The sequence below is a fragment of the Sphingomonas sp. A2-49 genome (assembly GCF_025548555.1).
Classification (GTDB): Bacteria; Pseudomonadota; Alphaproteobacteria; order Sphingomonadales; family Sphingomonadaceae; genus Sphingomonas.
Genome location: NZ_JAJLPA010000028.1, coordinates 1 through 47977, shown reverse-complemented (window position 1 = coordinate 47977; position 47977 = coordinate 1). Strand labels below are relative to the sequence as shown.

The 47977-nt window shown below is 69.6% G+C and carries 44 protein-coding genes and 1 tRNA gene; 18 read left to right on the top strand and 27 right to left on the bottom strand.

Annotated features, from left to right (window positions below):
- Positions 1-27: 27 nt before the first annotated feature.
- The 5 genes from queA to LPN01_RS16915 all read right to left on the bottom strand — a co-directional run bounded on the left by queA (position 28) and on the right by LPN01_RS16915 (position 3569).
- Positions 28-1053 carry a tRNA preQ1(34) S-adenosylmethionine ribosyltransferase-isomerase QueA gene (queA, locus tag LPN01_RS16935; protein WP_262829598.1) on the bottom strand — a complete coding sequence of 342 codons (1026 nt, stop codon included), beginning with the start codon at positions 1051-1053 and terminating at the stop codon, positions 28-30.
- A 24-nt stretch (positions 1054-1077) separates the two neighbouring features.
- A complete protein-coding gene (locus LPN01_RS16930; protein ID WP_262829597.1) occupies positions 1078-1803 on the bottom strand; it encodes a peptidylprolyl isomerase in 726 nt (241 codons plus the stop codon).
- A 110-nt stretch (positions 1804-1913) separates the two neighbouring features.
- Positions 1914-2420 (bottom strand): pantetheine-phosphate adenylyltransferase, encoded by a 507-nt coding sequence (coaD, locus tag LPN01_RS16925; protein ID WP_262829596.1) that lies wholly within the window; start codon positions 2418-2420, stop codon positions 1914-1916.
- A gap of 14 nt (positions 2421-2434) precedes the next feature.
- Complete coding sequence (locus LPN01_RS16920) at positions 2435-3301, bottom strand: polyprenyl synthetase family protein (RefSeq protein ID WP_262829600.1); 867 nt, start codon at positions 3299-3301, stop codon at positions 2435-2437.
- 28 nt (positions 3302-3329) lie between these two features.
- On the bottom strand, positions 3330-3569 hold the full coding sequence (locus LPN01_RS16915; RefSeq protein WP_262829595.1) for an exodeoxyribonuclease VII small subunit: 240 nt from the start codon (positions 3567-3569) through the stop codon (positions 3330-3332).
- 95 nt (positions 3570-3664) lie between these two features.
- On the opposite strand from LPN01_RS16915, the gene LPN01_RS16910 reads away from it, so the two are divergent.
- Positions 3665-5023 carry an NAD-dependent succinate-semialdehyde dehydrogenase gene (locus LPN01_RS16910; protein ID WP_262829594.1) on the top strand — a complete coding sequence of 453 codons (1359 nt, stop codon included), beginning with the start codon at positions 3665-3667 and terminating at the stop codon, positions 5021-5023.
- 7 nt (positions 5024-5030) lie between these two features.
- Here LPN01_RS16910 and LPN01_RS16905 read toward each other — a convergent pair whose 3' ends face one another.
- The 5 genes from LPN01_RS16905 to LPN01_RS16885 form a co-directional block, all read right to left on the bottom strand.
- Positions 5031-5225: a hypothetical protein gene (locus LPN01_RS16905; protein ID WP_262829593.1), complete on the bottom strand. Its 195-nt coding sequence runs from the start codon at positions 5223-5225 to the stop codon at positions 5031-5033.
- Positions 5226-5290: 65 nt separating this feature from the next.
- Positions 5291-6973, bottom strand: coding sequence for a sensor domain-containing diguanylate cyclase (locus LPN01_RS16900; RefSeq protein ID WP_262829592.1), 1683 nt, complete (start codon positions 6971-6973; stop codon positions 5291-5293).
- 69 nt (positions 6974-7042) lie between these two features.
- Positions 7043-7480, bottom strand: coding sequence for a hypothetical protein (locus LPN01_RS16895; protein WP_262829591.1), 438 nt, complete (start codon positions 7478-7480; stop codon positions 7043-7045).
- A gap of 61 nt (positions 7481-7541) precedes the next feature.
- A complete protein-coding gene (gene clpA / locus LPN01_RS16890; protein ID WP_262829590.1) occupies positions 7542-9857 on the bottom strand; it encodes an ATP-dependent Clp protease ATP-binding subunit ClpA in 2316 nt (771 codons plus the stop codon).
- Positions 9858-10003: 146 nt separating this feature from the next.
- A complete protein-coding gene (locus LPN01_RS16885) occupies positions 10004-10198 on the bottom strand; it encodes a DUF1192 domain-containing protein (RefSeq protein WP_262829589.1) in 195 nt (64 codons plus the stop codon).
- 73 nt (positions 10199-10271) lie between these two features.
- Between LPN01_RS16885 and LPN01_RS16880 the strand changes: the two genes are divergently transcribed.
- Positions 10272-11270 carry an NAD(P)H-quinone oxidoreductase gene (locus LPN01_RS16880; protein WP_262829588.1) on the top strand — a complete coding sequence of 333 codons (999 nt, stop codon included), beginning with the start codon at positions 10272-10274 and terminating at the stop codon, positions 11268-11270.
- 70 nt (positions 11271-11340) lie between these two features.
- Here LPN01_RS16880 and LPN01_RS16875 read toward each other — a convergent pair whose 3' ends face one another.
- The gene (locus tag LPN01_RS16875; protein ID WP_262829587.1) at positions 11341-11601 is read right to left on the bottom strand and encodes a hypothetical protein; all 261 of its coding nucleotides are present in this window, start codon (positions 11599-11601) and stop codon (positions 11341-11343) included.
- 217 nt (positions 11602-11818) lie between these two features.
- Here LPN01_RS16875 and LPN01_RS16870 point away from each other — a divergent pair, with 217 nt between their 5' ends.
- The 3 genes from LPN01_RS16870 to LPN01_RS16860 all read left to right on the top strand — a co-directional run bounded on the left by LPN01_RS16870 (position 11819) and on the right by LPN01_RS16860 (position 14066).
- A complete protein-coding gene (locus LPN01_RS16870) occupies positions 11819-12499 on the top strand; it encodes a DUF1013 domain-containing protein (protein WP_262829586.1) in 681 nt (226 codons plus the stop codon).
- Between the two features lie 84 nt (positions 12500-12583).
- Positions 12584-13438 (top strand): dienelactone hydrolase family protein, encoded by an 855-nt coding sequence (locus tag LPN01_RS16865; protein ID WP_262829585.1) that lies wholly within the window; start codon positions 12584-12586, stop codon positions 13436-13438.
- A gap of 13 nt (positions 13439-13451) precedes the next feature.
- Entirely contained in the window at positions 13452-14066 is a 615-nt protein-coding gene (locus tag LPN01_RS16860; protein WP_262829584.1) for a glutathione S-transferase family protein, read from the top strand.
- 31 nt (positions 14067-14097) lie between these two features.
- On the opposite strand, the gene LPN01_RS16855 is transcribed toward LPN01_RS16860, so the two are convergent.
- From LPN01_RS16855 to LPN01_RS16845, 3 genes are all read right to left on the bottom strand, one after another.
- Positions 14098-14307 (bottom strand): DUF1289 domain-containing protein, encoded by a 210-nt coding sequence (locus tag LPN01_RS16855; protein WP_262829583.1) that lies wholly within the window; start codon positions 14305-14307, stop codon positions 14098-14100.
- Positions 14304-15794 (bottom strand): DEAD/DEAH box helicase, encoded by a 1491-nt coding sequence (locus LPN01_RS16850; RefSeq protein WP_262829582.1) that lies wholly within the window; start codon positions 15792-15794, stop codon positions 14304-14306. Before LPN01_RS16850 ends, LPN01_RS16855 begins: the two co-directional genes overlap by 4 nt.
- Positions 15795-15898: 104 nt before the next feature.
- Complete coding sequence (locus LPN01_RS16845) at positions 15899-16357, bottom strand: hypothetical protein (protein ID WP_262829581.1); 459 nt, start codon at positions 16355-16357, stop codon at positions 15899-15901.
- A gap of 65 nt (positions 16358-16422) precedes the next feature.
- On the opposite strand from LPN01_RS16845, the gene LPN01_RS16840 reads away from it, so the two are divergent.
- From LPN01_RS16840 to LPN01_RS16830, 3 genes are all read left to right on the top strand, one after another.
- Positions 16423-17856: an FAD-binding oxidoreductase gene (locus LPN01_RS16840; protein ID WP_262829580.1), complete on the top strand. Its 1434-nt coding sequence runs from the start codon at positions 16423-16425 to the stop codon at positions 17854-17856.
- Positions 17857-17942: 86 nt separating this feature from the next.
- Positions 17943-18710 carry a SapC family protein gene (locus LPN01_RS16835; protein ID WP_262829579.1) on the top strand — a complete coding sequence of 256 codons (768 nt, stop codon included), beginning with the start codon at positions 17943-17945 and terminating at the stop codon, positions 18708-18710.
- 113 nt (positions 18711-18823) lie between these two features.
- Entirely contained in the window at positions 18824-19399 is a 576-nt protein-coding gene (locus LPN01_RS16830; protein WP_262829578.1) for a cytochrome b, read from the top strand.
- Between the two features lie 252 nt (positions 19400-19651).
- Here the strand turns inward: LPN01_RS16830 and LPN01_RS16825 are convergent, their stop codons facing one another.
- Complete coding sequence (locus tag LPN01_RS16825) at positions 19652-20512, bottom strand: N-formylglutamate amidohydrolase (RefSeq protein ID WP_262829577.1); 861 nt, start codon at positions 20510-20512, stop codon at positions 19652-19654.
- A gap of 98 nt (positions 20513-20610) precedes the next feature.
- Between LPN01_RS16825 and cpdR the strand changes: the two genes are divergently transcribed.
- From cpdR to LPN01_RS16810, 3 genes are all read left to right on the top strand, one after another.
- Positions 20611-20988 (top strand): cell cycle two-component system response regulator CpdR, encoded by a 378-nt coding sequence (gene cpdR, locus LPN01_RS16820; protein WP_262829576.1) that lies wholly within the window; start codon positions 20611-20613, stop codon positions 20986-20988.
- A gap of 45 nt (positions 20989-21033) precedes the next feature.
- A tRNA-Val gene (locus LPN01_RS16815) sits at positions 21034-21108 on the top strand.
- A gap of 329 nt (positions 21109-21437) precedes the next feature.
- Complete coding sequence (locus LPN01_RS16810) at positions 21438-22727, top strand: S1 family peptidase (protein ID WP_262829575.1); 1290 nt, start codon at positions 21438-21440, stop codon at positions 22725-22727.
- Positions 22728-22801: 74 nt separating this feature from the next.
- Here the strand turns inward: LPN01_RS16810 and LPN01_RS16805 are convergent, their stop codons facing one another.
- The 7 genes from LPN01_RS16805 to LPN01_RS16775 all read right to left on the bottom strand — a co-directional run bounded on the left by LPN01_RS16805 (position 22802) and on the right by LPN01_RS16775 (position 32316).
- A complete protein-coding gene (locus LPN01_RS16805; RefSeq protein WP_410482847.1) occupies positions 22802-23722 on the bottom strand; it encodes an alpha/beta hydrolase in 921 nt (306 codons plus the stop codon).
- A gap of 21 nt (positions 23723-23743) precedes the next feature.
- On the bottom strand, positions 23744-24736 hold the full coding sequence (locus LPN01_RS16800) for a glycoside hydrolase family 43 protein (RefSeq protein WP_262829573.1): 993 nt from the start codon (positions 24734-24736) through the stop codon (positions 23744-23746).
- 86 nt (positions 24737-24822) lie between these two features.
- Positions 24823-26301 (bottom strand): tryptophan halogenase family protein, encoded by a 1479-nt coding sequence (locus LPN01_RS16795; RefSeq protein WP_262829572.1) that lies wholly within the window; start codon positions 26299-26301, stop codon positions 24823-24825.
- A complete protein-coding gene (locus LPN01_RS16790; protein WP_262829571.1) occupies positions 26298-27341 on the bottom strand; it encodes a cupin-like domain-containing protein in 1044 nt (347 codons plus the stop codon). Before LPN01_RS16790 ends, LPN01_RS16795 begins: the two co-directional genes overlap by 4 nt.
- Positions 27338-28060, bottom strand: a complete 723-nt coding sequence (locus LPN01_RS16785; protein ID WP_262829570.1) for a SapC family protein — start codon at positions 28058-28060, stop codon at positions 27338-27340. Before LPN01_RS16785 ends, LPN01_RS16790 begins: the two co-directional genes overlap by 4 nt.
- 145 nt (positions 28061-28205) lie before the next feature.
- Complete coding sequence (locus tag LPN01_RS16780; protein WP_262829569.1) at positions 28206-31421, bottom strand: TonB-dependent receptor; 3216 nt, start codon at positions 31419-31421, stop codon at positions 28206-28208.
- Positions 31422-31611: 190 nt separating this feature from the next.
- Positions 31612-32316 carry a DUF6445 family protein gene (locus LPN01_RS16775; RefSeq protein ID WP_262829568.1) on the bottom strand — a complete coding sequence of 235 codons (705 nt, stop codon included), beginning with the start codon at positions 32314-32316 and terminating at the stop codon, positions 31612-31614.
- 152 nt (positions 32317-32468) lie between these two features.
- Between LPN01_RS16775 and LPN01_RS16770 the strand changes: the two genes are divergently transcribed.
- The gene (locus tag LPN01_RS16770; RefSeq protein WP_262829567.1) at positions 32469-33377 is read left to right on the top strand and encodes an alpha/beta hydrolase; all 909 of its coding nucleotides are present in this window, start codon (positions 32469-32471) and stop codon (positions 33375-33377) included.
- Between the two features lie 26 nt (positions 33378-33403).
- Here the strand turns inward: LPN01_RS16770 and LPN01_RS16765 are convergent, their stop codons facing one another.
- Positions 33404-34822: a GH1 family beta-glucosidase gene (locus LPN01_RS16765; RefSeq protein WP_262829566.1), complete on the bottom strand. Its 1419-nt coding sequence runs from the start codon at positions 34820-34822 to the stop codon at positions 33404-33406.
- A 142-nt stretch (positions 34823-34964) separates the two neighbouring features.
- Here LPN01_RS16765 and LPN01_RS16760 point away from each other — a divergent pair, with 142 nt between their 5' ends.
- Complete coding sequence (locus LPN01_RS16760) at positions 34965-36011, top strand: LacI family DNA-binding transcriptional regulator (RefSeq protein WP_262829565.1); 1047 nt, start codon at positions 34965-34967, stop codon at positions 36009-36011.
- A gap of 96 nt (positions 36012-36107) precedes the next feature.
- On the opposite strand, the gene LPN01_RS16755 is transcribed toward LPN01_RS16760, so the two are convergent.
- Both LPN01_RS16755 and LPN01_RS16750 read right to left on the bottom strand, forming a co-directional pair.
- Complete coding sequence (locus tag LPN01_RS16755; RefSeq protein ID WP_316748790.1) at positions 36108-36449, bottom strand: SWIB/MDM2 domain-containing protein; 342 nt, start codon at positions 36447-36449, stop codon at positions 36108-36110.
- A gap of 121 nt (positions 36450-36570) precedes the next feature.
- Complete coding sequence (locus tag LPN01_RS16750) at positions 36571-37155, bottom strand: TetR/AcrR family transcriptional regulator (protein ID WP_262829564.1); 585 nt, start codon at positions 37153-37155, stop codon at positions 36571-36573.
- Between the two features lie 94 nt (positions 37156-37249).
- On the opposite strand from LPN01_RS16750, the gene LPN01_RS16745 reads away from it, so the two are divergent.
- From LPN01_RS16745 to LPN01_RS16735, 3 genes are read left to right on the top strand one after another with little or no spacing between them, the layout of a single operon-like run.
- Entirely contained in the window at positions 37250-37738 is a 489-nt protein-coding gene (locus LPN01_RS16745; RefSeq protein ID WP_262829563.1) for a (2Fe-2S)-binding protein, read from the top strand.
- Positions 37735-38793: an FAD binding domain-containing protein gene (locus LPN01_RS16740; RefSeq protein ID WP_262829562.1), complete on the top strand. Its 1059-nt coding sequence runs from the start codon at positions 37735-37737 to the stop codon at positions 38791-38793. The genes LPN01_RS16745 and LPN01_RS16740 overlap by 4 nt, the downstream gene beginning before the upstream one ends.
- Positions 38786-41035: a xanthine dehydrogenase family protein molybdopterin-binding subunit gene (locus LPN01_RS16735; RefSeq protein WP_262829561.1), complete on the top strand. Its 2250-nt coding sequence runs from the start codon at positions 38786-38788 to the stop codon at positions 41033-41035. Before LPN01_RS16740 ends, LPN01_RS16735 begins: the two co-directional genes overlap by 8 nt.
- A 524-nt stretch (positions 41036-41559) precedes the next feature.
- Here the strand turns inward: LPN01_RS16735 and LPN01_RS16730 are convergent.
- Entirely contained in the window at positions 41560-42972 is a 1413-nt protein-coding gene (locus LPN01_RS16730) for an oligogalacturonate lyase family protein (RefSeq protein WP_262829560.1), read from the bottom strand.
- Positions 42973-43153: 181 nt separating this feature from the next.
- Between LPN01_RS16730 and LPN01_RS16725 the strand changes: the two genes are divergently transcribed.
- Together LPN01_RS16725 and LPN01_RS16720 are read left to right on the top strand one after the other, a co-directional pair.
- Complete coding sequence (locus tag LPN01_RS16725) at positions 43154-46033, top strand: TonB-dependent receptor (protein ID WP_262829559.1); 2880 nt, start codon at positions 43154-43156, stop codon at positions 46031-46033.
- A complete protein-coding gene (locus LPN01_RS16720) occupies positions 46033-47265 on the top strand; it encodes an oligogalacturonate lyase family protein (protein ID WP_262829558.1) in 1233 nt (410 codons plus the stop codon). Before LPN01_RS16725 ends, LPN01_RS16720 begins: the two co-directional genes overlap by 1 nt.
- 3 nt (positions 47266-47268) lie before the next feature.
- On the opposite strand, the gene LPN01_RS16715 is transcribed toward LPN01_RS16720, so the two are convergent.
- Positions 47269-47910, bottom strand: a complete 642-nt coding sequence (locus tag LPN01_RS16715; RefSeq protein ID WP_262829557.1) for a nicotinamidase — start codon at positions 47908-47910, stop codon at positions 47269-47271.
- Between the last annotated feature and the right edge of the window lie 67 nt (positions 47911-47977).

The following is a 47977-nucleotide window of genomic DNA, read 5'->3' as shown; positions in this document are numbered from 1 at the left end:
GTCGCCTTGCCGCCGCCCGTGGGATCCCTACGGCAGCAGCAGCGACGCGTCCCCGTAGGAATAGAAGCGATAGCCGGACGCGATCGCATGCGCATAGGCCGCCTGCATCCGCTCCCGCCCCATCAGCGCCGATACCAGCATGAACAGCGTCGATCTGGGCAGGTGGAAGTTGGTCAGCAGCCCGTCGATCCCGGCGAACGTATAGCCCGGCGTGATGAAGATCGCGGTGTCGCCGGCGAAGGAGCGGATGACGCGGTCGCTGCCGGTGGCGCTTTCGATCAGGCGGAGCGAGGTGGTGCCGACCGCGATCACCCGGCCGCCGCCGGCCCGCACCGCGTTGAGGCGGTCGGCGGTGGCGGCGTCGATGCGGCCCCATTCGGCGTGCATGCGATGATCGACCGTATCGTCCGCCTTCACCGGCAGGAAGGTGCCCGCACCGACGTGCAGCGTCAGCGTCTCGTGCGTCACCCCGGCCGCGTCCAGCGCGGCGATCAGCGCCGGCGTGAAGTGCAGCGCCGCGGTCGGCGCCGCGACCGCGCCGGGTTCGGCGGCGAACATCGTCTGGTAATCGTCGGCATCCTGCGCATCGGTGGCGCGTCTGGCGGCGATATAGGGCGGCAACGGCATGCGCCCGGCGCGTTCGAGCAGCAGTTCGACCGGTTCGTCGCCGGCGAAGTCGAGCGCCAGGCTGCCGTCCTCCTGACGCGCGGAGGCGGTGGCACTTACCCCCTGGCCGAAATCGATCGTATCGCCCTCGCGCACGCGCCGCGCATTGCGGAGGAAGGCGCGCCAGCGTCGCGGTCCCTCGCGCTTGTGCAGCGTCGCGCCGATGCTGGCATCGCCCCGGTGACCCTCCAGCCGCGCCGGGATGACGCGCGTGTCGTTGAAGACGAGGCAATCGCCGGCGCGCAGCTGGCCGGGCAGGTCGCGCACGATCCGGTCGCGCGTCTCTGCCCCGTCAAGGACGAGCAGCCGTGCGGCATCGCGCGGCACCGCCGGGCGCAGCGCGATCCGCTCCGGCGGCAGCTCGAAGTCGAAAAGGTCGACCTTCACCGTCCGGTCCTCAATGCCCGATCGTCACTGCCCGGCGCGCGGCGCCCCGGCGGCGGGCTTGCCCGCGCGCTTCGGTGCGGCGGTGCCGGCCGGGCGCGGCGTGCCGCTGCCGGGCAGCGTGACCGGCGCGCCGAGCGTCACCGGTGCCGGCGCGGCGGCGGGCGTGTAGGGCGGCGGGCCGTCGGCGGCGATATAGGCGCGAAGGATCTTGGTGGGATCCGTCGGCGGCTCGCCCCGCTCGATCGCATCGACATATTGCATGCCGTCGATGACGCGCCCGAACACGGTATATTTCTTGTCGAGCGCCAGGCGCGGCTGGAAGACGATGAAGAACTGGCTGTTCGCGCTGTTCTCCGCATCCGCGCGCGCCGCGGAGACGGCGCCCCGGACGTGCGGCAGGTAGTTGAACTCGGCATCGACGTTGGGCAGCGTCGATCCTCCGGTGCCGTCGCCCTTCGGGTCGCCGCCCTGCGCCATGAACCCGTCGATGACCCGATGGAAGGCGAGGCCGTTGTAGAATCCCTGACGGGTCAGCGTCTTCACCCGCTCGACCATCTTGGGCGCGACGTCGGGGCGCAGCCAGATCGTCACCCGCCCGCCGTCGGACAGGTCGAGCAGCCACAGGTTCGCCTTGTCGGTGACGAGCGGCGGGGTGGCGCGCCCGGCGACCTGCTCGGGCAGCGTCTGCGCGAGCACGGGCATGGCTATCAGGCAGAGGATGAATGCGAACAGACGGGCGAACGGACGCATGGAATTCCCAATTCTCGTGATTCCGGGCGGCTTAGAGCAAATCGCGACTTGCACCAAACTGAACATGGCGTCGCCGCCGCACGCCGTGCGACGGGCGTCCGCGGCGACGGTCAGCTGCCCTTGCGGCCCATAACCTCGACGCGCGCGACCACCTCTGTGCAGACGGCGGGGGTGACGAACTTGCCGATCGGGCCGCCGAACAGCGCGATTTCCTTGACCAGCCGGCTGGCGATCGGCTGCAACGCCACGTCGGCCATAAGGAACACCGTCTCGACGCGCGGATTGATCTGCTGGTTCATCCCCGCCATCTGATATTCATATTCGAAATCGGCGACGGCCCGCAGGCCGCGGATGATGACCCGCGCGCCTTCGCGCTCGGCGAAGTCCATCAGCAGCGAATCGAAGTCGACGACGTCGATCGCCCCCGCCAGTCCCTCCACCTCGCGGCGGACGATCGCCATCCGCTCGTCGAGCGTGAACATCGGCGATTTCGACGGATTGGTGGTCACGCCGATCACCAGCCGGTCGACCAGCTTCGCGCCGCGGCGGATGATGTCCATGTGACCCAGCGTGATCGGGTCGAAGGTGCCGGGATAGACGCCGATCCGTTCGCTCATGACGCCTGTTTCCTTCAGCGGTCGCGTTCGACGACGTAGCGCGCGACGTCGCGCAGCACGTCGGCCTCGGTGCCGTAGCCGTGCAGGTGCTGCACCGCCTGGTCGACGAGCATGCGGCACTGGTCGCGCGCGCGATCGATACCGAGCAGCGACAGGAACGTCTCCTTGCCCGCGCCGACGTCCTTGCGCAGCTTCTTGCCGGCAATCGCCTCGTCGCCCTCCGCATCGAGCAGATCGTCGGCGATCTGGAAGGCGAGGCCGAGATCGTGGGCATAGCCGCGCAGCGACCGCCGCCCCTCCGGCGCCACGCGGCCGAGGATCGCCCCCATTTCGACCGAGACGCCGATCAGCGCGCCGGTCTTCATCTGTTGCAGGCGGGTGACGGTGGCGAGGTCGAACGTCATGCGTTCGGCGACCAGGTCCATCATCTGTCCGCCCGCCATGCCCGACGGGCCGGAGGCGCGGGCCAGTTCCATCACCAGCTCGGCGCGGACGAAGGGATCGGGATGCGTCGCGGGATCGGCGAGGATCTCGAACGCCAGCGCGTGCAGGCAATCGCCGGCGAGGATCGCGGTCGCCTCGTCGAACGCCTTGTGGACGGTCGGCTTGCCGCGGCGCAGGTCGTCGTCGTCCATCGCCGGCAGGTCGTCGTGGATCAGCGAATAGACGTGGATCGCCTCGACCGCGGTCGCGACGTCGCCCGAACAGTCGCGCGACACGCCGAACAGGTCGGCGGTGGCACAGAGCAACAGCGGCCGCAGCCGCTTGCCCCCGCCGATCGCGGCATGGCGCATCGCGCGGTACAGATCGGCGCGCGGATCGTCGGGAACGGCGAGCAGCCGGTCGAACCGCGCGTCGATGTCCGTCGACACCGTCGTCATGGCGTCGCCCAGCGTCGCGTGCACCGGCTCAGCCCGCGGCAAAGGGGGTGGTGCCGGCGGCCTTGCCATCGGCGTCGAGCCGGATCGCTTCGATCCGCGCCTGCGCGGCGTCGAGCCGTTCGGCGCAGCGCTGGCGCAGGCGATCGCCGCGTTCGTAGAGCTGGATCGATTCGTCCAGCGTCGCCGCGCCGCTTTCCAGCCGGCCGACGATGCGTTCCAGGTCCTTGAGGGCGTCTTCGAACGACAGGGTCTCGATCGGCGTATCCATGCGCGATCCTATGCGACAGGGGCGGGGCGGGCGCAAGGATCGGCGGGTGCGGCGTCGCCGGGGACACCCGACGCATGGCGTGCGTTCAGCCATCCATGTTCACCAGCATCGATCCCGCGACCGGCACCGTCGGCGCCAGCATCCCCGAACTCACCGCCGCGGAGGTGGAGGACAGGCTCGCCCGCGCCACGAGCGCCTATGCCGCGTGGCGGGTCACCTCGCTCGACGCGCGGACCGCGTTGCTCGAACGCATCGCCGAACAGTTCGACGCGCATGCGGAGGAGCTGGCCGCGACGGCCACGCGCGAGATGGGCAAGACGCTGGCCTCCGCCCGGGCCGAGGTGGCGAAATGCGCCGCGGCCTTCCGCCAATACGCGCAGAACGGTGCGGCGATGCTGGCGCCGACGCGATTCGACACGCCGTCCGGCCCGGCGACCGCGCACTGGATGCCGCTGGGACCGGTGCTGGCGGTCATGCCGTGGAACTTCCCGTTCTGGCAGGTGGTGCGCTTCGCCGCGCCGACGATCCTCGCCGGCAACGTCGGGCTATTGAAGCACGCCTCGCTGACGCAGGGGTGCGGGACGGCGATCGAGCGGATGATCGTCGCGGCGGGCGCGCCGGCGGGCCTGTTCCAGAACCTCGCGATCCGGTCCGACCGGATCGATGCGCTGATCGCGGATCCGCGGATCGTCGCGGTGACGCTGACGGGCAGCGAGGGCGCGGGGATCGCGGTGGCCGAGGCCGCGGGTCGCCAACTCAAGAAGGTGGTGCTGGAACTCCGCGGATCGGACCCGTTCGTCGTCATGCCCTCCGCCGACCTCGACGAGGCGGTGCGGCAGGCGGTGACCGCGCGCATCCAGAACAGCGGGCAGTCGTGCATCTGCGCCAAGCGGATGATCGTCCATGCCGACATCTACGACGCATTCCTCGATCGGTTCTGCACGGCGATGCGCGCGGTGAAGGCCGGCGACCCGACCGACCCCGCGACCGACATGGGACCGCTGTCCAGCGAGGAGCAGCGGTGCACGACGCTGGCGCAGATCGACGCGATCCGGGCGGCGGGCGGCAGGCTGTTGTTCGGTGGCGAGGCGCTGCCGGGGAGGGGCGCGTTCATGTCGGCGGGCGTGCTGGTCGATGTGCCGATCGACCATCCCGCGGCGCGCGAAGAGCTGTTCGGGCCGGTCGCGATGGTGTTCCGGGCGGCCGACATCGACGCGGCGATCGCGCTCGCCAACGACGTGCCGTTCGGACTGGGATCGTCGGTGTGGACCAACGCGCCCGACGAGCGCGTGCGGTTCGAACGGGATATCGAGGCGGGGATGATCGCGGTGAACGCGATGCTTGCGTCGACGCCGGAGGCGCCGTTCGGCGGGATCAAGCGGTCCGGTCACGGGCGCGAACTCGGCCCCTATGGTCTCCACGAATTCATGAACCTGAAGACCGTGCTCGGCTGACGGTCGATCAGGTGCGGCGTGCGGTCCAGGTGTAGAGGATCGAGACGCCGACGAGGCCGAGATCGATCGCCGCCTGCACCCGATGCGGGCGGGGATCGCCGATATCGTGCGTGAGCAGGCGGATGTCGGGCGAGGGATGCCGCGCCGCGACGATGCCGAGGGCAGCGAGCGCCGCGATGGCGAGTTTGCGACGGTCCGTCATGCGCTTCCTCCCGAAGCGGCTCTTGTAGCAGATGCGCCTCGCCGCTGCCAGTCCCGGTACGGCGGTCAGGCGGCGTGGGCGAGGTCGGCGGCGTTGCGCACCCGGTCTCGTCCCGCCGCCTTGGCCGCGAACAGCGCGCGGTCGGCGCAGCGATACAGCGCCTTCCAGTCGGTTTCGCGGGTCAGCGGGCCGATGCAGGTGCCGATGCTGGCGGTAACGGTGAGGTCGAACGGCATCCGCTCCATGCGCAGCCGGTCGAGGACGAGGCGCGCGTCGATCGGCGCGTCGGCCCGCGCGAGCAGGGCGAATTCCTCGCCGCCGATCCGCGCCACCAGCACATCGGGTCGCGCCGCGGCGCGCAGCGCACGGGCGATCACGCGCAGCACCTCGTCGCCGCCGTCGTGACCGATGGTTTCGTTGATCGTCTTGAAATGGTCGATGTCGACGAGGATCAGCTGATGGTCCTCCGCGCGTCCGATCGTGCCGTCGAGGAAGGCGCGGCGATTGAGCAATCCGGTCAGCGGGTCGGTCGCGGCGAGCAGCCGTGCGGCGATCTCCTGCTCGCGCGCCGCGTCGCGTTCGAGGCTGAGCAGCCGGATGCGATAGGCGACGCCCAGCGACGACAGCGCCGCCTCGAGCGCCATCGCGAGCAGGGTGGAATTGTCGATCCACATCTGCCAGCCGATGAAATTCAGGGCGGCGAGCACGCGGACGCTGGCGAGCGCCACCGGCGCGCCCCAGGCGAGCGCGAAGACCCAGAGGTAGTTGCTGCGCCGCAGCCAGGCGCGGACCAGCACCGGCACCAGCAGCGTCAGCACCGCGATATAGGCGAGCGTGCTCGCGGTATCCGTCACCGCGGCGAAGCGCGGCGCCAGCAGGCCGTATGCGCCGGTGGTGGACAGCAGCAGGAGCAGGACGGCGGTGCTGTACGGCCGCAGCCAGCCGTCGAACACGCGCCGCTCGAGGAAGGCGCGCGCGAAGACGATCGCAGCGGCGGCGGCCCAGGCGAGCAGCACGTAGTTGAGCCGCTGGCGGTAATTGTTGTCGATCGCGGTCACCTGGCCCAGCAGCCCCGACGAGGTGGAGGCATAGGCGAGCAGGCACACGACCATCAGGCAATAGGCAGGCTGGAACGCCTGGCGCAGCGCCGCCCACAGCGCGAGATTGTAGACGAGCAGCGCGAGGCACATGCCGGCGAAGGCGGCATAGAGTGCCGCCATCGTCAGCTCGGCACGAGCGGCGCTGTGGCTGTCGGTCAGCGTCGGGCTGACGAGGATGCCGCGCCGGTTGATCGCGCCTTCGATATGCCACAGCAGGCGGACCGGACGCGCGTCGTGCGCAGGCGGCGCGAGCTGCAGGATGGCGCCGAGGCGCAGGTAGCGACCGGCGTCCGCGCTCGAAAAGCCGGTGCTGCGGATCGCGCCGTCGGCGTAGAGGACGTACAGCGTCAGGCGATCCTGCCACAGGCTCGCCTGGCGGACGCGGGTGTCGGTGCCGATGCCGCGCGGCAACGGGTGCGACAGGATCCAATAGTCTCCGGCGCCGAAATCGGTCTGACGGGTCGCGCAGTCGAACCGGTGCGGATCCGCGAACAGCGCGGCGGGCGATGGCTGCGGCCCCGGCGGCGCGCGCAGGATGCACGTCGCGATGCCGACGTCCGGCGCGGCGGCAGCGGGGGACGCGCCGATCCACGCCAGCATCAGCAGCAACAGGGCAACACCGTGCCTGATCGGGAGCCGGATGGGCATGACGTCCGGGATAGCGGTGCCTTTGCAAAGCTTTGGTAAATGACGCGGAAACAATGACGGCCGGCGCGGTCACCCCGTCGATGGGCCATCGTGGAGGTCGAGCACGACGATGCCGGCGGCGGTGACGTGGAGCCGCAGTGTCACCGCGGGGCAGAGCGCAACGTCCCTACACCCGTCAGCGCCCGGTGCCCCGTCGACGATCAGCTGGATCATCCCTCGCACCAGCGCCGCCGCGAATCGCCGCTCGGCGGACGGGTCGGTCGCCGCGATCGAGCGGCGCAACCGGTCGCAGGCGCCGACGGCGCGAGCCGTCCAGCACAGCGGCGTCGCCGGGCTGGTGGCGGGCGATCCCTGGAACGGGTCGCAGGCGGATGGCGCGCCGTCGACGCGGGCGAGGTGCCAGCCACCGAGGCGAAGCGCCATCGCGTTGCTGCCCACCAGCCGCCCGGCCGCGATGTCGGCAAGCGCGTCGGCAGTGCGATGCGGGAAAGGCGCGGGCGGGTCCACGCGCCGCGATTATCACGGTAACGGACCGAACCCGTGACGGTTCGGTCCGTTTCGGATCGGCTTACTTGGCGTCGACCGGTTCGGCCTTGCCCTTCTTGCGCGGCTTCTTGGGAGCGGCGCCCTCGATCGCGAAGGACAGCGCGCCGTCCTTCATCCGCACCGTCACCTCGCCGCCGTGAACGAGCTTGCCGAACAGCAGTTCCTCGGCAAGCGGCTGCTTGATCTTTTCCTGGATCAGGCGGCCCATCGGACGCGCGCCGTACAGCTTGTCATAGCCCTTTTCGGTCAGCCACGCCTTGGCGGCATCGTCCAGGTTGATGTGGACGTTGCGATCGGCGAGCTGGAGTTCGAGCTGGAGGATGAACTTGTCCACCACCCGCGCGACCACCTCGGTCGGCAGGTATCCGAACGGCACGATCGCATCGAGCCGGTTGCGGAATTCCGGCGTGAACATCTTCTGCACCGCCTGCTCGTCCTCGCCCTCGCGGGTCAGGTTGCCGAAGCCGACCGTCTCGCGCGCCATGTCAGACGCACCGGCATTGGTCGTCATGATGAGGATGACGTTGCGGAAGTCGACCGACTTGCCGTGCTGGTCGGTCAGGCGACCGTTGTCCATGACCTGCAACAGGATGTTGAACAGGTCGGGATGCGCCTTTTCGATCTCGTCGAGCAACAGCACGCAATGCGGGTTCTGGTCGACCGCATCGGTCAGCAGGCCGCCCTGGTCGAAGCCGACGTAGCCCGGGGGCGCACCGATCAGCCGGCTGACCGAATGCCGCTCCATATATTCGCTCATGTCGAAGCGCTGGAGCGGGATGCCCAGGATCGACGACAATTGCTTGGCGACCTCGGTCTTGCCGACGCCGGTGGGGCCGGTGAACAGGTAGTTGCCGATCGGCTTTTCGGGTTCGCGCAGGCCCGCACGCGCCAGCTTGATCGCCGAGGCGAGCTTCTCGATCGCGCTGTTCTGGCCGAACACGACACGCTTCAGGTCGGTCTCCAGGCTTTCCAGCGCGGCCTTGTCGTCGGTGCTGACCGACTTCGGCGGGATGCGCGCCATCGTCGCGATCACCTGTTCGATCTCCTTGGCGGTGATCGTCTTCTTGCGCTTGTTGGCGGGCACCAGCATCTGCATCGCGCCGACCTCGTCGATCACGTCGATCGCCTTATCGGGCAGCTTGCGGTCGTTGATGTAGCGCGCGCTGAGCTCCACCGCCGACTTGATCGCGTCGGGGGTGTATTTGACGTTGTGATGGTCCTCGAATGCCGAGCGCAGCCCGGCGAGGATCTTGATCGTATCCTCGATCGTCGGTTCGTTGACGTCGATCTTCTGGAACCGGCGCAGCAGCGCGCGATCCTTTTCGAAATGGTTGCGGAATTCCTTGTAGGTGGTCGATCCGATGCAGCGGATCGTGCCGCCCGACAGCGCCGGCTTTAACAGGTTCGACGCGTCCATCGCGCCCCCCGACGTGGCGCCGGCGCCGATCACGGTATGAATCTCGTCGATGAACAGCACCGCGTGCGGCAGTTTTTCGAGTTCGTTGACGACCGCCTTCAGCCGCTCCTCGAAATCGCCGCGATAGCGCGTGCCGGCGAGCAGCGAGCCCATGTCGAGGCTGTAGATCACCGCCTCCTTCAGCACGTCGGGCACCTCGCCCTCGACGATCTTGCGCGCCAGCCCCTCGGCGATCGCGGTCTTGCCGACGCCGGGATCGCCGACGTAGAGCGGATTGTTCTTCGACCGGCGGCACAGGATCTGGATCGTGCGATCCACCTCCGGCCCGCGCCCGATCAGCGGATCGACCTTGCCGATCTTCGCCTTCTCGTTGAGGTCGACGGTGAATTGCTTGAGTGCGCTTTCCGTCTTGCCCTTCTCCTGTCCCTTCGCGGGCTTTTCCTCCTCGGCGCCCTTGGGCGTCGCGGATTCGGCGGCGCCGCTGCCCTTGCCGACGCCGTGGCTGATGAAGCTGACGGCGTCGAGGCGGCTCATGTCCTGCTGTTGCAGGAAGTAGACGGCATAGCTTTCGCGCTCGCTGAACAGTGCGACGAGCACGTTGGCGCCCGTCACCTCGTCTCGGCCCGACGACTGGACGTGCAGGATCGCGCGCTGCACCACGCGCTGGAACCCGCTGGTCGGCGACGGATCGGTCGCGGCGTCGACCTTCAGCGCGTCGAGTTCGGTGTCGAGATAGTGCGCGACCGTGGTCTTCAGCTCGCCGAGGTCGACGTGACACGCCTCCATGACCTTGGCGGCATGTTCGTCGCCGATCAGCGCGAGCAGCAGATGTTCGAGCGTCGCATATTCGTGCCGACGCGATGACGCGGCCTCGAGCGCCTTGTGCAGCGTGGTCTCGAGCGCGGGGGCGAAGGATGGCATTCAGATCACTCCAGTCGGGCCACGGTGGAACCAAGGACATGGCGCCGGACCCTTTTCGACAATGTCGGTATCCTGACGGCCCGCATCAAGCTCTTGACGTCGCCCCGGCGGTATCGGGCAGGAAGCCCATCCGGCGCGCGCCGCGGTCATCGCCGGAACAACGCGTCGGCGCTGGCGCGGTGGCTGACCGCGCGGGCCATGGCACTGCGGCTGCGGGCGATCTCGCCCTCCAGCGCCGCGATCCGGGCGTCGAGCTCCGCGACCGACAGCGGATCGAGATCCTGCCGCAGCAGCTCGGTCAGTGCGTCGTCGGGACGCGACGGGGCGTCGTCCAGTTCCATCGCCGCTTAACGTTGACCCCCGCCCGCACGATGTCAATAAGGCGCGGACGGCGAACGACGGGAAGCGTGGCGGATGAACGAATTGCCCCTTACGATGCAGGCGATCGATCCCGAGGCGCCGGGCGGCCCCGACGTGCTGAGGCTGGTCGAGCGGCCGGTGCCGCGCCCGGGGTCGGGCGAGGTGCTGATCCGCGTCGTCGCCGCGGGGGTCAACCGGCCCGACGTGCTGCAGCGCAAGGGCGGCTATCCGCCGCCGCCGGGTGCGCCGTCGATCCCCGGACTGGAGATCGCGGGCACGATCGTCGCCGTGGGCGAGGGCGTCGACGCGGTCCAGATCGGCCAGCCGGTCTGCGCGTTGCTCGCCGGCGGCGGCTATGCCCAATATGCCGTGGCGCCCGCCGGCCAATGCCTGCCGGTGCCCGACGGGCTCGAGATGGTCGCGGCGGCGGCGATCCCCGAAACGCTGTTTACCGTATGGACCAATTTGTTCGAGCGCGCCTTCGCCACCGAGGGCGACAGCGTGCTGCTGCATGGCGGCACCAGCGGCATCGGCACGATGGCGATCGCGCTGGCCAACCTGTTCGGGCTGACGATCATCGTCACCGCGGGCTCCGACGCGAAATGCGCCAAGGCGCTGGACCTCGGCGCCGACCACGCGATCAACTACCGGACCGAGGATTTCGTCGAGCGCGTGCGCGCGATCACCGGGGGCAAGGGGGTGACCGCGGTCATCGACATGGTCGGCGGCGATTACGTGCCGCGCAACCTCGCCTGCCTGGCGGACGACGGTCGCCACGTATCGATCGCGGTGCAGGGCGGCGCGCAGGCGACCGTGCCGCTGTTCGAAATCATGCGCCGCCGCCTGACACTGACGGGATCGACGCTGCGCGCGCGCGACACCGCGTTCAAGACGCTGGTCGCCGACGAGATCGCGCGCACGGTGTGGCCGCACGTCGAGGCGGGGCGGCTGCGCCCGGTGATCGATCAGCTGTTCCCGCTCGGCGAGGCCGCCGCGGCGCACGCACGCATGGAAGAGGGCGACCACGTCGGCAAGATCGTGCTGACGATGTGATGCCGCCCGGACGCGACGAAGGCCCCGCCACCGGTGTGACGGGGGCCTCGCCTGTGTCCGTCGGGACGGATCAGTTGCTGTCCGAATTGTCCCCGCCGGTGGCGACCAGCACGCCGACGACCAGCGCGGCGAGGATGCCGATGCTGATGAGCGTCGTGCCCGGCACGGCCGCGCCGAGCTTGCTGCCATGCGCGCTCGGCGCGGCGGCGCGGGCGACCGACAGCTTGGCGGCGGGGTTCGCGGCGGGTGCGGGGGCCGCCTGGGCGGCGACCGGGGCGGCGAGGATCGCTGCGCCGGCGAATGCGACGAGCGCGCGCTTCAGGATGGTCATGGTGTAAACTCCCTTGGATCGTATCGAATTGTGGTGGCGCGCGAACGGCTTGGCCCGCGAGGCAGGCGGCATAGTCCGGTTTTGTGACATTCTCGTCAACGTGACGCGGTCAAAAGCCTGGGCGGGTTGCCCTTCGGCAACACGCGCAGTACATCCACGCTATGACACGGCCGCTCCGGTAAGGGGCGGCCCTATTTATTTCGGACGGAGTTCCCCCGTGGCCCAGCCCCTGATGCCCCATGCGACCGCTTCCTGGATGGTCGACAACACGTCGCTCTCGTTCGAGCAGATCGCCGAATTCTGTGGCCTGCACATCCTCGAGGTGCAGGCGATCGCCGACGACACCGCCGCGACCAAGCTTACGGGGCGCGATCCCGTCCGCGCGCACGAGGTGACGCAGGAGGAGGTCGACAAGGGCCAGGCCGATCCGACGTACCGGCTGAAGATGATAAAGGGCCCCGAGCAGGTCCGCCGTACCAAGGGGCCGCGCTACACGCCGGTGTCCAAGCGCCAGGACAAGCCGGACGGCATCGCCTGGATCATCCGCAACCATCCCGAAATCACCGACGGCGCGATCGGCAACCTGATCGGCACCACCCGCACGACGATCGCGGCGATCCGTGACCGCAGCCACTGGAACATCGGCAACATCACGCCGAAGGATCCGGTGACGCTCGGCCTGACGACGCAGCGCGAGCTCGATGCCGCGGTCGCCAAGGCGTCGAAGGCGTCGGGCAACGAGGCCGCGCCGACCGACACCCGGCTGGAGGGCGACCGCGAGGCGCTTATCGCGTCGCTGCGCGCGGAGCGCGATGCGGCGGCGCGCGGCGTCGACCTCACCGGCTCGGATCCGGCGGCGGCGGCGCAGGCGTTGTTCAACGATCCGTTCAAGCGCTGATCGTCCGCTACCGCCGGCGCGCAACGCCTCTGGCCGCGGCGACCGCGCTGCGCTAGCCTCTCTCAAAGCATTGGGAGAGCAGGCATGTGTGACGAACTGACCGCCGAGGACAACGGCCATCTCTCGCGCCGCCAGTTCGGCGTGGCGGCGGGCGCGGTCGGCGCCGCACTGGTGCTGCCGACCCCGGCCGACGCCAAGCCTGTGCAGGGGCGCGACGTCACGATCGCGACGCCGGACGGCAGCTGCGACGCCTATTTCACCGCGCCGACCAGCGGCCGGCACCCCGCCGTGCTGGTGTGGCCCGATATCATGGGGCTGCGGCCGGCGTTCCGGCAGATGGCGGACCGGCTGGCGCAGTCCGGCTATGCGGTGCTGGTCGTCAACCAATTCTATCGTTCGGTGAAGTCGCCGATCGTCCAGCCGGGCGAATCGTTCGACCAGCCCGCGGTGCGCGACCGGATCACGCCGTGGCGCGCCGCGCTGACCCCGGCGGCGGTAACCAGCGACGGTACGACCTTCGTCGCCTTCCTCGACAGGCAGAAGGAGGTCGACACCCGCCGCGGCATCGGCAGCGCAGGCTATTGCATGGGCGGACCGATGGTGCTGCGCACCGCCGCCGCCGTCCCTGCGCGGGTCCATGCCGGGGCGTCGTTCCATGGCGCCGGGCTGGTCGGCGATGCGACCGACAGCCCGCACCGGCTCGTGCCGCGGTTGCGCGGCGACTATCTGATCGCGATCGCCACCAACGACGACCAGCGCAGCCCCAACGACAAGGTCGCGCTGCGCGAGGCGTTCGCCGCCGCGAAGCGCCCGGCGGATATCGAGGTGTACGACGGCGCGATGCACGGTTGGTGCGTGATCGACAGCAAGGTCTACAATCCGCCACAGGCCGAACGCGCTTGGGCCAAGATGCTCGCCCTGTTCGCCAAGGCGTTGTGAGGGGGGACGGGCGATGGACGCGGAGCTGACGCTGTACACCAATCCGATGTCGCGCGGCCGGATCGCGCGCTGGATGCTGGAAGAGGCGGGCGCATCGTACGACGTGGTGCTGCTCGACTATGCGACGACGATGAAGGCGGAGCCGTACCTGTCGGTCAACCCGATGGCGAAGGTGCCCGCGATCGTCCATCGCGGCCGGACCGTGACCGAATGCGCGGCGATCTGCGCCTATCTGGCGGAGGCGTTTCCGGCGGCGGGCCTCGCCCCGCGCGACGACGAACGGGCGGATTATTATCGCTGGCTGTTCTTCGCGGCGGGACCGGTCGAGGCGGCGGTCACCAACCGCTCGCTCGGCGTCGAACCGACCGACCAGCAGCAGCGGATGGCGGGCTACGGCAGCTACGACCGCGTCGTCGACGTGCTGGAACGGGCGGTGGCGGCACATCCGTTCATCGCCGGCGACCGCTTCACCGCCGCCGACGTCTATGTCGGATCGCAGGTGATATGGGGCGCGCAATTCGGTTCGCTGCCCAGGCGCGATGCCTTCGACGCCTATATCGCGCGGCTGACGGCGCGCGACGCCTATCTGCGGGCGGCGGCGCTCGACGATACGGCGATGGCGGCGTGACCGCCGGATAGCGACGCGGGGCGGGGGAGCGTCAGTCCCCGACCGGAAGCCGCCGGCGGGCGGGCAGCGCGGCCATGATCGCGTCGCGCGCGGCCGGCGTCATCAGGCCCCAGCCGGCGATCTCGTCGAGCGTGCGGCCGCAGCCGCGGCACATATCGTCCGCCTCGATCGCGCACACGCCCGTGCAGGGGGTCGCGATCGCCGGCGCCGCGGACGGCCCGGCGCCGCCGCGCCGCGTCACAGCGTGATGACGGCGTTCAGGAAGTCGGGGATCGGGCCGTTCCAGCCGTCGTCCGGACCGTCGTCGCGCGCGTCGCGTCGCGGCCGGCGGTCGCCACGCTCGTCACGGCGGACGTCGCGGCGCGGCGGCGGCGCGAAGGCGGGTTCGGCGCGGGGCGCACGCTCGGCGGGGGCGCGCGGTTCGGGCATGGTCGCGACCGGCTCGGCGGCGGGAATCGCCTCGGCCTCGACCATCGGCTCGGGCGCTGCGACCGATTCGCGCGGCGCGCGCTCGCGGCGCCCCTCGCGCGGGTTGCGCTCGCGACGGCCGCGACGCGGCGCGTCTTCGGCAGGGGCCGTCGCCGCGGGTGCATCCGCGACGGTGCTGCCGTCGAGCTCCATCCGGTCGATCGTCTGGCCGGTCAGCTTCTCGATGTTCTGGATGTTCTCGGCGTCCTCGGCGGTCATCAGCGTGAAGGCGATGCCGGTCGCGCCGCCGCGGCCGGTACGGCCGATGCGGTGGACGTAGTCGTCGGGGTGCCAGGGCGCGTCGAAGTTGAAGACGTGGCTGACGCCCTTGATGTCGAGCCCGCGCGCCGCGACGTCGCTGGCGACCAGGATGTTGATCTTGCCGTCCTTGAACAGGTCGAGTTCGGCGATCCGCTGCGCCTGTTCCATGTCGCCATGGATCTCACCCGACTTGAAGCCGTGCTGTTTCAGGCTCTTGTTGAGCTCGCGCACCGTCGTCTTGCGGTTGCAGAAGATGATCGCGTTGCGCACCTCGTCGGTGCGCAGCAGCTGGCGCAGCGCCTCGCGCTTCTTCATCGCGTTGCCGGACACGGGGACCAGCCACTGCTTGATGTTGAGGTTGGTCGACGCGGCGCGCGACACCTCGATCGTCTTGGGATTGTCGAGGAACTTGTCCGCGAGCCGCTTGATCGGCGCGGGCATCGTCGCCGAGAACAGCAGCGTCTGCCGCTGTTTCGGCAATTTGGTGCAGATGTCCTCGATATCGGGGATGAAGCCCATGTCGAGCATCCGGTCCGCCTCGTCGATGACCAGCATCGAACAGCCCGTCAGCAGGATGTTGCCGCGACCGAACAGGTCCATCAGCCGGCCCGGCGTCGCGATCAGGACATCGACGCCCTTTTCCAGCGCCTTGATCTGGTCGCCCATCGACACGCCGCCGATCAGCAGCGCCATCGACAGCTTGGTGCCCGCGCCGTACTTCTCGAAATTCTCCGCGACCTGCGCGGCGAGTTCGCGCGTCGGTTCGAGGATCAGGCTGCGCGGCATGCGGGCGCGGCTGCGGCCGTGCGCCAGGATGTCGATCATCGGCAGCACGAACGCGGCGGTCTTGCCCGTCCCCGTCTGCGCGATGCCGATCAGGTCGCGCATCATCAGCACGGACGGGATCGCCTGCGCCTGGATCGGCGTCGGTTCGGAATAGCCGGCGTCGGTGACCGCCGTCAGCAGTTCGTCGGAAAGGCCGAGGTCGGCGAAGCTCATGCCATGTGGCTCATGCAAGGGTCCGGAAAATGACGGCCGCGCACGGGCGCAGCATCGCTGCCGTCGCGCTTGCGGATTTGCCCGCAAAAGTCAAGAAAATGGGGTCAACGCGCCGGCTGGAGCGTTTTGAAGCTCGTGATCGTGCAGCTGGCGCCCGATCGCATGCGGATCACGTCGCGGTCGGCGCACACCTTTCCGTCCGCCGCGGGACGCAAATAGAAGCCGTTGTAGAAGTCCATCGGCCCGCAATCGGTGTCGAGCTTGGCGCGCAGCCGCCTGCCGCCGGCCATCGCCAGGTCGACCGCGCCCGGTGCGACGATCTGCGCGCCCCCCATCTCGGCGACGGCGACGCATTTCGGCCCCTTCTTTTCCTTGTAGCGGACGGGAACGGGGACCAGGACGCGCGCCGCCCGGGTCATCCGCGGCACCCGGATCACGATGCGCTCGTGCACGCTCATCTGTGCCCAGCGGACGCCGGCTGGTCGCCCCGCCGAATCGCCCAGCGAGGCCACGGCGGGGGCGGCGAGCGCGAGGAGCGAGACGGGAAAGGCGGGGTGCAGCATGGAAGACTTCGCAATCTAGCCCGGATCGTTGAACATGCGATGAACTTGGCCTAGCGGATCGCATCATGACCCCTGCGCAGTCCGCCTTGCTCGAAGCGCTTGCCGGCACGCTCGGGCCGAAGGGCATCGTGACCGACCGGTCCGTCATCACGCCCTGGGAAACCGACTGGCGCCGCCGCTTCCACGGCCATGCGCCCGCCATGCTCGCGCCCGCCACCACGGCGGAGGTGTCGGCGGTGGTGGCCGCGGCGGCGCGATTCGGGGTGCCCCTGGTGCCGCAGGGGGGCAACAGCTCGATGGTCGGCGGCGCGACGCCCCCCGGCGACGGATCGGCGCTGATCGTGTCGCTGCGGCGCATGGCCGCGATCCGGGCGATCGATGCGGCGGCGGGGCTCGTCGTCGCGGAGGCGGGGGTGATCCTGTCCGACCTGCACGATGCCGCGCTGGCGGTGGACCGGCGCTTTCCGCTGACGCTGGGGGCGAAAGGCAATGCGACGGTCGGCGGGCTGGTGTCGACCAACGCGGGGGGAACGCAGGTGCTGCGCTTCGGCTCGATGCGCGGGCTGGTCGCGGGGCTCGAGGTCGTGCTCGCCGACGGCAGCGTCCACGACGGGCTCGCTGCGCTGAAGAAGGACAATCGCGGCTACGACCTGACCCAGTTGCTGGTCGGGGCGGAGGGCACGCTGGGGATCGTCACCGCCGCGACGCTGCGACTGGCGGCGGTGCCGGCGACGCGCACCACCGCTTGGGCGGCGACGACCGACCCGCATGCGGCGCTGACGCTGCTGCGCCGCATGCAGCAGGCGACCGGGGCGCTGGAGAGTTTCGAGATCCTGCCGCGCGAATCGCTCGCCGCGGTGCTCGCCTATGTGCCGGACGTACGATCGCCGCTGGCGGGGGATCACCCCTGGCACCTGCTGATCGAGCATACCGACGCGGCCGGTGCGGCGCTGACCGAGCGGGTGCTGGCGGCGGCGCTGGCGGACGGGCTGATCGCCGACGCGACTATCGCCGCCACGAACGCGCAGGCCGATTCGTTCTGGCGCCTGCGCGAATCGATCTCCGACGCGGAACGCGCGCTAGGGCCGGCGTCGCAGCACGACCTGTCGGTGCCCGTCGAATCGATGCCGCGCTTCATGATCGAGGCGGCGGCGGCATGCGAGGCACGCTTTCCCGGCACGCACGCCAGCGGCTTCGGCCATCTGGGCGACGGCAACATCCATTTCCACGTCCGCAGCCCCGCCGGCACCGATCCCGCACGCTGGTATGCCGAGGACGTGCCGGTGGTGACGCGCTTCGTCGACGACCTGGTGATCGCCGCGGGTGGATCGATCGCCGCCGAACACGGCATCGGCCAGATGAAGCTGGACGAACTGGCGCGGCTGTCGTCGCCGGCGCGGCTCACCGCGCTGCGGGCGGTGAAGGCGGCGATGGATCCGCTCGGCATCCTCAATCCCGGCAAGCTCGTCACGCTTGCACCGGCCGCCGCGGGCCAATAGAGCAGCGCCCGGACCGGCGGCCCGCCGCACAGATCACTTCCAGCGGCGCGCCCGCGCCGCGACACATCAAGACGTGGAGAGTTTCGATGGCCAGTGCGCCGCTTCCCCTGTTCTACAACGGCCTCGAGCCGCTCTCGAGCGAGACGCACGGCAACTGGCGTGTGCGCCAGCAGGACAGCGCGCCCTTCCTGGTCGGCCAGCACGCGATTCCGATCACCACCGACGAATTCCCGCTGGTGCAGCGCCACATGCCGATCGTCTTCTCGGTCGGCGACGACGCCATCCCGCTCGCGCTGATGGGCCTCAACGAAGGCGTCAACGTATTCATGGGCGACGACGGCAAGCTGACCGAGACGAATTTCTACGTTCCCGCCTATGTCCGTCGCTATCCCTACATGCTCGCCCGCCTGCGCCCGGACGCGGACGAGCTGTCGCTGTGCTTCGACCCGACGTCGGATGCGCTGGGTGCGTTCGACGAGGGCGAGCCGCTGTTCGAGAACGGCCAGCCGAGCCAGACGACCAAGGCGATCCTGGATTTCGCGGAGCAGTTCGAACAGGCCGGCGCCCGGACGCAGGCGTTCATGAACGAGCTGCGCGAGCAGGACCTGCTGATGGAGGGCGAGGTCACGATCCAGGTCGAGGACGGGCAGCAGCCCTTCGTCTATCGCGGCTTTCAGATGATAAACGAGGAAAAGCTGGCGGGCCTGCGCGGCGACCAGCTGCGCAAGATGTCGCAGTCGGGCATGCTGCCGCTGCTCTACGCGCACCTCTTCTCGCTGTCGCTGATGCGCGAGATCTTCGCGCGCCAGGCGCAGCAGGGCAAGACGCCGCAGCCGCAACCGCAGTTCGGCTGACGACGGAGCGGGGGCCGCGCGACGGTCCCCGCATCGCCCGCCGGCGCGATGCCGACGCTTGACCCCGGCCGCTCCACGAACGACTGTCGCGCCTTCATCATAAGGGCGTGGGCATGGCAGGGTTTTCTGGGACGGGATCTTCACGGGCGACGCTGTCGCGGGGAGAGCGCTACTCCACCGTCGCGATAGCCTTCCACTGGTCGATCGCGCTGCTCGTCATCGTCAACCTCGTCATCGGCATCGGCCATGACGCGATCCCGTTCCTGCGTTCGCTGATGGGCGCGCACAAGGCGATCGGCATCACCGTGCTGGTGCTTACCGCGGGCCGCGTCGCATGGCGGCTGGCGCATCGGCCCCCGGCGCTCCCCGCGGGCACCCCGGCGTGGGAAAAGGGCGTCGCCCATGCGACGCACTGGACGCTGTACCTGCTGATGATCGCGATGCCGCTGACCGGGTGGCTGATGGTGTCGGGCCCGGGGCCGCACCGGCCGATGCCGTGGTTCGGGTTGTTCGAGATCCCGACGCTGCCCGTCGGCAAGGGGCTCGCCGATCTCGGCCACGACACGCATGGCGTGCTCGGCTGGCTGATGGCGGCACTGGTCGTGCTGCACATCGCGGCGGCGCTGCGCCATCACCTGATCCTGCGCGACACCGTGCTGACGCGCATCGCCCCCGCGCTGCGCCGCTGAGTCGCGCGCAAGGTGCCGCGGCGGCGGCGATAGACGTGGGCGGCGCGGTGAGGCCGGGCGACCGAACAGTCGCCCGGAAAAAATGGGGGCAGGGCCTATTGGCCTATTGAACCAAATCGCCGCTCACCTATTTTACTTGTGTACGGCGCTCGTGTCCCCCCTTTCGCGGGCTCGTACGATACACCTTCGGGTGTATCTCCTCCCTGAACCTTGGCCACCTCGTGCTCCGCACGGGGTGGTTTTTTTATGGGGTCATTCCGCAGCGAGCGCCCGCCCCGGCGTGGCGACGGCGGCCAGCGCCTCTCCCTCTACCGCCGCGATCATCGCACGGAGCACCGCGGTCATCCGTGCCATCCCCGGTCCCGGCGCATCGAGCGCATGGTCCAGATACAGCGCGCGGTCGATCTCGACCTGGATCGCGTGCACGCCGCCCGCGGGGTCGGCATGGCGTTCGAGGATATGGCCGCCGGCATAGGGCGCGTTGCGGGCGCAGCGGATGCCCGCGCCCGTCGCCGCCGCCTCCAGCCGCGCGACGAAGCGCGCATCGGCGGATCGGCCGAACCGGTCGCCCAGCACGATCTGCGCGTGCGCGCCGACTGGCGGCATCGAATGCACGTCGATCAGCACGGCGATGCCGAACCGCGCCCGCGCCGCGGCGAGCAGCGCGGCGAGCGCGGCGTGATAGGGGCGATGGTCCTGCACGATGCGCGCGACGATCTCGCCATCGGCGAAGCGGCGGCGCCACAGGTCGCCCGCCGCGCCGGCCCGGCGCGGCACCAGCCCCAGTCCGCTGCGCAGCTTGGCGGAGGGCATCCCCTGCGCCTGCGGTCGCGCGCCCTCGTCGATGCGGGGGTCGCGTTCGTCCTCGCCGCGGTTGAGGTCGATCCAGGCCCGCGCGCGATGCTGCACCAGCATCGCCTGTCCGTCCCGCGCGCCTTCGGCAAGCCGGTCGACGTGGCGATCCTCCAGCACGACGAGCGCCGCGGGCGGCACGCGCAGCGCCGACAGCAGCACCGCGGGATAGTCGCGGCCCGCGTGCGGGACCGACAGGACGACCGGGCTCAGGGCCTCGTCGACCCGCGTTACGCCGATGCATTCGAACGATCCGTCCATTCCCGGTCGCACTTACGCGGTTTCGACCGCGCCCGCTCTGGAAATCTTTACGATCGGGGATCATAGGTGACGGCGCGCGTAGAGGGACCGACACGGCGATGATCCGAATTTTGCTGGCCGAAGACGATCAGGTGATGCGGGAATATCTGGCGCGTGCGCTGGAGCGGGCGGGCTATTCGGTGTCGTCCGTCGATCGGGGCACCGCGGCGATCCCGCTGCTGGAAACCGAATCGTTCGATCTGCTGCTCACCGACATCGTGATGCCCGAGATGGACGGCATCGAACTCGCCCGGCGCGCGGCGGAGATGGTGCCGGGGCTGCGCGTGATGTTCATCACCGGTTTCGCGGCGGTGACGCTGAAGGCCGGACGCGAGATGCCCAACGCCCGCGTCCTGTCGAAGCCGTTCCACCTGCGCGACCTCGTCGCCGAGGTCGATCGCGTTTTCGAGACGGGAAGTGCGACCGGATTGAATTGACCGCTTGCCAGCCCGGCACGGCCCGGTTAATGGCCCACCTCCGGCGGGCGTGTAGCTCAGTGGTAGAGCACTGTGTTGACATCGCAGGGGTCGCAAGTTCAATCCTTGCCACGCCCACCATTGAAAACCCCGCTATGCCAATGGCTTAGCGGGGTTTTTGATGTTTGGCCCGGGTTACCGGGACGCGCGCGTCCGGTTCCGCTGTGCCATCAGGGCGTTGGCCCGGGCACCGATATCATGAGACGCTGCGGGCGAGGCGGGGCAGGCGGGCCTCAGGCGTCCTGCCAGCGCAGGCTGTCGATCAGCGCGCGCAGCGCCGGCCCGCGTCGCCGCCGCCGCCAGCACCTCGTCGTTGACGGTGTCCCTGCATCCTCGTCCCGATGCCATTGCGGGGTATCGCGACGGCGTGCATTCAGCCTTCCGCCATCATTGCCGGCTAGAGGGGGGTGGTGCGATGGCTCGTTCGGTTCAGACTCGGGGTCCTGGCAGCGTTGGCGGCGGGCGCCCCCGCGGCGGGGCAGTCGCTCCCGGCGGGTGCATCGCGCCAGACGACGGCCGACGCGCTCGCCCAGGACGCCGCCGCGGTCGCCCCGCGGCTCGCAATTACGACGGACATCGCCCGCCGCCAGCTCGACCTGCAGCAGGCAAGCGCCGCCGCGACCCAGGTGCTCGCGGACCGCTATTCCGACCGGCTCGCCGGCGTCGCACTGGTCCATCGACCCGAATTCGGCATCGTCCTGCTGCTGACCGGGGATGCGCCTGTCCCCGACGCGGTCATCGACGCAGCCGGTACGCCCGTGCCCGTCACCTTCCGCACCGGCGCGCGCGTGCGGCTCACCGACCTCGTCCAGGCGATCACCGCGTATCAGGGCACGATCCGCGCGAGCCTCGCGAGCCCGCCCGGGCTCGGCGTCGACCAGCGGACCGGCGAACTGGTCGCGGTCGTATCGGGCAGGGACGTCGCGCGCGAAGGCCATTACGCGCTGCGCGACCGGCTCGCGACGCTCACGCATGTGCCGGTCCGCCTGCGCGTCGTCGACCAGCCGACGCTGGACATGGCGGACGGACCGGGCGTCGAGGGCGGCGGGCGGATGATCGGCCGGGTGCCGGGGGACACGCATCGCTATCTGTGCACCGCGGGCTTCGCGGTCACCGATGGCGTGCGCGCCGCGATGATCACGGCGGCGCATTGCCCGGACGATCTCGGCATGCGCGATGCCGACGGACGGGAGCGCCCGCTCGCCTTCGTCGGGCAGTGGGGCTGGGGCAATCAGGACGTCCAGCTCAATGCCAGCGCCGACCCGCTCGACCCGCTGTTCTTCGCCGATACCGCCGGGACGGTCAGCCGTCCCGTCACCGGCGCGGCGCCGCGCGCGGGCATGCGCGCGGGCGATGTCGTCTGCCATCGCGGCGAACGCACCGGCTACAGCTGTTCGGAGGTCGAGCTGACCGATTTCGCCCCCGCCGGCGACCTGTGCGGCGGCGCCTGCCTGCCGACATGGACGACGGTCGGCGGCCCGGCCTGCAAGGGCGGCGACAGCGGCAGTCCGGTGTTCCTGGGCACGACCGCCTATGGCATCCTGAAAGGCGGCAGCTATCGTGCGGACGGCAGCTGTGCCTTCTATTTCTACATGTCGACCGATTACCTGCCGTCCGGCTGGCGGCTGCTGACCGTCGCCGATCCGCCGATCGGGGCCGCGCCGCCGCCGGTCACGCCGACGCTGCCGCCCGCGCCCTGACGCCGCCGGCAACGCGACGCCCGGATGCCGGTCGCGGGCGCGACGATCGTCGCGGGCCGGTCGCGGCGCGCGCCTCAGCCGCCGCGCCGGGTCCAGCCATGCATGTCCAGCCATCGGGCGAAGGCGTCGAACCAGCCGGTGCTGGTCGTCGGCTTGGGATACATGCCGAAGCCATGCCCGCCCTGCTCGAACAGATGGAATTCGACGGGGCGCCCGGCCGCGCGCCAGCTGTCGATCAGGCCGAACCCGTCATGGGCGAAGAACGGATCGTCGGCGGCGAGCGCGACGAACAGCGGCGGCGCCTCCGGCGGGACCGTGACGGCGGAAAGCGGCCCATAGATAACGGCGATGAACGCGGGCCGCGCCTCCCGTCCCGCCAGCGTCGTCGCCATCGTCAGCATCGCGCCGGCGGAAAATCCGATCATGCCGACGCGTGCGGGATCGACCCGCCATTCCGGTGCACGCCTGCGGATCAGCGCGAAGGCGGCGCGCGCGTCGGCGATCTGCGGCGCCAGCCCGGCGACCTGCTGATCCGTCCGCGGCCGCGGCGCGCTGGCGGTCCGGGAAAACATCGCCGCCATCGACCGTTCGAAGGCCGGCATCCCGGCGGGGGTCTGGTTCAGCCGGTATTTGAGCACGAACGCGGCCACTCCCCGCGCGGCGAGCGCCTTTGCGACGTCCCATCCCTCGTTCTCCATCGACAGCGTGCGAAAGCCGCCACCGGGGGCGATCACGACCGCGGTCCCGTTCGCCTTGTCGGGACCGGGAAGGAAGGGCGTCAGCGTCGCATCGGTGACGTTGCGCGCGAACCGGCTGCCATATTGGCTGTGCCAGCTTTCGGCGACGGGCGCCTGCGGCAGCGCGCCCGTCCCGAGCGGGATCGCGGTCGGCTGCGCCGGGGTCGCGATGGGTGTCATGCGATCGCTCTGGCCCGTCGCCGCGCTGGCCAGCAGGGCGATCGCCGGCAGGATCGCGGCAGCCCGAATTCGCGTCATCATATGGGGTTCCTCGTCTCGTCAGCGGGCAGTGACGCCGGCATCGGTCTGCACGACCGGCCGCATCGTCCCGTCCCTGGCATAGGTCAGCGGGTGCACCGTCACCGCGCGGCGGCCGATCGCCCCGCGCTGGTCGCCGATGGCGAGGTCGGCGTTGTGGACGAACAGATACCATTTGCCGCGGAATTCGGCGATGCCGGGATGGATGGTGAAGCTGTATTTGCCCGATCCGGTCAGCAACCCGCGCGGCGTCCAGGGGCCCCCGATCGAGGGCGCCGTCGCATAGGATATGTGTTCGTCGCGCTGGGTGCTGCGGTCGAGCGAGGCATAGGTCAGGTAATAGGTCCTGCTGCGCTTGTGCAGCCAGGGGCCTTCCTCGAAGAACGGCGGCGTGATCTCCGTGATCGGGCCGTCCAGCCCGATCATGTCGGGCTTCAGCTTCGCGATATAGCATTGGCGATTGCCCCACGCGATCCAGGTCGTGCCGTCGTCGTCGGTGAAGACGGTGGGGTCGATATCCTCCCAGCTGTGCGTGCCCTTGGGCGTCATCTGGTTGGTGATGAGCGCCGAGCCCCTGGCATCGACGAAGGGGCCGGTCGGGCGATCGGAGACCGCCACCGCGATCGCCTTGCCCGGATGCGTGCCGTCATGCTCGACCGCGGCGTAGAACCAGTAGCGGCCGTTCTTGCGGATCACCTGCGACGCCCAGGCGTCCTTGCGCGCCCATGCGAAACCGGCGACGTTCATGACCGGACCGTGCGCGGTCCAGTGCCGCATGTCCCGCGTCGAATAGACCAGCCATTCGCGCATGGTGAACATCTCGTCCCGCTGCGCCTCGTCGTGACCGACATACAGGTACAGCGTGTCGCCGACGACCAGCGGCGCGGGGTCGGCGGTGAACACGTCGCGCACGATCGGGTTCGAGCCGGTCCGGGCGCGTTCGGCCGCGGTGGCGAACGCCGCCGTCGCCGCCAGGGCGATCGCGGCGGATGCGACGATACGGGCTGTTCTCATCCGTCCCTCCCTGTCGGCGCAGTCGCGCGCCGGTAACACGTGCGTCGCGGCCGATACGGACCGGTGCGACCGGCCGGCATGGTTCGCTATCCGCAATAACGATCGAGAAAATCCTGATGCGGGGGCAATTGCGCCACGGTCGAGGCGACGCGGCTGCTCATGCCGTCCATCGCCGCCCTCAGCTGATCGGGCGGCATCAATTGCAGCAGCGGGTGACGGCTCGCCGGATCGAGGCGCTGGCCGAACATCACCTGAAGCCAGGACGCGACGCGGAAGAGGTCGTGGTCCGCCTGATAGGCGTTGGCGCTTTCGCGGAACAGCGCGATCCGCTCGGCCAGGCTGTCGGGGATGCCCATCTCGCGCCGGTCGCGCCAGAACGGCTCTTCGCGCCCGTTCAGATGATAATGGAGGATGATGAAATCCCGGACGCCTTCGATCTCCTGCGCCGCCTGCTGGTTGAAGCGGGCGGTCGCCGCCGCGCCCGGCCGGCCTGCGGGCAGGAGCTGGAGGAAACGGGTCAGCGCGATCATGATGAGGTGGATGCTGGTCGATTCCAGCGGCTCGACGAACCCGCTGGCGAGGCTCAGCGCGATGCAGTTGCGGTGCCAGGCGGCCTTGCGGCGTCCCGTCCGGAAGCGGATCAGGCGCGGTTCGATCAGGCGGTCGCCCTCGACGGAGCGGAGCAACCGGTCGTGGGCGGCGTCGTCGCCGAGATAGTCGGAGCAATAGACGAGGCCGTTGCCGACGCGATGCTGCAACGGGATCTTCCACCGCCAGCCGGCGTCGTGCGCGATCGCGCGGGTGTAGGGGACGGCGGGGCCCGTCGCCGCGGTCTGCATCGCGAGCGCGCGGTCGGTCGGCAGCCAGTGGCTCCAGTCCTCGAACCCGACGCCCAGCGTCTCGCCGATCAGCAGCGCGCGAAAGCCGGTGCAGTCGAAGAACAGGTCGCCCGCGATCCGCGTGCCATCCGCCATCACCAGCGCGGCGATGTCACCGTTCGCCGTGTCCCGCTCGACCCGCTCGATCGTTCCCTCGACCCGGCGCAGGCCGTTGCTTTCGCATCGTTGCCGCAGGAAGCGCGCGTAGCGGCCGGCGTCGAAGTGATAGGCGTAGTTGAGCGCGGGACTGCTCCCGATCGCGAAGCGCCCCGCATCGGCGGCCTCGTGCTCCAGGCAATAGGCGCCGAACGGCCTGGCCAGCCCGCGCGCGCGTGCCTCCAGCCAGAAATGCTGGAATTCGCTCATCCACGTCGATGTGCCGACGTCGCCGAACGAATGGATGTAGCGGTCGCCGTCGCGTGCCCAGTTCTCGAACGAGATGCCCAGCTTGAAGCTGGCGCCCGTCGCCTGCATGAACGTGCGCTCGTCGATGCCGACCAGCGCGTGGAAGGCGCGGACGGTCGGGATCGTCGATTCGCCGACGCCGACCGTGCCGATGTCGTCCGATTCGACCAGCGTCACCTGCGCCAGCGTGCCGAGCTGCCGCGTCAGGATCGCGGCGGCGAGCCAACCCGCGGTGCCGCCGCCCGCGATCACGATGCGCCGGGGCGTCGCGGGATCGGTCATCGGTTGATCCGCTGGAGCAGGCGCGCGCGCAGCTGCCGCGCCGACAGCGTGTCGAGCGGGGCGAGGATGCCGCGGGCGGCCTCCGGCAGGTGCGCGACCGGGCGGTCGGCGGGTCCGAAGACGTAATAATCGAACAGCGCGGCCCAGGCGCGCTTTTCCGGCTCCGGCCGGTCCCGCAGGCTCAGCAGGCCGTGGAGCAGGGTGTTCATCGGCGAATCCATGAAGGCGGGCGCCTCGTTCCACCAGAAATTTATCATGACGTTGAAATCGGCGAGCGCCTCGACATGGTGCCACCACAGCGCGGGATAGATCACGGCATCGCCCGGCCCCAGCTCGGCGACGCGCGCGGCCGCGCGCGCGTCCGCGAACCGGGGAAAGCGGGCGAGGTCGGGATCGCGGAAGTCGACCAGCGAGACCACCTGTCCGCCGGGCGTCGGTTCGAGCGGGCCGGGATAGAGGTTGGCGACCTGCTCCGGCGGGAACAGGGTGAAACGGCGCTCCCCGACCGCGACGCAGGCGATGTTGTTGGACATGTCGTGATGCGCCGAAGCGATCGTGCGGTTGCCGATCCAGATGCTGCGCAGGCATTGCGCGAACGCCGGCCCCCCCAGCGCCAGGTCGTTGCCCGCCGCCGCGAGGCCGGGGAAATATTGGTCGAGGTCGGTCGAGCCGACGTAGAAGGCGGGCGCGCCGGCATCGCCGAGATGCGCGAGCATGCGGCCGATATAGGCGTCGAGCTGTACGCGTTCGCCCTCGAAATCCAGCCGCGTCAGGCTCTCGTCGTAGAAATAGCGTCCGCCGGCATCGGCGCGCGCGGTGTAGCCGACGCCGGGGCGTCCGCCGTAGAACGACAGCAGATAGTCGGCCGCCGCCTGCGGCCCGTCGCGCCCCGCGGCGACGAGCGGCCAGTCGCGCGCATAGCCGCGCACGATTACCGGTTCGCCCGCCCGCACGAGCTGCTGCGGATCGATCGGTCCGGCCTGCGCGGCGTCGATCTCCGCCACGCGCGCGGACGTGATCGGGGCGGCGCGGCCGGTCATGCCGCCGCCCGCTTGCGCGTCTTCAGCTCGATCAGCCGCTGCACGTTGCCGAGCGATATTGCGGCCAGTATCGCCCCCTCCAGCAGCCCGCGGCGATGGAGCGCCTCCAGCGCCGTGCCCGACAGGTCGGCGAGCGCCTGGCGATCGACGACCATCAGGTCGGGCAATGCGTAGGTCGTGGCGTCGTCGAGGCTGATTTCCAGCGTGATCGTGCGCAGCAGGCCGGCATCGCGCCACGCGGCATAGATCGCCGGGCCGCTTTCCATCCCCTGATAGATCGTGCGCAGGGCGTCGGCGGCGTGATCGAGCAGCGGCGCGTTGCCGCCATGCTCGCGAAACACCGGCAGGCCGTCGGGCGCGCCGATGCGCGGATCGTCGAGGTCGACGTGGATCATCGGTTCGTCCGGTTCGATCGCGTCAGGCCCGGCCCGCCCGATCGCGATGGAGAAGGGGCCGCGGCGCTGGAAGGCGGGGACATAGGCGCTGGTCCAGCGCGCGCCGTCGAGGAACAGGTTCTCGTCGCGATCGAGGCCAAGCAGCGCATAGGCCTGCACATGGTCGCCCTCCGGACGGAAGACGATCGGAAAGGCGCGCTGCGCCTCCTCGAACTCGGACGGAAAGATCGGCAGCTGATTGGCGGCGTCGCCATATTCGGCACCCGCGCGGATGGCGACGCGCAGATCGGCATGGTCGACATTGTTGAGGAGCACGGTGTTCATCGTTTCGGGCGTTTCCGATCTGGCCGGCGAAGGAGCGGATGCTGCACGATATCGGGGCGCGGAACCAGCGCATGCCGGCATGCCGCAAACAGGGAGGCCGCTCCGAAGAGCGGCCTCAGGTGGGGAAGGGATATCGGTGCGATCGTCAGAACCGGTAGCGGGCGCCGAGCAGCAGCCGCGGCTTGTTCTCCTGCGCGAAGAACGTCTGGTTCTTCGACCGGCCGTAGCTGCGCACCGATTCGCTGGTGAGGTTGATCCCTTCCAGCGACACCGCGATCTGTCGGCTGATGTCCCAGCTGACGTTGAGATCGACCGTGCCATAGGGTGCGAAGAACACCGGGTTGCGATCGGTGGTGCCGCCGCGGCCGGTTTCCGACAGGAACTTGTCGCGCCAATTGTACGTCAGCCGGGCCGAGATCCCGTTCTTGTCGTAGATCAGCGAGGCATTGGCGCTGTCCGACAGGCCGAGCAGCGCGAACTGGTCGACGGTCGGCGCGGCGAGCACGTCGATGCCGACGTTGCCGCGGACCAGCGTGTAGGACGCCGCGACGCCGAACCCGGTCGAGCCGAAGAAATACTGGCCGGCGAATTCGGCGCCGTAGATTTCCGCGTCGCGGTTGTTGATCGGCGATGCGATCGAGAAGACCGCAAGCGGATCGTTGGCGTCGGGCGTGATGTCGACGGCGCGCGACAGCGTGTCGAAATAGCCCTGGTTGACGGAATTGCCCGTGCTGTTCGCGCGAATGTCCGCATCGGTCCGCGCGACGTTGCCGCCGTTCTGGATCAACCTGGCCGTATAGCTGAACAGGTTGATGTCGGACTGGTCGAGGCCGAGGCGGGTGAGCGCCGAGGTGGCGGTGCCGGATCGCGATCCCGCCGCGCCGGAGGTCGCGTCGCGCAGCCCGAACAGGTTGCCGTTGGTAAGGCCGGTGCCGACGAAATTGCGCACCCGCTTGTCGAAGAAGCCCGCCGACACATAGCTGGACGACTTGAAATACCATTCCGCCGAGACGTCGAAATTGTCGGAGACGAGCGGCTTCAGATTGGGGTTGCCGCGCGTGCCGTTGGGCTGGCCGCCGTACAGGGTCGCGCGGCTGCCCGCCCCCGCGGTGGAGCTGACGAACTGGTCGCCGTAGGACGGGCGGGCGATCGTCCGGCTGAACGAGACGCGGGTGATGACGTTCTCGAACGGCGAGATCTGGAAATCGATCGCGGGCAGCAGGTTGTCGTAGCTGCCCCGGCCGGACAGCGGCGTCGAGGTCGCCGAACCGGGCACGGTGAAGTCGTTGTCCGACGTCCAGACGATCGCCGACGGGCCGTTGACGAGCGAGAAGGCGCGGACCTTCGTCACTTCATAGCGGGCACCGACGACCAGTGTCGCGGCGGCGCCCGCGATCTGCCCCTTCCATGTCAGCTGTCCATAGACCGATGCGATCTTTTCCCGGATGCTGTCGTCGTTGGCGGACCCGGCGGTCACCGGGTTGCCGCGCCCGGCGTAGATCGGCGAGAACAGGTTGGTGAGCGCGACCGCATTGCCGCGGAAGGCGTTGAGGCCGGGACCGGTCACGCCCGGATCGAAATGATCGAACTTGCAGACGAGGCAGAACGTCTTGATGAGGTCGCCGGCCTGCGCCGCGACTTCGCCGGGGTTGCTGATGCTCCAGTCGCCGAGCGTCTGGCTGGTCTGGGTGCGGGTCGATCGCAGCTTCGAATCGATATAGCTGCCGCCGAAATCGGCCCGGCTCCCCTCGCCCAGATCCCAGCCGAGCCCGATCTGGGCCTGGTCGATCGTCTGGATCTGGCGGGCGGTATTGGTCCGCGCCACCTGCGTGCCGAGGTCGCCGACGTCGAGCTGATTGTTGCAATTGCCGATGACGCGTCCCGGCCCCGTGCTCGTGGCGAGCGCCCGGCAGTCGTTGATCGTCTCGTTGATCTGCGGGAAACCGCGCGACCAGTCGATCGTCTGGCCGTTGACGATGTTGGCGCCCATCGAGAACAGCGTCGAGCTGGCGCCGTTCGAGGCGTCGGGAAGCGCCTGCGACTTGGAATGCTGCACGTCGGCGACCAGCTTGAACCGGTCGGTGACGTCCCAGGCGGCGTTCAGGCCGTATTCCTCCAGCTTGTCGCGCGTCGCGCGGAACTGCTGTTCGTAGCCGGTGTCCTTGGGATCGGGCACCGCCTGCGAGATCACGGTCGCGGTCGGCACCGGGCTGTTGTCGAACGTGACCGTGCCGAACGGCCGGTTGAGCCAGTTGGTCTGGTCCTGCCGTGCCTCGCTCTGGCGGTTCTGCGCCCATAGCACGTCGGCGGTCAGCAACAGGTTCTCGACCGGCCGGAATTGGATCACGCCCGATCCGTTGATCCGCTCGCGGGTCGATTCCGAGAAATGGTAGCGCGCGTCGTTCGGAAAGGCGATCAGGCTGCCGCTGGCCGGCCGGTTGGTGACGACGGTGCCCGACCCGATGATGTCGCCGGGATTGTCGATCGTCCTGATATTCCACGCATTGGAGGTCGAGCTGGCCGCCGCCGAATTGCGCTTCTGATAGCTGCCGAACAACGCGACGCCAAAGGTATCGCTATCATTTTTCCAGTTCAAAAGACCCGACACTTCCGGCGTGACCTTTGCCAGGCCGTCTTCGTCCTTCTCGATGCTGGTGTCGTACGAGGCCTTGGCGCCGATCGAGCCGGTCAGGCCGCTTTCGCGCGAATCGAGCGGCTTGCGGGTGATGACGTTGATCGTCGCGCCGATGCCGCCGGTCGGGATCGCGGCGCGGCCGGTCTTGTATACCTCGAGCGTGCTGACGCCTTCCGATGCCAGGTTGCCGAAGTCGAACGAGCGTCCGGTCGCGGTCGCGAAGTCGACGCTCTGGTCGCCGCCGACGCCCTGCAGGTTGGTCGCGGGCAGCTGGCGGCCATTGAGCGTCACCAGGTTGAAACCGCCGCCGAAGCCGCGCGCGGTCACTTCCGATCCTTCGCCGTTGACGCGGTTGATCGAGACGCCGCTGACGCGTTGCAGCGATTCGGCGAGGTTGGTGTCGGGGAACTTGCCGATATCCTCGGCCGAGATGGCGTCGACGATGCCGTTCGAATTGCGCTTGATGTCGATCGCGCGGTTCAGCGATGCGCGGATGCCGGTCACCACGATGTCGTCGCCGCTGGCTTCGGCCGGGGTCGCGGTGGTCGCGCCGTCCTGGGCGACGCGCGGCGCGGCTTCGGAGCCGGGCTGTGCGTTGGTGGCCGGTGCGTTGGTGTCGTCGCCGCCGCCGACGGCCTGCGCCGCCGCGGGCGCCGCGATGCACATCGCGATCGCGCCGATCGACGTCGTGCGGACGAGCGCGCCCATGAGTCTAGGACCCCTCATACTTCCTCCCCTTGCCGGTACGATTACCGTTTCCTGCGGACAGCCATGAGCCGACCTGGATGCCGTAATCAGCCGTCTGTCCTACGTTGTCAACGTCATGGAACCGGAAGCGGGCGGGCGTCGCTATTGTGCCACATACGACCATGGTAGCGCTTGCATTTCCGGTTTCGCCTAACATCCGGGGACGGCGTCAGTCCGGTGCGAGCGTCACGAACACGTTTGCCGTCAGCCGCCCGGTGCGGGGGTCCGCACGCAGTCGCTCCGGCGCGGGGACGAGGCCGGAATGGAGCAACGCGCTACGGTAGACGACGAGCCGGTTGACCGCCGCATCGACGCGGGCGGTCTGCACGAACCAGCCGTCGTCGCCATCGATATAGCCGGCGGACGTGCCCTCGCCGGCGCGTGCGGCCGTATAGGCGGGCAGGCGTGCATCGCTCAGCACCTCGAAACCCGTCGCGCGATGGCGGTAGAAGGCGGTGCCGCCGTGCGCGGCGTCGCACAGGTAATGCAGGATCGCGAACTGCATCGGATGGACCGCATCGACATGCGGCGCCCGCTGCGGCGGCAGCAGCGCGTCGGGCCGCTGGGTCACGAGCGAAAAGGCGCCTTGCGCGCCGACAGGCCTGACCCGGCCGAGCGCGAACGCCTCCGCGATCGGGCCGACGAGGGCGTTGACGACCGCGCGGATATACGCCTCTGGCAATGCGCTGCGCAGCCCCGGATAGCCGCCGGCGGGGCCATAGGCGGGCTCGAACCGGCTCGCCGCGGCGACCGCGACCAGCGCACCCGGATCGGCGAGCAGGTCGTCCGCCTGCAACACCGGTTCGCGCGCGTCGCCGATCGCGCTTGCCGTGAGCCTGGCGCCGCGGGCGAGGGGGAAGGGGGGCGGCGTCATCGCGCCATCGCTGCGGTACGACCGTCCCGCGCGCCATCGCGCCGTGCCCCTGCCGTCATCCCGTCCGTCCCCTCTCGCACCCCCACGAACGGCTTGCCGTCGTCCGCGTCCTCGGCGATGATAGCGCTATAATAATGTTGGGGAGAGGCGAAGTGCGCCGCGCGATCTATCTGGCCTGTCTGTCGGGACTGGCACTCGCCGTGACGGGCGCCGCGTCGCTGGCGGCGCAGGACCCTCCGCCGCAGCCCGCGGCGCGTTATGCGACGATCCGGCTGTGGCCGAACGGCGCGCCCGGCACCAGCGCCGCGCGGCGCGCCGAACCCGAGGTCGCGCGCGATTACTGGGTCCGCAACATCCACGATCCGTCGCTGATCGCTTTCCCGGCCGCCGCGGCCAGCCGCAACGGCGCCGGCATCGTGATCCTGCCCGGCGGCGGCCACAAGCTGCTGGTCTGGACCAACGAGGGCACGAAGGTCGCGACCGCGCTCAACCGCATGGGGGTGACCGCCTTCGTGCTCAAATACCGGTTGGCGGCCGAGCCGGGGTCGCGCTATTCGGTCGAGGGCGACGCGGCGGACGACGCGCGTCGCGCCATCCGCTGGGTGCGCGCCCATGCCGCCGATTACGGCATCGATCCGGCGCGGGTCGGCGCGATGGGATTTTCGGCCGGCGGCGAGCTCGTCTCGCTCGTCGCCGACAATCCCGAACCCGCCGGTCGCCCCAGGCTGGACGCCATCGACACGCTGTCGGCCCGCCCCGATTTCCAGGTGCTCGTCTTCCCCGGCCCGCGCGGCATTCCCGCCCGGGCGATCGCCGCCGCGCCACCGGCGTTCCTCGTCGCCGGCAGTCGCGATCCGTGCTGCGCCGAACCGACGGTCGCGCTCTACGAACAGCTGCGAAAAGCGGGGATCTCGACCGAGTTGCACATGTATGCGGACAGCGGCCACGCCTTCAACCTCGACGAATCCGACCGCATCTCGATCCTGCACTGGCCCGACCGGCTGCACGACTGGCTTGCCGACGGCGGCTGGCTGTCGCCGCGCCGGCCGCAGGCCCGCTGACGGCACCGGCCGCGGGCGGACGGCGGTCAGACGAGCCGGTTGCGGCGGATCACCTCGCGGTACCACGCCGCGCTGAGCTTGGGGGTACGCTTCTGCGTCGCGAAATCGACGTGATGGATGCCGAACCGCTTGGTGTAGCCGTCCGCCCATTCGAAATTGTCCATCAGGCTCCACAGGAAATAGCCCTTCAGCGGATAGCCTTCGGCGACCGCGCGGCGGAACTGGCCGACATAGTTGCGCAGATACATGATCCGGTCGGCGTCGTCGATGCGGCCGTCGCTCACCGGATCGTCGGCCGAGGCACCGTTTTCCGAGATGAAGAGCGCTTTCGGCCGCCACAATTCGCTGACCATGCGGACCCCCCAATAGGCGACCTCCGGTCCCACGACGAGCCACGGCGAGGCCATCCGGGGGGATGAGGCGATATGCGGGATGACGGCATAGCCCTTCGGCCCGGCGTCGGCGCGCACCCATTCGGGGGCGTAGATGTTGAGCGCGACGAAATCGAGCGGACTGGCGATCGCGGCCATGTCGCCGGCCCGGACCCGCGGCGCGGCGGCGCCCTGTTCCTCCAGATAGGAATCGATGTAGCGTCCCTCCATGATCGCGGTCAGGAACATCGCGTTCTTTTCGCGGGTCGCGGTCTTGGCCGCGGCGATATGGTCGGGCGTCTCGATCACGGGGATGTGGAAGCTGGTGTTGTCGGCGATGCCGACGCGCGTGCCGGGCTTCGCATGCGCGCGGATCGCCTGCACGCCCAGGCCATGGGCGAGCACGCCGTGGTGGCGGACCTGGTTCACCGCCGCCGGCTCCAGCTTGAGGCCGGGCGCGTGGATGCCGCGCAGATGGCCGAGGTCGGTGAAGCAGGCGAGCTCGTTGACCGTCATGAAGTCCTGCACCCGGTCCGCCAGCTTGCCGGCCATGAAGCCCGCATAATCGGCGAAGGCGAGGGCGGTATCGCGGTTCTGCCAGCCCCCCGGCAGGCGTTGCGGCAGGTCCCAGTGGAACATCGTCACATACGGGCGGATGCCGGCGGCGATCAGCGCGTCGACGACGCGATTGTAGTAATCGACGCCCTTCTGGTTCGGCTTGCCGCGACCGTCGGGGAAGATCCGCGACCAGGCGATCGACATGCGATAGCTGTTGACGCCCAGCGCCTTCAGCAGCGCGATGTCCTCGGCATAGCGATGATAGCTGTCGCAGGCGACGTCGCCGGTGTCGCCGTTGGCGACGCGGCCCGGCGTGTGCGAAAACACGTCCCAGTTGGTTTCGCCGCGGCCGTCCTCGCGCACCGCGCCCTCGATCTGATAGGCCGCGGTGGCGCATCCCCAGCGAAAGTCGGCGGGGAACGACAGGTCGATCGGATCGGCGCCGGCGCGCTGCGCCGCGGCCGCCAGCCCGGCGCCGACCGCAAGGCCGTTTCGGAGCATGTCACGGCGGTTCATTTCTCTCTCCCGGGGTCGTTTCGTCGTATGCGACGGATATGGGCACCAATTGTCCTACGCTGTCAATCGTGGACGGCGCGGCGCTGCCGGGACGGATCGCGTGCGGAGTGGACCAATTCGTCGCGAAACCCTAGGTCGTGTTATGGCCCAGGATCAACGCCGTACCACGATCGTCGACGTAGCCCGCCATGCGGGGGTATCGACCAAGACGGTGTCGCGCGTGCTCAACGGCGAACCGCACGTGACCGAGGACCTGAAGCGCCGGGTGCGCGAGGCGGCGGCGGCGATCAACTATCACCCCAACATGCTCGCGCGCGCGCTGGTGCAGCGCCGTTCGCACCTGATCGGCCTGGTCTACGAAAATCCCTCGCCCAGTTACGTCGTCGACCTGCAGATGGGGGTGCTGCATCGGCTGCGGGACGAGCATTACCGGCTGGTCGTGATCCCGATCGCGTCGATCGCGGAGCATGAGGCGGACGTGGTGGGGCTGCTGCGCTCCGCAGCGCTCGACGGGGTGGTGCTCGCGCCGCCGGCGTCGGACAGTCCGCGGATCATGGCGGATCTGGATGCCGCGGGGATCCGCTTCGCCCGGATCGCGCCGACGCGGCTGCTGGACGCCGGACCCGGCAATCTGCTCGACGACCAGGCCGCGGCGCGCGAGATCGCGGCGCATGTCATCGCGCTCGGCCATCGCGATATCGGCATCATCAAGGGGGAACCCACCCACGCGTCCGCCGACATGCGGCTGGCGGGCTATCGGGATGCGTTCGCGGCGGCCGGGCTGCCGATCCGTGCCGACCGGGTGAAGCAGGGCCATTATACCCATGACAGCGGATACGCCGCCGCGTGCAGCCTGCTGGCGTCACCCGATCGTCCGACTGCGATCCTGGCCCAGAACGACGACATGGCCGTGGGCGCGCTGATCGCGGCGCGCGAGGCGGGCCTGTCCGTGCCGGGCGACCTGTCGATCGCGGGCTTCGACGATTCCGACGTCGCGCGGATCGCCTGGCCGGCGATCACGACAATTCGCCAGCCCGTGTTCGACATGGCGGTCGCAGCAGCCGACATGGTCGTCGCACAATTGCGCGGCACCGAGGCCGACATGCGCCGCCACCATCGTCACGAACTCATCGTCCGCCAGTCGACGGGGCCCGCGCCGCACCGGGGGATCGCCGGCACCGCATCGTAGCGATCGGGCAGGCCACCGATCGGGGCAAGGCGGGGCGGGCGAATCGCGCATCCGCCACGCGGGACCGCCGCCGGCGCACAGGCCGGCGGCGCTGCGTCAGCCCTTCTTGGCGGACAGGTGGGCACTCAGGTGCTTGTTCATCTCGAACATGCTGGCCGATTTCTTGCCGAAGATCTTTTCGAGCTTGTCGTCGGCGTTGATCTGACGCCGGTCCTTCGCGTCCTGAAGGTCGTGCTTCTTGATATAGGCCCAGACCTTGCTGACCACCTCGCTGCGCGGCAGGTCGTCTTTGCCGACAATCTCGGCGAGGTCGGCGGAGGGGGTCACCGGTGCGGTGATGCCGCCGCGCGCGCCGCCGGCGGGCTTGGCCGTCGCCTTGACCTTCTTTTCCGCTGCGGCGGTTTCGCTCTTGCCGCGCGTCTCTGCCGATCGTGCCATAGTCCGTTCCACCTCTGCTGTGTCGCCGTCCGCGGCTGCTGCCTTGGATCGGTATGCCGCTACAATCGACCGGCCGCCGGAATTTGTTCCGAATCCGAAAGGACGTACCGGGGCGTGGGGATCAGTCGCCCGCGACGGCCATGCCGTCGATCAGGGCATCGACCAGCCGCAGGACGCCGTCCTGCCAGTCGGGCTGGTTGCGCAGCATGCACATGCCGATCACCGCGAGCAACAGGTCCTCGCCGCCGATCCCGGGCCGGATCGCGCCGGTGCGGACGGCGTGCGCGAGAAGGCCGTCGAGCGCCTGCGTCAGCGCGCCGGTCGAGCGCGCCGAGATCGCGGTCGTCGTATCGGCGGCAAGCGCGAAGGCGGCGATCATGCCCTTCTTGGTCGCGACCATGCCGACCATCGCGTGCAGCCAGTCGCGCAGGGCCGCCACGGCCGCATCGGCGGACGCGGCGGCGGCGGCAAGGTCGAGCAGCTGCTCGATGTCGCGGCGGTACACCGCCTCGTAGAGCGATTCGCGCGTCGGGAAGTGACGGTAGAGCGTGCCGATGCCGAGGCCCGCGGCGCGGGCGACCGCATCCAGGCTGGCGCCCGTGCCGGTCTGCGCGAACACCGCCTTGGCCGCGGCGAGCAGGCGTTCGCGATTGCGCGCCGCATCGGCCCTCGTCCGGCGTTTCGGTCGGGTCGACGCACATTCCATCCCGCGCTCGTGCTGCTCCATTGATAAGCGGAGGGTTCCTCCGTATAGGTCGTGATTGTAGAGATGCTATCATAGCATGGATCGGAGTCGCGGCATGTCTTTCTCCATCGGCCTGACCATCAACCATCGGCACCACGCGATCGAACTCGACGATCCGCGCGTCACGCTGCTCGACCTGCTGCGCGAGCGGCTGCACCTCACCGGCACCAAGAAGGGCTGCGACCGCGGTCAGTGCGGGGCCTGCACGGTGCTGGTCGACGGGCGCCGGATCAACGCCTGCCTCGCGCTGGCGGTGAGCCACGACGGCGCCGACGTCACGACGATCGAGGGCGTCGCCGACGGCGAGACGCTGCATCCCGTGCAGCAGGCGTTCGTCGCGCACGACGGCTTCCAGTGCGGCTTTTGCACCCCGGGCCAGATCATGAGCGCGATCGGTCTGATCGCGGAGGGACAGGCCGGCGACGACCCCGAACGCGTGCGCGAGGGGATGAGCGGGAACCTGTGCCGCTGCGGCGCCTACAAGGGGATCACCGAGGCGGTGTGCGCCGCGCAGCGCGCGATGGCGACGGGAGAGGCGGCATGAACCGGTTCGACTATCGCCGGCCGGAGGCGGTCGCCGACGCGGTCGCAGCGGCGGCGGATGCGGGTGCGGCCTATCTGGGCGGCGGCACCAACCTGCTCGACCTGATGAAGGGCGGGATCGCGCGGCCGGATCGCCTGGTCGATCTCGCGCGGCTGCCCGGCCTCGACCGTATCGAGACGCTGGGCGATGGCGCGGTGCGCATCGGCGCCCGCGTCAGCAACGCCGCGCTCGCGCACGACGCGGGGTTTGCCGCGCGCTTCCCGGCGGTTGCCGAGGCGCTGCTGTCGGGGGCGTCGCCGCAGCTGCGCAACGCCGCGACGGTCGGCGGCAATCTGCTCCAGCGCACCCGCTGCGCCTATTTCTACGACACTGCCAGCGCCTGCAACCGGCGCGATCCGGGGTCGGGCTGCGACGCGATCGGCGGCGAGAACCGGATGCACGCCGTGCTCGGCTGGAGCGACCGCTGCATCGCGACGCATCCGTCGGACTTCTGCGTGCCGCTCGTCGCGCTCGACGCGGTCGTCGAGATCGAGGGCGTCGACGGGCGGCGCGCGTTGCCGCTCGCCGATCTGCACCGGCTGCCCGGCGACACGCCCGAGGTGGAGACGACGCTCGCCCCCGGCGACCTGATCCTCGCCGTCCGGCTGCCGGCGGCGGCGGGCGCGTTCGCCGCGCACCAGCGCTACATCAAGGTGCGCGAGCGGACCTCCTATGCCTTTGCGGTAGTGTCGGCCGCCGCGGCGCTCGACATCGTCGACGGCCGTATCCGTGCCGGCCGGCTGGCGCTGGGCGGCGTCGCCGCGAAGCCGTGGCGCGCGAGCGCGGCGGAGGCGGTGCTGGCGGACGCGCCGCCGACGCGCGAAACGTTCGAACGCGCGGCGGAGGCGGCGCTGGCCGATGCCCGGCCGTCGGGCGACAACGCCTTCAAGATCGACCTCGCCCGCCGCATCGCGGTGCGGGCGCTGGTCCGCGCCGCGACGGGCACGCCCGATCGCCTGCCGCCGCTTCCCGCCTCCCCCTTCGCCGCTGCCGCCGGAGAGATTCATCATGGCTGACCTGTCGCCGACCCCTTCGCCGCTGCATCGCCGGCACGGCTCCAACATCGGCCAGTCGCTGACCCGCGCCGAGGGCGCATTGAAGGTCACCGGCCGCGCCGCCTATGCCGCCGACGCGCATCCGCAGGGCCTGCTGCACGCGGTGATGGCGGTCGCCTCGATCGCGCATGGCCGCGTTACCGGGATGGACGTCGCCGCCGCGGAGGCGCACCCGGGCGTGGTCGCGGTGATGACGCCGGACAACCGGCCGCCGCTGGCGCAGGACCCCGACGCGAAGGACCATCCCTTCATGTTCCGGCTCGACCTGCTCCAGAACGACCGCGTCCGCTATCCCGGGCAGGCGATCGCGGTGGTGATCGCCGAGACGCTGGAGGCGGCGACCGAGGGCGTGGCGCTGCTGGCGCCGCGCTACGCCGCCGAGGACCCGCTGGTCGGCATCGACGCCGCCGATCCGTTCGTGCCGCAGATGGTCGGGGCGGGCGCGCCCGCGGCGGCGGCGACCGGCGACCTCGACGCCGGGCTGGACGCCGCCGCGACGCGGATCGAGGCGACCTATGCGACGCCGCCGCAATATCACAACCCGATGGAGCCGCATGCGATCGTCGCGGCCTGGGACGGCGACACGCTGTCGATCGACATGCCGAGCCAGGGCATGGCGATGGCGCAGGGGCGGATCGCCGGCCTGTTCGGCATCGACCCCGCCGGCATCCACATCCGCAGCCCCTATCTGGGCGGTGGCTTCGGGTCGAAGGGGATGGTGGCCGGGCCGATGGTGCTCGGCATCCTCGCCGCGCGAATGGTCGGGCGTCCGGTCAAGCTCGTGCTGCGGCGCGAGCACATGTACGGCGCGGTCAGCCATCGCGGCCAGACCCGCCAGACGCTGCGCATCGGTGCCGACGCCGACGGCCGCCTGACCGCGCTCGGCCATCACACGCGCACGGTGTCGAGCGTGTTCGACGATTTCTTCGAACCCTCGTCGAACACCAGCCAGTCGGTCTATGCCAGCGCCGCGATCGCGACGAGCCACGACGTCGTGCGCATTCATTCCGGCACCCCCGGCTTCATGCGCGCGCCGGGCGAGGCGAGCGGATCGATCGCGCTGGAATGCGCGATCGACGAGGCGGCCTATGCCTGCGGCATGGACCCGCTCGCCTTCCGCCTCGCCAATTATGCCGAGGTCGATCCGATCGACGGCAAGCCGTTTTCGTCCAAGGCGCTGCGCGAATGCTATGCGCAGGCGGCGGAGCGCTTCGGCTGGTCGCGGCGGCCGCTCGCGCCGCGCACGATGCGCGACGACGACGGGCTGCTGGTCGGCTGGGGCATGGGCACCGCGATCTTCCCGGCGCTGATGTTCGAAGGCAATGCGCGCGCCGTGATCCGCGACGACGGCCGCGGGACGGTGGAGATCGGCGCGCACGACATGGGGCAGGGGGCGTGGACCGCGCTCGCGCAGATCGCCGCCGACAGCCTGGGGCTGGACCTCGCCGAGACGGAATTCCGCTCGGGCAGTTCGGACCTGCCCGACGCCGGGATCGCCGGCGGCTCGGGCCACACCGCCACCGCGGGCATGGCGATCCACGAGGCGGGCGCGGCGGTGATCGCCGAACTCGCCGCGCTGGCGACCGAGCATCCTGATTCGCCGCTGTACGGTGCCGGCAACACCGGCGTCGTCGCCCGCGGCGGCCACCTGCACCGGCGCGACGACGAGAGCCGCAGCGAAAGCTATGCCGCGATCCTGCGCCGCGCCGGCCGGGCGATGGTGGAGGGCAACGGCCATGCCGCCGCCGATCCCGCGAGCGAGGCCTATTCGAAGCACGCGCACGGCGCCGTCTTTGCCGAGGTGAAGGTCGATCCCGAGCTCGGGCAGGTGCGCGCGACGCGGCTGGTCGGCGCCTTCGCGGCGGGGCGGATCATCAACCCGCGCATGGTCGACAGCCAGCTGTACGGCGGCATGATCTGGGGCGTGTCGTTCGCGCTGCACGAACGCGCGGTGGTCGATCCGCGCACCGGCCGGGTGATGAACCCCAATCTGGGCGAATATCACATCCCGGTGAACGCCGACGTGCCTGCGCTGGAGTGCATCCAGGTTGCCGAGGAGGACACCCACGTCAACGCGCTCGGCATCAAGGGCGTGGGCGAGATCGGCATCACCGGCAGCGCGGGTGCGATCGCCAATGCGGTGTGGCACGCCACCGGCGTGCGCCCGCGCGATTTCCCGATCGCGATCGAGACGTTGCTGTAGGGGGGGCGCCATCCGCCCCCGTGCCGCTCCCCGCCGAAGGTTGGTGCCCAGTCGGGGGACGTACGTGGCCGCACGCGACGTGAGCCGACCTAACGCCTGCCCGACTGGGCCCCGGCCTTTGCCGGTGAGGCGATGGGTTCGGGTGTTCGGAATCCTGCCGAGGCGGTCTTGCGATCTGCGCACACGGACAGCGGAAGCGACGTCCCGACGGTGATCGAGACGTTGCCGCAACGGGAGGAAGGGCCGTTCCGGGCGGTTGCGCGCGAACCTGCCCTGCCACATGCCCTTTCTCGCTCCCCGGCGAAGGCCGGGGCCCAGTCGGGGGACGCACATGGCTGCGCGCTACGTGAGCCAACCTGCGCCTGCCCGACTGGACCCCGGCCTTCGCCGGGGAGGCGATGGGTTCGGGTGGCCGGGATCCTGCCGAAACAGTCTGGTGATCTGGGCGCCCGGACAGCGGGGGCTGCGCCCCGGCCGGCCCCCGGTCTTCGCCCGTGAATCCGATCGGTTCGGACGACCCGGCGCTACCGTCCCGGCTTCGCCACCTCCACCGCATAGACGTGGCCCGGTCCCCACATGTTCGACCGGAACACCAGCCATTTGCCGTCGGGGGTGAAGCTGGCGTTGGGTTCGGAGCGATAGTCGTGGTTGCGCAGGTCGACCAGCCGTTCGGGGTCGAGCGCGCCGGGGGTGATGAGGTCGCCGCTGTTCGCCGCATGGATGCCGGCGACGTCGGGGATGCTGCGCGGGCGTAGCAGATAGATGTATTTGCCGTCGGGCGCATGCGCCGCCATCTCGGGGTCGCCGCCGTCGCTGGAGAACAGCGTGCCGTCGGCCGAGCTGTTGAAATGCACGCCCCAGGCGTTGCGATCGAGGTGATACCAGCGGCGGCGTGCGCTGCCCACGTCATATCCCGCCACCCAGAAATCCTCGCCGCGCGGCGTCTGCAAATCGTACCAGACGGTCTTGCCGTCCTTGCTCCACCATTCGTGGCCGGCGATCTCCATGTTCATCGTACGCCGGTGCAGCAGCTTCGGCGTGTCGGGCCGGTGGACGCGGACCAGCCACAGCCGGTCGACGACGTGCCAGTTGCCCTCATGGCAATAGAGCAGCAGGTTGGGATCGGTCGGCGAGAATTGCAGGTGGTTCAGCCAGTCGGTCGATGCGGTGATCGTCTTGCGCGCGCCGGTACGGATGTCGATCGTGAAGATCTCCATCGGGATGCGCTGCATCAGCCGGCGGTTGATCTGGACCTCGCGCCCCTCGGCATAGGTCAGCTTCTCGCCGTTCGGCCCGGTTTCGCTCGCCGGATCGCGCGTTGCCATCACGCTGCCCGGTGCGACGCCCGCGCCCGGCCCGGTGCCGGTGTTGCGCGCGCCCGCGAACAGCGTCTCGTCGGCGTTGATCGTCGCGATCGAATAGCCGGGGTCGAGCGTCGCGATGCGGCGGCTCTTCCCGGTCGCGATGTCGTATCCCATGATCGCGCGCGGCCCGCGCGGCGGCGCGGCGGCGGCGCGCGGCTTCGATCCCGGCACGAACGCGGCATTGGCGTCGTGACCCCGCGTCTGTTCGAGCGCGGTGAGGTAATAGACGGTGCCGGTGCGCTGGCCGACGAATTGCAGGCTGACGCGGCCCGGCACGATCAGCTTCGAGGTGAAGCGCTTGAGGTCGAGCGCCATGATCCCGCTCGGCGAACTGTACGCCATCCAGCGGCCGTCGGGGGTGTAGCTGTTGACGTTGAAATAGTTGCTGCTGCTGCCGGGCTCGTCGGAGATGCGGACGATATGGTGGCCGGTGGTCGCGTCGATCCACGATTTCGGCGGCGTGGCGTTCGCGTCGGGGCGGGCGGTGAGCACGGGCGGCCGGTCCTGCGCGAAGGCCGCGCCCGTGGCGGAGGTGGCCAGCAGGGCGACGGCGATCAGGGTCTTGGAACTCATGGCGCATTCCTCTCGACGGGGCCCGACTCTCGACGGTCGATACGGTCAAGTCCCATATAATAGCTCACCGGTCCATCATTTATCGATGTTTTACGTGAGCCTTCTTGACATAGCGCGTCAATAAGAGGAATTTCAATTCACAAGAAGCGATACCACAATGTGGATTGGAGGAGAGGCTGGCATGGCCGTGACCGTGTATCACCGGGGCGCACCGGCGCAGGACGCGGCGACCGCGACCGCAGACGCGCCGGCGGGCGATCAGGGCGCCGATATCGTCGTCACCGGCTTCCGCCGCAGCCTGCAATCCGCGCTCAACGTCAAGAAACAGTCCTCGGGCGTCGTGGATGCGATCAACGCGCAGGACATCGCCGACTTCCCCGACGCGAACCTCGCCGATTCGCTCCAGCGCATCCCCGGCATCTCGATCGAGCGCGACGCGGGCGAGGGGCGGACCGTCACCGTCCGCGGCCTGGGCGGCGATTTCAGCCGGACGCGGTTCAACGGGCTGGAGGCGATCTCGGCGACGACGGGCTCGACGCTCGGCGCCGGCGTCAATCGCGGCCGCAGCTTCGATTTCAGCGTGTTCGCGTCCGAATTGTTCAATTCGATCGTCGTCCGCAAGACCCAATCGGCGGAGGTGGACGAGGGGTCGCTGGGCGCGACGATCGACCTTCAGACCGGCCGTCCGTTCGACAATCCGGGCTTCCAGGCGGCGATCTCGGCGCAGGGCGCCTATTACGACATCAACGACAAGGTGTCGCCGCGCCTCGTCGGGCTCGTCAGCAAGACGTGGGACGACGACCGGTTCGGCCTGCTGCTGTCCGCCGCGTACAACAAGCGCGACGTGCAGGAGGATGCCTATTCCGACACCACGCTCGCCGACTTCGCCGACGTCAACAACGGCTTCTGCCCGGTGGTGCCGGGCAGCCAGACGACCCCGGTCAACCCGCTGGTCGGCACCGCGCCGCGCACGACGCTGTGCATTCCCGAAGCGGGCGCGACGCCCGGATCGACGCCGGCGGCGTACAACACCGTCAACCAGCCCGGCGTCTTCGTCGCCAAGCTGCCCGGCTATGGCCGCTTCACCAACCGGCAGGAGCGTCTGGGCCTTACCGGAACCTTCCAGGCGAAGCTGACCGACACGTCGGTCATCACCATCGACGGCGCCTATTCGCGTTTCAAGCAGGACCGCAACGACCTCGCGACCAACCCGATCAGCCTCAACCGCGCGAACGGCGCGGCGGCGGCGGGGCTGACCGCGGCGCAGCTCAGTGGCCGGCCGAACATGAAGATCCGCGACGCGCAGGTCGATGAGAACGGCTATCTCGTCTACGGCGTGTTCAACGACACCGATTTCTCGGTCACCAACAGCCACGACATCTCGACCACCACCTTCTATCAGGCCGACATCAAGATCGAGCAGAAGCTGGGCGACCGCGGCGAGATCGACGTCCTGTACGGGCAGTCCGACTCGGTGTTCGACAATCCCTATTCGCGGCTGGTGACGTTCAGCCGCTTCGACAGCGACGGCTTCGTCTTCGACGCGCGGCAGAACCGCAACACGCCCTCGCTAATCTACGGCTTCGACGCGACCAACCCGACGAACTGGCAGTATCAGAACGGTTACGACCAGATCCGCGAATTCACCGCAAAGGTGACCAACCGGCTGCGCAACCTGAAGGTCGATGTCAAATACGACCTGTCGGACGACTATACGATCAAGGCGGGGATCGCCGCCAAGCGATTCAACTTCATCTCCGCCCGCCAGCAGCGGATCGCGTCGACCGCGGCGATCCCCTCGCTCGCATCGGCGGGACTGACGATCGCCGACGTCAGCCTGGCCCCGATCACGATCGATACGATCGGCATCCCGGCGGGATCGAGCAACAGCTTCATCGTCCCCGACATCGACCGGATCATGAGCGCGTTCGGCGTCGACTGTTATTGCGTCAACCAATACGGGGATTTCCGCATCGGCAGCATCGGGACGGGGTCGCAGGGCGACAACCGCTCGGTCGTGGAACAGGACGTCAGCCCCTACGTCCAGCTCGATTTCAAGCTGCCCTTAACCAACGGCATGACGCTGCGCGGCGATGCCGGCGTCCGCTATGCCAAGACGTACCAGCGCTCGAACGGCTATGTCGGGATCGGCACCGCGCTGGAGGTGAAGCGCGACTATGGCGACTGGTTGCCCGCGCTCAACCTCGCGCTCGACCTGACCGACCGGCTGACGGTCCGCGCCGCGACCGCGCGGGTGATGTCGCGGCCGTCGCTCGGCTTCCTGACGCCGGGCGGGTCGATCGGCACCGCCAACCCGCCGTTCAGCGCGACGATCGGCAATCCCTATCTCGATCCCTATCGCGCGACCAACATCGACGCGACGGTCGAATGGTATTTCCAGCCGGGCGCGGTCCTGTCCGCGGCCTATTTCCACAAGACCGTCGACAGCTTCGTGCAGCAATTGTCGACGCAGACGACCTATGCCGCGGCCGGGCTGCCGCTCAGCCTGCTCAGCGCGTCGCAGGATCCCAACACCGCGACCACGATCACCTCCTACGCCAACACCCGCGGCGGCAAGATCGACGGGTTCGAGATCCAGTACCAGCAGCCCTTCACCTTCCTGCCGGGGCCGCTGCGCAACCTCGGCACGCTGCTCAACTATACGCACATCAAGTCGAACATCAGCTACATCCTGACCACCAGCGCGAGCGGACCGGCGCTGATCGCGCCGCTGGTCAACGTGTCGCCCAACGCCGCCAACGCGACGCTCTATTACGAGGACAAGCGCTTCTCGGCGCGCGTGTCGCTCGCCTATCGCGACGAATATCTGCGCCAGGTGCCGCTGCGCTCGGGGCTGGCCGACACGGCCGGATCGTACTCGACCACCAACCTCGATGCCTCCGCCTCGTACAAGGTCGGCGACCACCTGACGCTGACGGTCGATGCGATCAACCTGACCAACCAGCCGACCAGCTTCTGGGACGGTCAGGCCTTCCGCGACCAGCAGGTCTACAGCTCGACCGGGCGGCAATTCTTCGTCGGCGCGCGGTACAAGTTCTGATGGCGGGCGCACTCGCGCTGCTGCTCGCCGGTGCCGTTCTGGCGACGCCGGCGACGTGGACCGATCCGGTGACCGGCCACCGGATCGTGCGGATCGACGCGACCCCGGGCAATTACGCCTTATACTTCAACTACAACCCCTTCACGCCGCAGGGCGACCTGATGATCTATCTGACGCCGGAGGGGATCCGGGTCGTCGACCTCGGGACCTGGGCGACGCGGCTGGTGCTCGCCGGCAAGGTCGACCGGCTGCTGTTCGCCGGCCCGCGCAGCCGCAGCGCCTATTACACCGTGCGTGACGCCGCGACCGACGACGGCGGGCCGTTCCAGGTCTGGCGCGTCGACCTCGACAGCGGCGCGACGCGGCATATCGCCGACGTGCCCGGCGGCCGGATCGAGGCGATCAACGCCGACGAGACGCTGCTGGCGGGCGAGCGCGAGCTGGCGTCGCCGCCACCCGCGATCGCCGCGCAGGGGCGGCGCGACCCCCGGACCGGGGCGCCGACCTATTCCGGCACCGGCCCCGACGGCCGGCCGCTGTCGTTCGCCGCGGCGAAAGCGCAATGGATGGACGCGCGCCTCGCCGCGCGGGTCCCGATGGAGATGTACAGCGTCGCCATCGCCGATGGCCGGCGGCGCACCATCCTGCGCGCGACCGACTGGCTGAACCACGTCCAGTTCTCGCCCGCCGACCCGCGGCTGCTGATGTTCTGCCACGAAGGACCGTGGGACAAGGTCGATCGCATCTGGACGATCCGTACCGACGGCACGCGCCTGACCAAGGTTCACACCCGGACGATGGCGGGGGAGATCGCGGGGCACGAATTCTGGAGCGGTGACGGTGCGACGATCTGGTACGACCTGCGCATGCCGGCGGGGGGCGCGGGCTGGCTTGCGGGCTATGACGTCCGGACCGGCGCGCGCACCCGCTATGCGATCGCCGACGATCAGGGATCGTATCATTTCACCCAGTCGCCCGACCGCAGGGTCTTCGCCGGCGACGGCAGCAATGCGGGCAAGTGGATCAGCCTGTTCGCGCCCCGTGCCACGGCGGCGCCGCAGCCGGGCCTGATCGCACCCGGGGTGCTGGAGACGACGCGGCTCGCGACGCTGGCGACGCACGACTACACGCTGGAGCCGAACGAGCATTTCACGCCGGACGGCAAGTGGATCGTCTATCGCACCAACATGGAGGGCGCGCCGGCGATATATGCCGTCGCGACCGGGCGCTAGCCGTCAGGCGACGACGACGCCGGCCGCGGCGAACCGACGTTCCGTCTCGTCGACGGTGGTGCCCCCGCCGGCCAGCGGCATCGCGATCGCGCGGGTCAGGTCGCGGACCACGATCGCCCCGAACCCCTGCGCGACCGCGTCGAGCGCCGACCACCCGACGCAGAAATCATAGGCGAGCCCGACCAGCACGCAGCGCCGCACGCCGAGGTCGTTGAGGTATCCCGCAAGCCCGGTCGGTGTCCTCCGGTCGTTCTCGCGAAACGCCGAATAGCTGTCGATGGCCGGGTTCATGCCCTTGCGCAGGATCATGCGGGCGCGGGCCACCGCGGGCGTCACGTCCGGGTGGAAGCCGGCGCCGCGGCTGCCCTGAACGCAATGGTCGGGCCACAGCATCTGTTCGCCATAGGGCATGGCAATGGTCCGGAACGGCGCGGCGCCGGGGTGGCTGCTGGCGAACGAGCGGTGTCCCGCCGGGTGCCAGTCCTGCGTGACGACGACATGGTCGAAGCGCGGCGCCAGCGCGGCGATGCCGGACATGATGGCGTCACCCCCGGCGACGGCGAGCGCGCCGCCGGGGCAGAAATCGTATTGCGGATCGACGACGATCAGCGCGTCGCCGGGACGGGGGAAGAGGGGGGCGGCCATCCCCGCTTATCGCGCGCATGGCGACGATGCGAAAGGGCCGGCCGCCCGAAAGCGGCCGGCTCGTCCG

What these genes read in the sequence shown, in the direction of transcription:
- LPN01_RS16930 (WP_262829597.1), bottom strand. Translation starts at nt 1,803, where the DNA reads ATGCGTCCGTTCGCCCGTCTGTTCGCATTCATCCTCTGCCTGATAGCC.
- coaD (WP_262829596.1), bottom strand. Translation starts at nt 2,420, where the DNA reads ATGAGCGAACGGATCGGCGTCTATCCCGGCACCTTCGACCCGATCACG.
- LPN01_RS16920 (WP_262829600.1), bottom strand. Translation starts at nt 3,301, where the DNA reads ATGACGACGGTGTCGACGGACATCGACGCGCGGTTCGACCGGCTGCTC.
- LPN01_RS16915 (WP_262829595.1), bottom strand. Translation starts at nt 3,569, where the DNA reads ATGGATACGCCGATCGAGACCCTGTCGTTCGAAGACGCCCTCAAGGAC.
- LPN01_RS16910 (WP_262829594.1), top strand. Translation starts at nt 3,665, where the DNA reads ATGTTCACCAGCATCGATCCCGCGACCGGCACCGTCGGCGCCAGCATC.
- LPN01_RS16905 (WP_262829593.1), bottom strand. Translation starts at nt 5,225, where the DNA reads ATGACGGACCGTCGCAAACTCGCCATCGCGGCGCTCGCTGCCCTCGGC.
- LPN01_RS16900 (WP_262829592.1), bottom strand. Translation starts at nt 6,973, where the DNA reads ATGCCCATCCGGCTCCCGATCAGGCACGGTGTTGCCCTGTTGCTGCTG.
- clpA (WP_262829590.1), bottom strand. Translation starts at nt 9,857, where the DNA reads ATGCCATCCTTCGCCCCCGCGCTCGAGACCACGCTGCACAAGGCGCTC.
- LPN01_RS16885 (WP_262829589.1), bottom strand. Translation starts at nt 10,198, where the DNA reads ATGGAACTGGACGACGCCCCGTCGCGTCCCGACGACGCACTGACCGAG.
- LPN01_RS16880 (WP_262829588.1), top strand. Translation starts at nt 10,272, where the DNA reads ATGAACGAATTGCCCCTTACGATGCAGGCGATCGATCCCGAGGCGCCG.
- LPN01_RS16875 (WP_262829587.1), bottom strand. Translation starts at nt 11,601, where the DNA reads ATGACCATCCTGAAGCGCGCGCTCGTCGCATTCGCCGGCGCAGCGATC.
- LPN01_RS16865 (WP_262829585.1), top strand. Translation starts at nt 12,584, where the DNA reads ATGTGTGACGAACTGACCGCCGAGGACAACGGCCATCTCTCGCGCCGC.
- LPN01_RS16860 (WP_262829584.1), top strand. Translation starts at nt 13,452, where the DNA reads ATGGACGCGGAGCTGACGCTGTACACCAATCCGATGTCGCGCGGCCGG.
- LPN01_RS16850 (WP_262829582.1), bottom strand. Translation starts at nt 15,794, where the DNA reads ATGAGCTTCGCCGACCTCGGCCTTTCCGACGAACTGCTGACGGCGGTC.
- LPN01_RS16845 (WP_262829581.1), bottom strand. Translation starts at nt 16,357, where the DNA reads ATGCTGCACCCCGCCTTTCCCGTCTCGCTCCTCGCGCTCGCCGCCCCC.
- LPN01_RS16840 (WP_262829580.1), top strand. Translation starts at nt 16,423, where the DNA reads ATGACCCCTGCGCAGTCCGCCTTGCTCGAAGCGCTTGCCGGCACGCTC.
- LPN01_RS16835 (WP_262829579.1), top strand. Translation starts at nt 17,943, where the DNA reads ATGGCCAGTGCGCCGCTTCCCCTGTTCTACAACGGCCTCGAGCCGCTC.
- LPN01_RS16830 (WP_262829578.1), top strand. Translation starts at nt 18,824, where the DNA reads ATGGCAGGGTTTTCTGGGACGGGATCTTCACGGGCGACGCTGTCGCGG.
- LPN01_RS16825 (WP_262829577.1), bottom strand. Translation starts at nt 20,512, where the DNA reads ATGGACGGATCGTTCGAATGCATCGGCGTAACGCGGGTCGACGAGGCC.
- cpdR (WP_262829576.1), top strand. Translation starts at nt 20,611, where the DNA reads ATGATCCGAATTTTGCTGGCCGAAGACGATCAGGTGATGCGGGAATAT.
- LPN01_RS16805 (WP_410482847.1), bottom strand. Translation starts at nt 23,722, where the DNA reads ATGACGCGAATTCGGGCTGCCGCGATCCTGCCGGCGATCGCCCTGCTG.
- LPN01_RS16800 (WP_262829573.1), bottom strand. Translation starts at nt 24,736, where the DNA reads ATGAGAACAGCCCGTATCGTCGCATCCGCCGCGATCGCCCTGGCGGCG.
- LPN01_RS16795 (WP_262829572.1), bottom strand. Translation starts at nt 26,301, where the DNA reads ATGACCGATCCCGCGACGCCCCGGCGCATCGTGATCGCGGGCGGCGGC.
- LPN01_RS16790 (WP_262829571.1), bottom strand. Translation starts at nt 27,341, where the DNA reads ATGACCGGCCGCGCCGCCCCGATCACGTCCGCGCGCGTGGCGGAGATC.
- LPN01_RS16785 (WP_262829570.1), bottom strand. Translation starts at nt 28,060, where the DNA reads ATGAACACCGTGCTCCTCAACAATGTCGACCATGCCGATCTGCGCGTC.
- LPN01_RS16780 (WP_262829569.1), bottom strand. Translation starts at nt 31,421, where the DNA reads ATGAGGGGTCCTAGACTCATGGGCGCGCTCGTCCGCACGACGTCGATC.
- LPN01_RS16775 (WP_262829568.1), bottom strand. Translation starts at nt 32,316, where the DNA reads ATGACGCCGCCCCCCTTCCCCCTCGCCCGCGGCGCCAGGCTCACGGCA.
- LPN01_RS16765 (WP_262829566.1), bottom strand. Translation starts at nt 34,822, where the DNA reads ATGAACCGCCGTGACATGCTCCGAAACGGCCTTGCGGTCGGCGCCGGG.
- LPN01_RS16760 (WP_262829565.1), top strand. Translation starts at nt 34,965, where the DNA reads ATGGCCCAGGATCAACGCCGTACCACGATCGTCGACGTAGCCCGCCAT.
- LPN01_RS16755 (WP_316748790.1), bottom strand. Translation starts at nt 36,449, where the DNA reads ATGGCACGATCGGCAGAGACGCGCGGCAAGAGCGAAACCGCCGCAGCG.
- LPN01_RS16750 (WP_262829564.1), bottom strand. Translation starts at nt 37,155, where the DNA reads ATGGAATGTGCGTCGACCCGACCGAAACGCCGGACGAGGGCCGATGCG.
- LPN01_RS16745 (WP_262829563.1), top strand. Translation starts at nt 37,250, where the DNA reads ATGTCTTTCTCCATCGGCCTGACCATCAACCATCGGCACCACGCGATC.
- LPN01_RS16740 (WP_262829562.1), top strand. Translation starts at nt 37,735, where the DNA reads ATGAACCGGTTCGACTATCGCCGGCCGGAGGCGGTCGCCGACGCGGTC.
- LPN01_RS16735 (WP_262829561.1), top strand. Translation starts at nt 38,786, where the DNA reads ATGGCTGACCTGTCGCCGACCCCTTCGCCGCTGCATCGCCGGCACGGC.
- LPN01_RS16730 (WP_262829560.1), bottom strand. Translation starts at nt 42,972, where the DNA reads ATGAGTTCCAAGACCCTGATCGCCGTCGCCCTGCTGGCCACCTCCGCC.
- LPN01_RS16725 (WP_262829559.1), top strand. Translation starts at nt 43,154, where the DNA reads ATGGCCGTGACCGTGTATCACCGGGGCGCACCGGCGCAGGACGCGGCG.
- LPN01_RS16720 (WP_262829558.1), top strand. Translation starts at nt 46,033, where the DNA reads ATGGCGGGCGCACTCGCGCTGCTGCTCGCCGGTGCCGTTCTGGCGACG.
- LPN01_RS16715 (WP_262829557.1), bottom strand. Translation starts at nt 47,910, where the DNA reads ATGGCCGCCCCCCTCTTCCCCCGTCCCGGCGACGCGCTGATCGTCGTC.